50 protein-coding genes and 2 pseudogenes (1 of these 52 cut by a window edge) are annotated in these 56,695 nt (G+C 73.7%); 32 read left to right on the top strand and 20 right to left on the bottom strand.

Features of this window, described 5'->3' with window-relative positions:
• From V9U70_RS06545 to V9U70_RS06535, 3 genes and pseudogenes are all read right to left on the bottom strand, one after another.
• Nucleotides 1-315, bottom strand: the 5' portion of a protein-coding gene (locus tag V9U70_RS06545; RefSeq protein WP_336673507.1) for a nuclear transport factor 2 family protein. 159 nt of this gene lie to the left of the window's left edge; 315 of the gene's 474 nt are visible here — the first part of the coding sequence; its start codon is at nt 313-315; the stop codon falls past the left edge of the window.
• Entirely contained in the window at nt 312-1,172 is an 861-nt protein-coding gene (folP, locus tag V9U70_RS06540) for a dihydropteroate synthase (protein ID WP_473828690.1), read from the bottom strand. Before folP ends, V9U70_RS06545 begins: the two co-directional genes overlap by 4 nt.
• Before the next feature lie 30 nt (nt 1,173-1,202).
• Nucleotides 1,203-3,028 (bottom strand): annotated as a pseudogene (locus V9U70_RS06535) (phosphatidylglycerol lysyltransferase domain-containing protein).
• A gap of 254 nt (nt 3,029-3,282) precedes the next feature.
• Here V9U70_RS06535 and V9U70_RS06530 point away from each other — a divergent pair.
• Complete coding sequence (locus V9U70_RS06530; protein WP_336673506.1) at nt 3,283-3,444, top strand: hypothetical protein; 162 nt, start codon at nt 3,283-3,285, stop codon at nt 3,442-3,444.
• 107 nt (nt 3,445-3,551) lie between these two features.
• Here V9U70_RS06530 and V9U70_RS06525 read toward each other — a convergent pair whose 3' ends face one another.
• Nucleotides 3,552-4,733 (bottom strand): ABC transporter ATP-binding protein, encoded by a 1,182-nt coding sequence (locus V9U70_RS06525; RefSeq protein WP_336673505.1) that lies wholly within the window; start codon nt 4,731-4,733, stop codon nt 3,552-3,554.
• Nucleotides 4,734-4,882: 149 nt separating this feature from the next.
• Between V9U70_RS06525 and V9U70_RS06520 the strand changes: the two genes are divergently transcribed.
• The 4 genes from V9U70_RS06520 to V9U70_RS06505 all read left to right on the top strand — a co-directional run bounded on the left by V9U70_RS06520 (nt 4,883) and on the right by V9U70_RS06505 (nt 8,880).
• A complete protein-coding gene (locus V9U70_RS06520) occupies nt 4,883-5,665 on the top strand; it encodes an ABC transporter permease (protein ID WP_336673504.1) in 783 nt (260 codons plus the stop codon).
• Between the two features lie 2 nt (nt 5,666-5,667).
• On the top strand, nt 5,668-6,342 hold the full coding sequence (locus V9U70_RS06515; protein ID WP_336673503.1) for an ABC transporter permease: 675 nt from the start codon (nt 5,668-5,670) through the stop codon (nt 6,340-6,342).
• Nucleotides 6,343-6,452: 110 nt separating this feature from the next.
• Entirely contained in the window at nt 6,453-7,418 is a 966-nt protein-coding gene (locus V9U70_RS06510; RefSeq protein WP_336673502.1) for an ABC transporter substrate-binding protein, read from the top strand.
• 148 nt (nt 7,419-7,566) lie between these two features.
• Nucleotides 7,567-8,880, top strand: coding sequence for a hypothetical protein (locus tag V9U70_RS06505; protein ID WP_336673501.1), 1,314 nt, complete (start codon nt 7,567-7,569; stop codon nt 8,878-8,880).
• A 22-nt stretch (nt 8,881-8,902) separates the two neighbouring features.
• Here V9U70_RS06505 and V9U70_RS06500 read toward each other — a convergent pair whose 3' ends face one another.
• Nucleotides 8,903-10,045, bottom strand: a complete 1,143-nt coding sequence (locus tag V9U70_RS06500) for an NADH-quinone oxidoreductase subunit D (RefSeq protein ID WP_336673500.1) — start codon at nt 10,043-10,045, stop codon at nt 8,903-8,905.
• 119 nt (nt 10,046-10,164) lie between these two features.
• Nucleotides 10,165-11,160: an SAM-dependent methyltransferase gene (locus V9U70_RS06495; RefSeq protein ID WP_336673499.1), complete on the bottom strand. Its 996-nt coding sequence runs from the start codon at nt 11,158-11,160 to the stop codon at nt 10,165-10,167.
• A gap of 95 nt (nt 11,161-11,255) precedes the next feature.
• Between V9U70_RS06495 and V9U70_RS06490 the strand changes: the two genes are divergently transcribed.
• The 3 genes from V9U70_RS06490 to V9U70_RS06480 are packed head-to-tail and all read left to right on the top strand — an operon-like array spanning nt 11,256 to nt 13,824.
• Nucleotides 11,256-12,458, top strand: coding sequence for a sensor histidine kinase (locus V9U70_RS06490; RefSeq protein ID WP_336673498.1), 1,203 nt, complete (start codon nt 11,256-11,258; stop codon nt 12,456-12,458).
• Between the two features lie 54 nt (nt 12,459-12,512).
• Nucleotides 12,513-13,187: a response regulator transcription factor gene (locus V9U70_RS06485; RefSeq protein WP_336673497.1), complete on the top strand. Its 675-nt coding sequence runs from the start codon at nt 12,513-12,515 to the stop codon at nt 13,185-13,187.
• Between the two features lie 28 nt (nt 13,188-13,215).
• Nucleotides 13,216-13,824 (top strand): AAA family ATPase, encoded by a 609-nt coding sequence (locus V9U70_RS06480; protein WP_336673496.1) that lies wholly within the window; start codon nt 13,216-13,218, stop codon nt 13,822-13,824.
• Nucleotides 13,825-13,896: 72 nt separating this feature from the next.
• On the opposite strand, the gene V9U70_RS06475 is transcribed toward V9U70_RS06480, so the two are convergent.
• Nucleotides 13,897-15,009 carry a DUF5937 family protein gene (locus V9U70_RS06475; RefSeq protein ID WP_336673547.1) on the bottom strand — a complete coding sequence of 371 codons (1,113 nt, stop codon included), beginning with the start codon at nt 15,007-15,009 and terminating at the stop codon, nt 13,897-13,899.
• A gap of 103 nt (nt 15,010-15,112) precedes the next feature.
• On the opposite strand from V9U70_RS06475, the gene V9U70_RS06470 reads away from it, so the two are divergent.
• Complete coding sequence (locus V9U70_RS06470; protein WP_336673495.1) at nt 15,113-15,301, top strand: hypothetical protein; 189 nt, start codon at nt 15,113-15,115, stop codon at nt 15,299-15,301.
• Nucleotides 15,302-15,365: 64 nt separating this feature from the next.
• On the opposite strand, the pseudogene V9U70_RS06465 reads toward V9U70_RS06470, so the two are convergent.
• Nucleotides 15,366-16,001, bottom strand: a pseudogene (locus V9U70_RS06465) (beta-eliminating lyase-related protein); the annotation flags it as partial.
• Nucleotides 16,002-16,201: 200 nt separating this feature from the next.
• Here V9U70_RS06465 and V9U70_RS06460 point away from each other — a divergent pair.
• From V9U70_RS06460 to V9U70_RS06415, 10 genes are all read left to right on the top strand, one after another.
• Nucleotides 16,202-17,152, top strand: coding sequence for a Rossmann-like and DUF2520 domain-containing protein (locus V9U70_RS06460; RefSeq protein ID WP_336673494.1), 951 nt, complete (start codon nt 16,202-16,204; stop codon nt 17,150-17,152).
• Nucleotides 17,149-18,210 (top strand): pantoate--beta-alanine ligase, encoded by a 1,062-nt coding sequence (gene panC / locus V9U70_RS06455; RefSeq protein ID WP_336673493.1) that lies wholly within the window; start codon nt 17,149-17,151, stop codon nt 18,208-18,210. The genes V9U70_RS06460 and panC overlap by 4 nt, the downstream gene beginning before the upstream one ends.
• Nucleotides 18,207-19,895, top strand: a complete 1,689-nt coding sequence (locus tag V9U70_RS06450) for an L-aspartate oxidase (protein WP_336673492.1) — start codon at nt 18,207-18,209, stop codon at nt 19,893-19,895. Before panC ends, V9U70_RS06450 begins: the two co-directional genes overlap by 4 nt.
• A gap of 72 nt (nt 19,896-19,967) precedes the next feature.
• A complete protein-coding gene (nadC, locus tag V9U70_RS06445) occupies nt 19,968-21,017 on the top strand; it encodes a carboxylating nicotinate-nucleotide diphosphorylase (RefSeq protein ID WP_336673491.1) in 1,050 nt (349 codons plus the stop codon).
• Nucleotides 21,017-21,814 carry a type III pantothenate kinase gene (locus V9U70_RS06440; protein WP_336673490.1) on the top strand — a complete coding sequence of 266 codons (798 nt, stop codon included), beginning with the start codon at nt 21,017-21,019 and terminating at the stop codon, nt 21,812-21,814. Before nadC ends, V9U70_RS06440 begins: the two co-directional genes overlap by 1 nt.
• A gap of 170 nt (nt 21,815-21,984) precedes the next feature.
• A complete protein-coding gene (locus V9U70_RS06435; RefSeq protein WP_336673546.1) occupies nt 21,985-22,569 on the top strand; it encodes a hypothetical protein in 585 nt (194 codons plus the stop codon).
• Between the two features lie 92 nt (nt 22,570-22,661).
• Nucleotides 22,662-22,841, top strand: coding sequence for a hypothetical protein (locus tag V9U70_RS06430; RefSeq protein ID WP_336673489.1), 180 nt, complete (start codon nt 22,662-22,664; stop codon nt 22,839-22,841).
• A gap of 166 nt (nt 22,842-23,007) precedes the next feature.
• Nucleotides 23,008-23,466 carry a BlaI/MecI/CopY family transcriptional regulator gene (locus V9U70_RS06425; protein ID WP_336673488.1) on the top strand — a complete coding sequence of 153 codons (459 nt, stop codon included), beginning with the start codon at nt 23,008-23,010 and terminating at the stop codon, nt 23,464-23,466.
• Nucleotides 23,467-23,475: 9 nt separating this feature from the next.
• Nucleotides 23,476-24,045 carry an amino-acid N-acetyltransferase gene (locus V9U70_RS06420; protein WP_336673487.1) on the top strand — a complete coding sequence of 190 codons (570 nt, stop codon included), beginning with the start codon at nt 23,476-23,478 and terminating at the stop codon, nt 24,043-24,045.
• 144 nt (nt 24,046-24,189) lie between these two features.
• Nucleotides 24,190-24,525, top strand: coding sequence for a histone-like nucleoid-structuring protein Lsr2 (locus V9U70_RS06415; RefSeq protein WP_018489329.1), 336 nt, complete (start codon nt 24,190-24,192; stop codon nt 24,523-24,525).
• Here the strand turns inward: V9U70_RS06415 and V9U70_RS06410 are convergent.
• Complete coding sequence (locus tag V9U70_RS06410) at nt 24,504-25,106, bottom strand: SCO3374 family protein (protein WP_336673486.1); 603 nt, start codon at nt 25,104-25,106, stop codon at nt 24,504-24,506. The genes V9U70_RS06415 and V9U70_RS06410 overlap by 22 nt on opposite strands.
• Before the next feature lie 450 nt (nt 25,107-25,556).
• Here V9U70_RS06410 and V9U70_RS06405 point away from each other — a divergent pair, with 450 nt between their 5' ends.
• The gene (locus tag V9U70_RS06405; RefSeq protein WP_336673485.1) at nt 25,557-28,085 is read left to right on the top strand and encodes an ATP-dependent Clp protease ATP-binding subunit; all 2,529 of its coding nucleotides are present in this window, start codon (nt 25,557-25,559) and stop codon (nt 28,083-28,085) included.
• Between the two features lie 118 nt (nt 28,086-28,203).
• Here V9U70_RS06405 and V9U70_RS06400 read toward each other — a convergent pair whose 3' ends face one another.
• Together V9U70_RS06400 and V9U70_RS06395 are read right to left on the bottom strand one after the other, a co-directional pair.
• Complete coding sequence (locus V9U70_RS06400; protein ID WP_419723946.1) at nt 28,204-31,434, bottom strand: NACHT domain-containing protein; 3,231 nt, start codon at nt 31,432-31,434, stop codon at nt 28,204-28,206.
• Between the two features lie 107 nt (nt 31,435-31,541).
• Nucleotides 31,542-31,952 carry a trypco2 family protein gene (locus tag V9U70_RS06395; RefSeq protein WP_336673483.1) on the bottom strand — a complete coding sequence of 137 codons (411 nt, stop codon included), beginning with the start codon at nt 31,950-31,952 and terminating at the stop codon, nt 31,542-31,544.
• A 456-nt stretch (nt 31,953-32,408) separates the two neighbouring features.
• On the opposite strand from V9U70_RS06395, the gene V9U70_RS06390 reads away from it, so the two are divergent.
• On the top strand, nt 32,409-33,110 hold the full coding sequence (locus V9U70_RS06390) for a M23 family metallopeptidase (RefSeq protein ID WP_336673482.1): 702 nt from the start codon (nt 32,409-32,411) through the stop codon (nt 33,108-33,110).
• A gap of 200 nt (nt 33,111-33,310) precedes the next feature.
• On the opposite strand, the gene cseC is transcribed toward V9U70_RS06390, so the two are convergent.
• The 5 genes from cseC to V9U70_RS06365 form a co-directional block, all read right to left on the bottom strand.
• Nucleotides 33,311-34,651, bottom strand: coding sequence for a two-component system sensor histidine kinase CseC (gene cseC, locus V9U70_RS06385; RefSeq protein ID WP_336673481.1), 1,341 nt, complete (start codon nt 34,649-34,651; stop codon nt 33,311-33,313).
• Complete coding sequence (gene cseB, locus V9U70_RS06380; protein ID WP_336673480.1) at nt 34,648-35,364, bottom strand: two-component system response regulator CseB; 717 nt, start codon at nt 35,362-35,364, stop codon at nt 34,648-34,650. The genes cseC and cseB overlap by 4 nt, the downstream gene beginning before the upstream one ends.
• 17 nt (nt 35,365-35,381) lie before the next feature.
• A complete protein-coding gene (locus V9U70_RS06375; protein WP_336673545.1) occupies nt 35,382-36,041 on the bottom strand; it encodes a hypothetical protein in 660 nt (219 codons plus the stop codon).
• Nucleotides 36,042-36,187: 146 nt separating this feature from the next.
• Nucleotides 36,188-36,859 (bottom strand): SigE family RNA polymerase sigma factor, encoded by a 672-nt coding sequence (locus V9U70_RS06370; protein WP_336673479.1) that lies wholly within the window; start codon nt 36,857-36,859, stop codon nt 36,188-36,190.
• Nucleotides 36,860-37,061: 202 nt separating this feature from the next.
• Nucleotides 37,062-37,967, bottom strand: a complete 906-nt coding sequence (locus V9U70_RS06365) for an HhH-GPD family protein (RefSeq protein WP_336673478.1) — start codon at nt 37,965-37,967, stop codon at nt 37,062-37,064.
• A 208-nt stretch (nt 37,968-38,175) separates the two neighbouring features.
• On the opposite strand from V9U70_RS06365, the gene V9U70_RS06360 reads away from it, so the two are divergent.
• A complete protein-coding gene (locus tag V9U70_RS06360; protein WP_336673544.1) occupies nt 38,176-39,027 on the top strand; it encodes a hypothetical protein in 852 nt (283 codons plus the stop codon).
• Nucleotides 39,028-39,124: 97 nt separating this feature from the next.
• Here V9U70_RS06360 and disA read toward each other — a convergent pair whose 3' ends face one another.
• Together disA and radA are read right to left on the bottom strand one after the other, a co-directional pair.
• Nucleotides 39,125-40,249: a DNA integrity scanning diadenylate cyclase DisA gene (gene disA, locus V9U70_RS06355; RefSeq protein ID WP_336673477.1), complete on the bottom strand. Its 1,125-nt coding sequence runs from the start codon at nt 40,247-40,249 to the stop codon at nt 39,125-39,127.
• Between the two features lie 78 nt (nt 40,250-40,327).
• Nucleotides 40,328-41,740, bottom strand: a complete 1,413-nt coding sequence (radA, locus tag V9U70_RS06350) for a DNA repair protein RadA (protein ID WP_336673476.1) — start codon at nt 41,738-41,740, stop codon at nt 40,328-40,330.
• Between the two features lie 216 nt (nt 41,741-41,956).
• Here radA and V9U70_RS06345 point away from each other — a divergent pair, with 216 nt between their 5' ends.
• The gene (locus V9U70_RS06345) at nt 41,957-43,879 is read left to right on the top strand and encodes a hypothetical protein (RefSeq protein WP_419723945.1); all 1,923 of its coding nucleotides are present in this window, start codon (nt 41,957-41,959) and stop codon (nt 43,877-43,879) included.
• A 170-nt stretch (nt 43,880-44,049) separates the two neighbouring features.
• Here V9U70_RS06345 and V9U70_RS06340 read toward each other — a convergent pair whose 3' ends face one another.
• Complete coding sequence (locus V9U70_RS06340) at nt 44,050-44,961, bottom strand: DUF3109 family protein (RefSeq protein ID WP_336673474.1); 912 nt, start codon at nt 44,959-44,961, stop codon at nt 44,050-44,052.
• A gap of 40 nt (nt 44,962-45,001) precedes the next feature.
• Between V9U70_RS06340 and V9U70_RS06335 the strand changes: the two genes are divergently transcribed.
• From V9U70_RS06335 to ilvD, 4 genes are all read left to right on the top strand, one after another.
• Nucleotides 45,002-45,952, top strand: a complete 951-nt coding sequence (locus V9U70_RS06335; protein WP_336673473.1) for a Ppx/GppA family phosphatase — start codon at nt 45,002-45,004, stop codon at nt 45,950-45,952.
• 94 nt (nt 45,953-46,046) lie between these two features.
• On the top strand, nt 46,047-46,880 hold the full coding sequence (locus tag V9U70_RS06330; protein ID WP_336673543.1) for a sugar phosphate isomerase/epimerase family protein: 834 nt from the start codon (nt 46,047-46,049) through the stop codon (nt 46,878-46,880).
• 67 nt (nt 46,881-46,947) lie between these two features.
• Nucleotides 46,948-47,565 (top strand): TetR/AcrR family transcriptional regulator, encoded by a 618-nt coding sequence (locus V9U70_RS06325; RefSeq protein ID WP_336673472.1) that lies wholly within the window; start codon nt 46,948-46,950, stop codon nt 47,563-47,565.
• Nucleotides 47,566-47,734: 169 nt separating this feature from the next.
• The gene (gene ilvD, locus V9U70_RS06320; protein ID WP_336673471.1) at nt 47,735-49,585 is read left to right on the top strand and encodes a dihydroxy-acid dehydratase; all 1,851 of its coding nucleotides are present in this window, start codon (nt 47,735-47,737) and stop codon (nt 49,583-49,585) included.
• Between the two features lie 102 nt (nt 49,586-49,687).
• Here ilvD and V9U70_RS06315 read toward each other — a convergent pair whose 3' ends face one another.
• Nucleotides 49,688-51,901 carry a protein kinase domain-containing protein gene (locus V9U70_RS06315; protein ID WP_336673470.1) on the bottom strand — a complete coding sequence of 738 codons (2,214 nt, stop codon included), beginning with the start codon at nt 51,899-51,901 and terminating at the stop codon, nt 49,688-49,690.
• Nucleotides 51,902-52,033: 132 nt separating this feature from the next.
• Here V9U70_RS06315 and V9U70_RS06310 point away from each other — a divergent pair, with 132 nt between their 5' ends.
• The 5 genes from V9U70_RS06310 to proC all read left to right on the top strand — a co-directional run bounded on the left by V9U70_RS06310 (nt 52,034) and on the right by proC (nt 55,839).
• On the top strand, nt 52,034-52,399 hold the full coding sequence (locus V9U70_RS06310; protein ID WP_336673469.1) for an SH3 domain-containing protein: 366 nt from the start codon (nt 52,034-52,036) through the stop codon (nt 52,397-52,399).
• 34 nt (nt 52,400-52,433) lie between these two features.
• Nucleotides 52,434-52,958 carry a hypothetical protein gene (locus tag V9U70_RS06305; RefSeq protein WP_336673468.1) on the top strand — a complete coding sequence of 175 codons (525 nt, stop codon included), beginning with the start codon at nt 52,434-52,436 and terminating at the stop codon, nt 52,956-52,958.
• A gap of 367 nt (nt 52,959-53,325) precedes the next feature.
• Nucleotides 53,326-54,150 (top strand): ABC transporter ATP-binding protein, encoded by an 825-nt coding sequence (locus tag V9U70_RS06300; protein ID WP_336673467.1) that lies wholly within the window; start codon nt 53,326-53,328, stop codon nt 54,148-54,150.
• Nucleotides 54,147-54,956 (top strand): ABC transporter permease, encoded by an 810-nt coding sequence (locus tag V9U70_RS06295; protein WP_336673466.1) that lies wholly within the window; start codon nt 54,147-54,149, stop codon nt 54,954-54,956. Before V9U70_RS06300 ends, V9U70_RS06295 begins: the two co-directional genes overlap by 4 nt.
• A gap of 73 nt (nt 54,957-55,029) precedes the next feature.
• Complete coding sequence (gene proC / locus V9U70_RS06290; RefSeq protein ID WP_336673465.1) at nt 55,030-55,839, top strand: pyrroline-5-carboxylate reductase; 810 nt, start codon at nt 55,030-55,032, stop codon at nt 55,837-55,839.
• Nucleotides 55,840-56,695: the final 856 nt, after the last annotated feature.

The raw sequence follows: 56,695 nt of genomic DNA, 5'->3' as shown, positions 1-56,695 counted from the left end.
CGGGCCGCCGCTGAGAATGTTCTCGGTGCAGGTGACCAGGGCGGTGTCGCCGGTCATGGCGATGGAGACGTCGGTCAGGAAGAACTGGATGTACTCGGTGTTCGCCATGATCAGGGCGTAGCTGCGCAGCACCTCGCCCCGGCCCGTCAGCACCGGCCAGCCCGGGTGGACACAGGAGACGGTGAGGTCCTCGCCCGGCAGCCACAGCGCCGCCACCCGCTCGTGGTCGCCGCGCTCCATCGCCTCGTAGAAGGCGGTGTTGGCGGCCTCGACCTCCGCGATGTCCGCGGCGGCGCCCTCGTGGTCCTCGTTCACACCGCTCCCTCGACGGCACGGACGACCCGGACCGCGTCGGCGGTGGCCCGCACCTCGTGGACCCGGACCGCCCAGGCGCCGGCCTGCGCGGAGAGGGCGGAGACCGCCGCGGTCGCCGCGTCGCGTTCGCGGGCGGGGGGCGGGGGCGCGCCTTCCCGGGCCAGGACGTGGCCGAGGAAGCGCTTGCGGGAGGCGGCCACCAGCAGCGGCCGGCCGAGCGCGTGCAGGTCCGCCAGGTGCGCGACGAGCACCAGGTCGTGGGGGGCGTCCTTCGCGAAGCCGAGACCGGGGTCGATCACGACGCGTTCGGGCGGGACCCCGCCGGAGACCACCGCGTCCATCCGCTCCCGCAGTTCCGCGAGGACTTCGGCGACGACGTCCCCGTACACCGCGCGACTGTTCATCGACTCGCTGAAGCCGCGCCAGTGCATCACGACGAACGGCACGTCGGCGGCGGCGACGGCCGGGATCATGTCCGGGTCGGCGAGGCCGCCGCTGACGTCGTTGACCAGGAGGGCCCCGGCGGCGACGGCCTGTTCGGCGACGCGGGCGCGCATGGTGTCCACGGAGACGGTGACGCCCTCCGAGGCCAGCCCCCTCACGACGGGGACCACCCGGCGCAGCTCCTCCGCCTCGTCGACCCGGCTGGCCCCCGGGCGGGTCGACTCGCCGCCCACGTCGACCAGGTCCGCGCCCTCGGCCACCAGGTGGAGGCCGTGCTTGACCGCGGCCGTGGTGTCGAACCAGCGGCCGCCGTCGGAGAAGGAGTCGGGCGTGACGTTGACGACGCCCATGACCGCACAGCGGTCCCACTCCGGAAGCCCTCGGACCGTGCCCCGCGTGCGTGACGTACTCATACCACCAGCGTAGGCCCGTAACGAGCCCTTCTACGCCGCTCGGGTCCCGTGCTCCGGGACCGCACGGCGGGTGCGGCCGCACGGGCGGGGGCGGCGGGGCGGCACGGAGAAGGCGGCGAGAAGCTCACGAAGCCTTCGGCGCGCATCGCGCGAAGCCGAGGCGGGGGAGGTCGCGGCTGGTGGGGGAGGCCACGAAGCGGGGCTCCCGGCGTGGCCGGAACGTGGCGTCGAACCGGTACAGCGAATCGATCCGGAACCAGCGTGAGAGGAAGAGCGGGAGCCCGCGCCGGCAGCGCAGCACCGGTCCCGCGCCGAGCCGCTCGCCGCGGGCCCGCGTGGAGCGGGACATCGCGACGTTCAGCGAGATCCGGGTGCCGCCGAGCCTCCCGGCGTCCGGAGGGAGGCGACGGTCAGCAGGTCGTTCAGGCCGGGGTCGGCGAGACGGTCGCGGCGCATCAGCCTCAGGCACTTCCCGTCGCGGCCTCGCGGTACGAAGTGGAGGACCGCCTTCAGGTCCCCGTGCGGGCCGGCCTCGGCGTCCGGGCCGGGCAGGTGGCGGTGGCGATCGCACAGTCCCCGCCGGCCGGGTCGCCGGTCCGGCCGAGGTCCATGGAGAAGCCGCGCTCCGCGTCGGCGCCGCGCCAGTCGGCGGCGGCCCGGCGGATGCGGTCCCGTTCGGTGTCGCCGCTGCCATGTGCCCGCCGGGCCCGGGTCCGGCAGCCGTTGCGCTCTATGCGCCTGACCCTCTGGCGCACGGTGCGCGTCGCTCGTCCGGCGAAAGAGAGATCCGCGACGTCCACCACCGCCTCGTCGCCCGGCTCCAGGGCGGTGAGTCCGGTCTCGCGGGTCCAGACCTGGCCGCCGATCTCGCTGCACCCCATCACGGCGGGCGTCCAGGCGTGCGCCTTCGCCTCGTCCATGAAGCGCTCGATCGCCCCGGGCCAGGCCTCCACGTCGCCGATCGGGTCGCCGCCGGCCAGCATCGCCCCGGAGACGACCCGGTAGCAGACGGCCGCCTTGCCGCTCGGGGAGAACACGACGCCCGTGTCACGGCGGAGCGCGAAGTGACCGAGCGGGTCACGGCCGCCGTGCCGGTCCAGCAGGGTGCGCAGCCGGCTCTCGTCGTCCTGGCTGAGGCGGGCGGCCGGGTGCTCGGGGCGCAGGGCGAGGCAGACGGTGGTGACGGCGGTCAGCAGGCCGAGCGCGCCGAGCGAGCAGGCGACGGTCCAGCCGGTCCGGCCGGCGTAGTCGACGGGGCCCGTCACGCCGAACAGCCCGTACAGCACGTGCTGGAGCCGGTCGGCGATGGAGGGGTCCCCGACGACCCGGTCGGGGTGGACACTGACGACGACCAGCCCGATAACCAGCGAACCGGCCCCCATCAGAAAGAAGTTGGCCAGCGCCCGCCAGCGGCTGCGGGGGTCGGGCCGTGCGAGGAACTGGTCCCGGTGGCGTGCCAGCAGACAGCAGAGCGACAGGGAGACCAGCACCCCGACGACCGAGTGCCGGTAGGCGAACTGGGCGACGGCTCCCGCGGGCAGAAGCGCCACCGCGGCCCGCCAGGCCCGCCGCTTGCGCCGCTTCAGACCGTGCGCCAGCAGCAGCAGGAGCATGCCCACGCTCAGGGAGAGGGCGGCGGCGAACGGGCCGAGCGCCCCGGGGAGCACTTCGGCGAACGGGTGCATCCGGCTGTGCCGGAAGCTGGGGAAGGCCCCCGCGGCGATGTCGACCAGCCCGACGACGGTGCAGGCGGGGCCGACGACGGCCGGTACGGAAGCGGGGCGCGGCCCGCGGAGCAACCGGCGCGTCCGCTGCGGAACCGGCACCGGATCATCCCCCTCCAGCGTGACAGACATCGTTTCCTGTGGGTTCGCGAAATATTTCCTTCAGTCCGCCGACCGGAGACCCTGCGGACGATGTGCGCCCTCTAGGACGGGGGTCGGAGAGGGCGGGTTCCCCCATATTCCGGAAATTTCCCGCAGGGAAGCACGGAGAAGGCTGTACTCAGGAGGCTCACCGGTACGCGGTCGCGGCGGGCACCGCCCTGGCCGTCGCGCTGTTCGCCGCCACGGCCGGGCGGTCGCGCCTGGCCCGGTGCGGGGCGGTCGCGGTGACGGGCCGGGCCGGGTTGCCGCCGACGGCCAGGGCGGCGCTGTTCGCGGCGGTCGACAGGGCCTGCCTCTTCTGCGGTTCCCGGGCGGACCTGTGCGGCCGTCAGCAGGACCTCGGCGTGGTCACCGACCACGCGAACGGCGCCGGTCCCGGTGTCTGACGGAGACCGGCGCCCGGCACGCCGGGCGGTCGAGGTGGTCGTCGCCGGGTGGCTCTCGGGGGTCCGGGCGGCGGCGGACGCCGGACCGCCGGACCGCCCCGCGCGCCCTACGGGGTGGAGACCGTCGCCACGGTCTCCACGGCGACCGCCGCGCGCGGGACGTCCTGGGCGTCCGCGTCGATCGACCGGCGCAGCGCCTCGTGCAGCCGGGCGGGGGTCAGGACGCCGAGGAAGCGGCCCTCGCTCTCCTCGTCGATGACCGCGATCCAGCCGGCGTCGTGCTGGAGCATGGTGGCGAACGCCTGCTTGAGGGGAGCGCCGAGCGGAAGCCAGGCCTCCATCCGGCGGGCGTGCCCGCGGACGGTCTCCGCGGCGGGGGCGCCGGCGTCCGCGTCGGCGGGTATCCAGCCGTGCAGGTTGTCCTGCCCGTCCAGGACGACCGCCCAGCGCGCGCCCTCGGCCCGCAGCCGCCCGGTGGCCGCGGCCAGCGGGTCGTCGAGGTGGACGACCGGCGGCTGGTCGAGGTCGCTCTCCTCGATGGGCGTCACAGAGAGGCGCTTGAGCCCCCGGTCCGCGCCGACGAAGTCGGCCACGTACGGGGTCGCGGGCGCGCCGAGGACGGTGGCGGGGGAGTCCAGCTGCTCGACGCGGCCCTGCCCGTAGACGGCGATCCGGTCGCCGAGCCGGACGGCCTCCTCGATGTCGTGGGTGACGAACAGCACGGTTTTGCGTACCTGGGCCTGGAGTTTCAGGAATTCGTTCTGGAGACGTTCGCGGACGACCGGGTCGACCGCCCCGAAAGGCTCGTCCATCAGGAGAACGGGCGGGTCGGCGGCCAATGCGCGGGCCACGCCCACGCGTTGCCGCTGGCCGCCGGAAAGCTGTTCCGGATAGCGGTCGCCGTAAACGGAAGGGTCGAGTCCGACGAGGTCGAGGAGTTCGGCGGCGCGTTCGCGGCCCTTTCCCCGCTTCCAGCCCAGCAGATGGGGCACGGTCGCGGTGTTCTCCAGGACCGTCTTGTGCGGGAAGAGGCCCACCTGTTGGATCACATAGCCGATACGGCGGCGGAGCCGGACGGGATCGATGGTGGATATGTCGTCCCCGTCGAGGAATATGCGGCCCCCGGTCGGCTCGATCAGCCGGTTCACCATCTTCATGGTGGTCGTCTTCCCACAGCCGGAAGGTCCGACGAGCGTGACCAGTTCACCCTCGGCGACCTCGAAGGAAAGGTCGTCGACGGCGGTGGTGCCATCGGCGTACCGCTTGGTGACGTGCTCGAAACGGATCATGGTTCCCCATTGTGGAGGAGTGTGGAGGGCGTTCTGTGAGGACGGGTTGCCGGAATGCGACCGCCTCCGCGATTGTCAGTGGTCGAGGATAGGCTCGCCAGTCATCAGTCCGATCCGGGGCGACGAGGGAGAGCAGGAGGTGGGGGCGGATGGCCGAGCAGAGCTGCCTGGTGACGAACGACTGGGTCTGCGGGGAGTATCTGCGCTCCCGCGGCCAGGAGTTGACCGACGCGACCGTGCAGCACCTCCAGATCACCGCGGTCTCGGTGCTGATCGGACTCGCGGTCGCCTTTCCGCTGGCGCTGCTCGCCCGCCGGGGCCGGCACTTCGCCGGCCCGGTGCTGGGGCTGACGACCGTGCTCTACACCGTGCCCTCGCTGGCGATGTTCTCGCTGCTGCTGCCCCTGTTCGGGCTCTCGTCCGCGCTGGTCGTCACCGGCCTGGTGCTCTACTCGCTGACCATCCTCGTGCGGAACATCCTGGCCGGTCTCGAAGCCGTGCCGCAGGAGGCCAAGGAGGCCGCCCGGGGCATGGGATACGGCCCGGCGCGGCTGCTGTGGGAGGTGGAGCTTCCGCTGGCGCTGCCCGCGCTGATGGCGGGGCTGCGGATCGTCACCGTGTCGACGGTCGCGCTGACGACGGTCGGCTCGCTCGTCGGCAAGGGCGGCCTCGGCAATCTCATCGAGGACGCGCTGCCGAGCTTCTTCAAGGCCCAGGTGCTGGCCGCGTCCGTCCTGTGCGTGCTGCTCGCGGTCGCGGCCGACCTGCTGCTGCTCGGCCTCCAGCGGCTGCTGACTCCCTGGACGCGGATATCCGGCGCCGCCCGCGCGTCCGCGCGGGCCGGGGACGGAAGCGGGGGCCCGGACGGGCTGGGCGGCGCTGCGGGGCCGCCCGCTCCGGCGCGGGCGAAGACCGAGGCGGAGGCGGTCTGACCATGGGAGTCATCGGCGACGCGTGGGCCTGGCTGACGACCGGGGCCAACTGGTCGGGGGACGGCGGGGCCGCGCACCGGCTCGGCGAGCACCTGTATGTGAGCGGGGTCGCCCTGGCGCTGGCCTGCGCCGTCGCCCTGCCCATCGCCCTGTATCTGGGGCACATCGGCAAGGGGGGCGCGCTCGCGGTCAACGTCTCCAACGTCGGGCGGGCGGTGCCCGTCTTCGCGGTGCTGGCCCTGTTCATGATCACGCCGCTGCGCCACTCCGGTTACTGGCCCACCATCATCGCGCTCGTGCTGTTCGCGGTGCCCCCGCTGCTGACCAACGCCTACGTCGGGATGCGGGAGGTGGACCGTTCCGTGGTGGAGGCCGCGCGCGGCATGGGGATGTCGGGCGGGCAGCTCTTCGTCCGGGTCGAGCTGCCGCTCGCCCACCCGATGATCATGGCGGGGCTGCGGTCGGCCGCCGTCCAGGTCGTGGCCACCGCCTCGATCGCCGCCATGGTCGGGCTCGGCGGCCTCGGCCGGATCATCACCGCCGGGTTCAACACGTACGACACGGCACAGGTCTTCGCGGGCGCGGTGCTGGTCGCCGCGCTGGCCCTGCTGGTGGAGGGCGCGCTGGTGGCCCTGGACCGGCTGCTGTCACCGCTGCGCCGCCGCCGGCCCGCCTGACGGCCCCGATGGCCGCCGACGCCCTGCCGCCTTCCTCTGCACCGCCGTGTGGCAGCTTCGGCTGACGCACACCCTTTGGTCACCCTTCATCTGGTCGGACGGAGAACAACATGAGCAGGACCTCGCGGACAGCCGGAGCGGTCATCGGCGCGATGGCGCTGGCCGGATCGCTCGCGGCCTGTGGCGGCGACAGCCTGGAGCAGGAGAAGAGCGGCGCCGCGTCCGGTGACGGGAAGAAGGGGGCGCTGGTCGTCGGCTCCGCCTCGTTCACCGAGTCCAAGGTGCTCGCCGAGCTCTACGCGCAGATCCTGGACGACGCCGGATACAGCACCTCCATCACCACGGTGAAGAACCGTGAGCTGTACGAGCCCTCGCTGGAGAAGGGCGAGATCGACGTCGTCCCGGAATACGCCGCCACCCTCGCCGAATTCCTCAACGCCAAGGTCAACGGCGCGGAGGCCGCCCAGAACGAGCCCGTGGCCTCCGGGGACGCCGACGCGACGGTCGCCGCCCTGGAGAAGCTCGCGGGCCCCCTGGGTCTCAAGGTCCTCCCGGCCGGGAAGGCCGTCGACCAGAACGCGTTCGCGGTGTCCGAGGAATTCGCCGAGAAGAACGACCTCGCGACCCTTTCCGACCTGGGAGAGTCCAAGCTCAAGGTGAAGATCGCTGCGGGCGACGAGTGCGAGGTGCGGCCGTTCTGCGCACCGGGACTCAAGAAGACGTACGGCATCGACGTCACGGGCATCGACCCCAAGGGCGTCGGCACGCCGCAGTCCAAACAGGCCGTCCGCGACGGCAAGGTCCAGCTGGTCCTGACCACCACCACGGACGCGGTGATGGACGGGCTGGTGTTCCTGGAGGACGACAAGAACCTCCAGAACGCGGACAACGTCCTGCCCGTGCTGAACGCGGAGGACGCCGGTGCTCCGGAGATCGCCGAGGCCCTCGACAGGATCACCTCCACGCTCACCACACAGGATCTCGCCGAACTGAACCGCAAGGTCGACGCGGAGCGTGCCAAGCCCACCGACGTGGCGGCGGAGTATCTGCGGACGAAGAACCTGATCAAGAAGTAGAAGGGCGCCTCACCGGACGCCCCCGAGAACGAAATGCGGGCGTCCGGTGACCTCCTGACGGTTTTTCGGCGAGCCGTGAGGTAACCGGCGGGGAACAGATTGCCGGGCGGCCCCCCAAGCGGTCCGTACACACGGTAAATTTCAGGCCATGCCACGTGGACGCCACCGTCATTCGCCGCCCCTGCACAAAATCCTGCCGCCCTCGCTGGTGGCAGGCGTGTCGGTCGTCGGCGCCACCGGCGCCTGGCTGCTCGCAGAGCCCCTGGCCCTGCGCGGCCTGGTCGCCGCCGTGGCGGCCGCCGCCGTCACCGGTGCCTGGCTGATGCGCAGCTGGGACCGCGCCGCGGGGCTGCGGGTCGCCGAGCTGGAGCGGGCCCGCGCCGGCGACGCGTGGCGCGCGGAGGAGCGGATAGCCGAGCTGGAGCAGGACCTGGAGGAGTCGCGCGAGCTGCGCACCCGTCTGGAGACCAAGCTCCGCCGCAAGCGGGTGGAGCTGGCCGGACTGCGCGGAGAGCACGCCGGGCTGCTGCGCCGCTACGCCAACGCCGAGACCGAGCGGGCCAGCGCGCTGGAGGGCCGCCGACGGCTCGTCATCGAGGCCGAGGCGCCTCGGGAGCTGCTGCCCGCGCGGTCCACACCGACCCCGGAGTCCTACCGGCGTGCGGACGAGGCCCTGCTGAACCTCACGCGCAACGCGGCGCTCCAGAAGGCCCGCAAGCGCGATCTGCCCGCTTCCTCGTCCCGCCCCGGCGCACGGGACGAGGACGAGGGCCCGCGGGGGAAGCACGCGGCGGTCGCCGGGGCGGGCGGCCCCACGGCTCCCCAGCACCGCCGTCCGTCGACCGCCTGGCCCGCCCCGCAGCCGAACGCCCCGGCTCCGGTCGACCCGTCCACGCCGAACGCGGCGACGCCGAACGCGGCGACGCCGAACGCGGCGACGCCGAACGTGCCCACGCCGAACGGGCCGAGGCCGCACACGCCGCCGAGCGCTCCCGCCTCTGCGGGCACGCCCGCCCCGGCCACGAGCTCCTCGCCCCTCACGAAGGCCCCGGCCCCTCAGCCCCCGAGCGTCCAGCCCCCGGCCCCTCAGCCCCCGAGCGCCCAGCCCCCGGCCCCTCAGCCCCCGAGCGCCCAGGCCCCGGCCCCTCAGCCCGTCGCCTCCGCTGCCCCGGTGCACGTGCCGCGCACCCCCCAGGCCGCCTCGGCCGTCGTCCCGTACGCCGCGGCCCGCCGCCACCTGGCGCCCCGGGGAAGCTTCGACTTCTTCGGCACCCAGAAGGCGAACACGGCGATCGAGTCCGTGCAGAACGAGGACCTCGCGGACGTCGTCGGCGAGGAGGCGCTCGCCGACCACCGCACGGGGGCCGTCCCCAGCCGGGTCGTCGGCAAGGTCATCGACCTCACCGCGCACGACGAGACCGAGCAGTTCGACGTGGCGAAACTGCGCGGCGCGGTCTCCTGACCTCCGGCCGCGCGGTCCCGCGCTACTTGTCGATGTCGCCGACGACGAAGAACAGCGAGCCCAGGATCGCCACCATGTCGGCGACCAGGGTGCCCGGCAGCAGCTCGGTGAGCGCCTGGATGTTGTTGAACGAGGCCGAGCGCAGCTTCAGCCGGTACGGCGTCTTCTCGCCCTTGGACACCAGGTAGTAACCGTTGACGCCCAGCGGGTTCTCCGTCCAGGCGTAGGTGTGGCCCTCCGGGGCCTTGAGCACCTTGGGCAGCCGCTGGTTGACCGGTCCCGGAGCCAGCTCGGCCATCCGGTCCAGGCAGGCGTCCGCGAGGTCCAGGGCGTTGAGGGTCTGTTCCAGGAGGCACTCGAAGCGGGCGAGGCAGTCGCCCTCGGTCCGGGTGACGACCTTCAGGGTGTCCTGGAGCTCCCCGTACGCGAGATACGGCTCGTCGCGCCGCAGGTCGAAGTCGACGCCCGAGGCGCGGGCGATCGGCCCCGACACCCCGTACGCGTGCACCGCCCCGGCCGACAGCACCCCCACGTCGCGCGTACGGCCCCGGAAGATCTCGTTGCCGAGGACGAGGTTCTCGTGCACGTCCATACGGGAGCGGACCGAGGCGACGGCGTCGCGGACCCGGCCGGACCAGCCCGCCGGAACGTCCTCCTTGAGGCCGCCGACCCGGTTGAACATGTAGTGCATCCGGCCGCCGGAGACCTCCTCCATCACGGCCTGGAGCTCCTCGCGTTCCCGGAAGGCGTGGAAGACCGGCGTGATGCCGCCGAGTTCGAGGGGGTAGGAGCCGAGGAACATCAGGTGGTTGAGGACCCGGTTCAGCTCGGCGAGCAGCGTCCGCGTCCAGACCGCGCGCTCGGGGACCTCCATGCCGAGCATCCGCTCGACGGCCATCACGACGCCCAGCTCGTTCGAGAACGCCGAGAGCCAGTCATGCCGGTTGGCGAGCATGATGATCTGCCGGTAGTCGCGTGCCTCGAAGAGCTTCTCCGCGCCCCGGTGCATATAGCCGATGACCGGCTCGGCGTGCCGGACGCGCTCACCGTCCAGGACGATGCGCAGCCGGAGCACCCCGTGCGTCGAGGGGTGCTGGGGGCCGATGTTCAGCACCATGTCGGTGCTCTCCGCCGCGCCGCCGATACCGATCGTCGTCTCCGTCATGCGGCCCAGTATTCCCTGACCGCGTCCCCGGGCCGCACCCCCGCCGCGACCCCCGCCCGCCCCTGGCGTCACCGCCCGCCCGGACCGTCGGCCGGGGCCCGGCCCCGGCCTCGTGGCCCTCATCGCCCGCCGACCCGGTGCAGCAGCCAGCCGAAGTCGCCGAGGCCGCCGCGCGCGGTCAGCTCCGCTGCCTCGCCCGCCGCCGCCAGGGCCCGCACGTACCCCGCCGGATCGGTGGATGCCAGGCCCAGAGGCGGCCGCTGTCCGCCGATCCCCAGCCGGCCGAGCGCCGTCCGCTGGTCCGTCAGCTCCGGCTCGCCGGTGCGGCCCGGCGCCGCGGGGACCGCCGCCGCGCACGCGTCGAGCGCCACATGCGCGGTCAGATCGCAGGAGCCGTCCGGCACCGGGCGCACCTCGCGCCCCTCCCGGAAGCCGGTCAGCGTCCCGAAGGGCGGCCGCCCGCCCCGTACGTGGGCGTAGTCCACCGCCACCGCGAGCCCCGCCCCGAGCGAGCCGACCGCCCGCGCCCAGGCCGCGTCCCGGGTGCGGCCGATCTCCGCCCGCTCGCCCGGCGCGGACAGCGGCCACCAGCGCTCCAGCCAGTCGGCGTCGGCGCCGGTCACCGGGGGGCCGAGCCGCTCCGCGCCGTCGGAGGTCCGCACCTGCACATAGCGGGGGACCCCGTCCGAGTCCGCTTCCGCCACCTCGGCCGGCACGTTGTCCAGCCACTCGTTGGCGAACAGCAGTCCGGTGACGCCCCGCGGCGGCTCGGCGCACCACTCGATCCGGGGGTCCAGCCCCGGGGGCCGGGCGGCGACCTCGACCGCGTACGGGGTCACCGTGAGGCCGTCCGGCACCGCCGCCAGCACCCCGGTCAGCAGCTCGCCGCGCCCCGCGCCCACGTCGACGAACGCGACCGTGCCGGTGTCCAGCTGCCGGGCGGTCGCGGCCAGCAGCCGGGCCACCGCCGCGGCGAACAGCGGCGAGGCGTGGACCGAGGTACGGAAGTGGCCCGCCGGCCCCGCCGGGCTCCGGTCCGGGCTGCGATAGAAGCCTGCATACCCGTACAGAGCGGTCTGAGCCGCCTCCCGCCAACCACGCCACTCGTCCGTCACGTGGGCAAGTCTCCACCTTGGGGAGTACGGTCCCCGTAACTGGATCGACCCTCCGGTTGACCCGGTATCGATTCGCTGTCCCTACGCTGGGTCACGTGCAGCGCCTCTACGATTTTCTCCGCAGACACCCGACGGGCGTCGACGTCTTCTGGGCGGTCGTCCTCCTCGGGCTCTCCGGCGTGTCGTCGGCGTCGGGCATGTACGACACGGGACGGGAGCAGCTCCTCGCCGTTCCGGTCGCGCTCGGGCTCGCCACGGTGATGGCCCTGCGCCGGCGCGCCCCGGAGAAGATGCTGCTGCTCGCCATCGCGGTGGGCGTCGCCCAGCTGGTGGTCGACGTCCGGCCCGGCATCGGGAACTTCGCCATGCTCGCGGTGACGTTCACGGTGGCCATGGTCGGGGAGCGCTGGGCGTCCCGGCTCGCCCTCGTGTGCAGCCTGAGCGCGGCCGCCCTGTCCCAGCTGCGGTGGGACCCCGAGCCCGGCGGCTCCTTCGCCGAGCTGGTCTTCGTGACGATCGTCATGACGGTGCCGTTCGTGCTGGCCTGGGTGCTCGGTGACTCGCTGCGGACGCGGCGGGCCTACTTCAGCCAGCTGGAGGAGCGCGCCGCGCGGCTGGAGCGCGAGCGCGAGGCGCAGTCCAAGGTCGCGGTGGCCGCAGAGCGCGCCCGGATCGCCCGCGAACTGCACGACGTCGTCGCGCACAACGTGTCCGTGATGGTGGTGCAGGCCGACGGCGCCGCCTATGTGATGGACGCCGCCCCCGACCAGGCCCGCCAGGCGCTGGAGACCATCTCCAGCACCGGCCGCCAGGCGCTCGCCGAGATGCGCCGGCTGCTCGGGGTGCTGCGGACCGGCGACGGCCCGGAGAGCGGCGAATACGTGCCGCAGCCCGATGTGGAGCAGATCGAGGACCTGGTCGAGCAGGTCCGGCGGACCGGACTCGAAGTGGACTTCAAGGTCGAGGGCACCCCCCGGCCGCTGCCCAGCGGCGTGGAGCTGACCGCGTACCGCATCGTGCAGGAAGCCCTCACGAACACCCGCAAGCACGGCGGTCCCGAGGCCGGGGCCAGCGTCCGGCTGGTCTATTTCGACGACGGCCTGGGGCTGCTGGTCGAGGACGACGGCCGGGGCGCGGCGCACGAGCTGTACGAGGACGGCGGCGCGGACGGCGCCGGGCACGGGATGATCGGGATGCGGGAGCGGGTCGGCATGGTCGGAGGCACCCTGGACGCCGGGCCGCGGCCCGGCGGCGGATTCCGCATCAGCGCCCTGCTGCCGCTCAAGCCCGCGGACTGACCGCGCCCCATGACTTCTTCGACCACCACGACCCCAGGACAGGACACGATCCCCATGGCCATCCGTGTGATGCTCGTCGACGACCAGGTGCTGCTGCGGACCGGTTTCCGGATGGTGCTCGCCGCGCAGCCCGACATGGAGGTCGTGGCCGAGGCCGGGGACGGGGCCGAGGCGATCGAGGCCCTGCGGTCCACCGCCGTGGACGTGGTGCTGATGGACGTCCGCATGCCCCGGCTGGACGGGGTCGAGGCGACCCGCCGCATCTGCGCCCAGCAGGACCCGCCCAAGGTGCTCATCCTGACCACGTTCGACCTCGACGAGTACGCCTTCTCCGGGCTGAAGGCGGGGGCCAGCGGTTTCATGCTCAAGGACGTGCCGCCCGCCGAGCTGCTCGCCGCGATCCGTTCCGTGCACAGCGGCGACGCGGTCGTCGCCCCCTCCACCACCCGTCGGCTGCTCGACCGGTTCTCGCCGCTGCTGCCCAGCGGCGAGAAGGAGCCGAAGAACAAGCACATCGCCAAGCTCACCGAACGTGAGCGGGAGGTCATGCTGCTGGTCGCGCAGGGGCTGTCGAACGGGGAGATCGCGGCTCGGCTCGTGCTCTCCGAGGCGACGGTCAAGACGCACGTCGGCCGCATCCTCACCAAGCTGAACCTCCGCGACCGGGTCCAGGTCGTCGTCCTCGCCTACGAGACCGGGCTGGTCCGGGCGGGCGGCGGGGCGGGCTGAGCGGTCACGGACCGGAGGGAAGCCGAGCGTGGGCACACTGCTGTGGATCAACGGACCGTTCGGCGGCGGAAAGACCCAGACGGCGTACGAGCTGCGCCGCCGGTTCCCCGGCAGCGTGGTCTGCGACCCGGAGCACATCGGTTTCGGTCTGCACCGGACGCTGCCGCCCCGGCTCCGCGGCGACTTCCAGGACCTGGCTGCCTGGCGGTGCGGTGTGCGCGAGGTGCTCGGCATCGCGCTGGACGGCCACCCGGGGCCGGTGATCGTGCCGATGACGCTGGTCGACCCGGGGTACTTCACGGAGATCGTCGGGCGGCTGCGCGAGGACGGCCACACCGTCCACCACACCGCCCTGCTCGCCGAGCGGGAGACGGTCCTGCGGCGGTTGCGCGGGCGGAGCGTCGGGCGGGGGCTGCGGCGGGAGGCCTTCGCCGTGAGCCGGCTGGACGACTGCCTGGAGCGGCTCGCGGGCGCGGAGTTCGCCCACCACGTCCGTAACGACCGGCTGACCGTCGCGCAGACGGCGGACGTGGTGGCGAAGGCGGCGGGCCTGACGCCCGCGCCGGACACCGACGGCAGGCTCCGGCACCGGCTGCGGCGGACCTGGACGAGCATCCGGCACATCCGCTTCGACTGACGCCCGGGACGCCCGGGGCGGCACGCCTTCCGGGGAGCCGCCCCCGCCCCGGAGGCCGACGGCCGGGCCCGCTCAGCGCAGCACGCCCTCCAGGAAGTCGCTGCCGAGCCGGGCGACGACGGTCAGGTCCAGCTGGTGCAGGACGTAACGTCCGCGACGGCGCGTGGTGACCAGACCCGCCTTCTTGAGCAGGGAGAGGTGCCGGGACACCTCGGGGGCGGTGATGCCGTGCGAGTCGGCCAGCTCGCCGGTGGAGTACGGAGAGCGGGCGAGGTTGCGGCAGAGCCGCATCCGCATCGGGTGGGCCAGCGCCTCCATGCGCAACTGGAGCAGCTCCACCGAGGCGGGCGAGGGCAGGTCGGGCAGGTGGACCGGGTAGTGGATCACCGGCCGCCAACCCGGGGCGTGCAGCACCATCAGGTGCGGCCACCCGAAGCTCGTCGGGATGAGCGTCAGCCCCGGGCCGACGCCCGGGTCGACGGCGGTGGTCCGGCCCTCGCTGAGCTTGTCGACGCTGATGCGGTCCGCGCCCCCGTCCAGGGTCACGGCAGCGGAGACAGCGCCGATCGCCTCCGGCAGCCCCTTGCGCCGGAGCAGCTCCGTCTTGTGACGGGCGTCGGCGACCAGCTGGACGGAGACCCGGCGCCAGGTGTCCGCGAAGAACGCCTGGTCGCAGTCCTCGAAGAGCCGCCGTATCCAGCCGCGCACGGAGCCGGGGTCGGCCAGCAGCCGCTGCGTGAACTCCACCTGCTGCGGGCCGCGCGCCGCCGCCAGGTCCAGGGCGCGGGCCCTCATGCGGGCGTCGCCCAGCGGAGAGGGGGCCCCGGCCCCGTACTGGCTGGCGCAGGTGAACTCCAGCGCCGCCGCGACGAACCGCTCGTCGTCCAGCCGGTCCAGGATGTCCAGGTCCTCCGCGAGGTCCGCCCCCGTCCTGCCGTCGCCGCCGCGGACCCCGGAGAACGGCAGGAAGACATCGGAGAAGGTGGTGCGCCAGAGGAACTCCGCCTCCACCATCCGGTCCGCGAGGTCGGGCTCCAGCGCCGCCGCCGTCGCGGTCGCCCAGCCGTGCAGCCCCGGATGGTGCCCCGGCTCCGAGAGCGCGTGCAGGGCGAGACCCAGTTCGGCCAGGGGGGAGGTCGCGAAAACGACGCGCTCGGCGGGCAGGCCCGCGATGTCTATGTGCACACTCACCCCTCCATAGTGGGGCCCGGCGGGCGGGCCGTCGTTCGCCTTGACGGGGATCGTCAATCAGCGAGCGTCCTCGCGGTGACCTGCGCACGCTGGACGCATGGACGCCCTTCAGCAGCACATGCTCGACGCCTACCGTGCGGGGGTGCGGGCGGAGCCCGTGCCCCCGCCGCCGGGCCTGCACGACCGCTCGGCCCTGCGCTCCCTGTACCGGCACTGGCTCACCCACCCCCCGACGCCCCGCGCCCCGGCCACGGGCGGCGACGGGGCGGGCCCGTCCGTGGGCTGACGGCCCGGCGGGCGGGCGCGATGTCCGGGAAGGGCCCTCGTGCGGGCGGGCCCCAGGCGCTCCCCTACTCCAGGAGTCCCACGAACCCGGCCACCGCCTCCCGTACGTCGGCGGCCGCCCACAGCAGGCCGCCCGCCGCTTCGGTCACCTCGGTGTACGAGACGCCCGGCGGCAGGCCCGTGCCGCCCGCCCCCGCGGACCAGCGGCAAAACAGCGTCACGCCCGTCTCCTCCGCCTGCCGCACCGGCGCCTCGTCCAGCGCCCCGGCCCCGTACGGCAGCCAGTCCTGGAACCGGTGGGTGTGCGGTGGTCCCGGGCGCACCCGGAACCACGGGACCCCCGACGCCGCCAGGCCCTCCGCCGGCGCCGGGCCGGACAGTCCGCCCAGCGACTTGTAGAACGACACGTACACGGTGTCCGCGAGATGGGCGACCTCCGACGGCCCCCGCCCGAAGCGCGCACCGCACTCCCACAGCCGCGCCCCGTCGAAGTGGACCGCCGCGTCCCGCTCGCGGGCCGCCTCCACCACCGCCGTCAGCTCCTCCCACGCGGGCAGGACGAACCCGGCGTCCCGCAGCGGCAGCTCCAGCATCAGCGTGCCGAACGGCTCGGGGGACTCGCGGACCTCCTCCGCGCTCGGCAGCCTCGGCTCGGACGTCGGACGCACCGTGCGCCGCCCGCCACGCGGTCGGCCTGCGCCGCCGCCACTCCTGCTCGTCCGCCTGCACCGTGGGACGATCATCGCCCGGACCTCTGACAGCGCGCCCGCGGGTCCCCGGCCGGCCCGCGGAGTTATCCACAGGCTGTGGGCAGCGGGAGGGGTTCTTTCGAAACGCTGGCGTAGCATGCAGATAAATCGTCCGGTACCCCCCGCGGACTGGAACGGAAGGCCATCGCCGCGTGAACGCATCAGCTTCTCCAGAACCCCTCGACGCGAGGGACCGCCCCGCCCGTCTGAGCGTCGGCGTCGTCGGCGCGGGCCGGGTCGGCCCCGCCCTCGCCGCCTCGCTCCAGCTCGCCGGTCACCGACCGGTGGCCGTGTCGGGCGTCTCCGACGCCTCCCGCCGCCGTGCGGCCGACCTGCTCCCCGACGTGCCTCTGGTGGAGCCCGCCGAGGTGCTCGCCCGCGCGGAGCTGGTGCTGCTCACCGTCCCCGACGACGTGCTGCCCACCCTGGTGGAGGGCCTCGCGGAGACCGGCGCCGTACGGCCGGGCCAACTGCTCGTCCACACCTCCGGGCGGTACGGGGCGAAGGTCCTGACCCCCGCGCTGCGGGCCGGGGCCCTGCCGCTCGCGCTGCACCCGGCGATGACGTTCACCGGCACCGCCGTCGACGTCCAGCGGCTCGCCGGCTGCTCCTTCGGCGTCACCGCCCCCCAGGAGCTGCGGCTCGCCGCAGAGGCGCTGGTCATCGAGATGGGCGGCGAGCCCGAATGGATCGCGGAGGAGTCCCGCCCGCTTTACCACGCGGCCCTCGCCCTGGGAGCGAACCACCTGGTCACCCTGGTCGCCCAGTCGATGGAGCTGCTGGCCAAGGCCGGGGTCACCGCCCCGGACCGCATGCTCGGCCCGCTCCTCGGTGCGGCCCTGGACAACGCCCTGCGCTCCGGCGACGCCGCGCTGACCGGCCCGGTCGCCCGGGGGGACGCCGGCACGGTCGCCGCCCACGTCGGCGAGTTGCGCGCCCACGCCCCGCAGGCGGTGGCCGGCTATCTCGCGATGGCCCGCGCCACCGCCGACCGGGCGCTCGCCCACGGCCTGCTCAAGGCGGAGCTGGCCGAGGACCTGCTCGTCGTCCTGGCCGATCAGGAGGGCCGCCCGGGCGGCCCCGGACCGGGGGAGACCCGATGACGACCCCGACCGGAAGCACCGCGGGCGCCGGAGGCGGGACCCCCCGCCCGGCCGCCCCCGCCCTCCTGCTCACCGCCGCGGAGCTGGACGCCCTGCCCCGCCCGGCCGGGGCCCGGCGCGCCGTCGTCATGACGATGGGCGCCCTCCACGAGGGCCACGCCACCCTGATCCGTGCCGCCCGCACCGCGGTGGGCGCGGCGGGCCAGGTCGTGGCCACCGTCTTCGTGAACCCGCTCCAGTTCGGCGAGGCGGCCGACCTCGACCGCTACCCGCGCACGCTGGACGCCGACCTGGAGGTCGCCGGCGCGGCGGGCGCCGACGCCGTCTTCGCCCCCGCCGTGGACGAGGTCTACCCCGGCGGCGAGCCCCAGGTCCGCATCACCGCCGGCCCGATGGGGGAGCGCCTCGAAGGCGCGTCCCGGCCCGGCCACTTCGACGGCATGCTCACCGTCGTCGCCAAGCTCCTCCACCTGACCCGCCCCCACGAGGCGTTCTACGGGCAGAAGGACGCCCAGCAGCTGGCCCTCATCCGCCGCATGGTCCGCGATCTGAACTTCGGCGTCCGTATCACCGGCGTCCCCACCGTCCGGGACCCCGACGGCCTCGCCCTCTCCAGCCGCAACCGGTTCCTCTCCCCGCAGGAGCGGCGCACCGCCCTGGCCCTGCCGCGCGCCCTGTTCGCGGCCCGCGACCGGCTGGCCGCCCAGCAGGCGCTGCACGAGCGGGCCAAGGCCACCGCCCCCGCCGGCGACCGGGCCGCCGGGCTCAACCGGCTCGGCGAGGCCCGCGCGGCGGCCGACGCCCAGGCCGTGGCGCTGGCCCGGCCCAACGGGGCGCCCGCCGCCGTCCGCGCCGCCGCCCGCACGATCCTGGAAGAGGCCGCCGCCCGCGCCAGGGCGCCGCTCGCCCTGGACTACCTGGCCCTGGTGGACCCGGCCGACTTCACCGAGGTCCCCGACGACCGCGAGAGCGGGGAGGCGATCCTCGCCGTCGCCGCCCGGGTCGGCGAGACCCGTCTCATCGACAACATCCCCCTCACCTTCGGAGCCCTCTCGTGACCGGAATACGGCTGACCGCCCCCGCCCCCGGCTGGGCCATCGACGCGGACGTCGTGGTGGTCGGCTCCGGGGTCGCCGGGCTCACCGCGGCGCTGCGGTGCGCGGCGGCCGGTCTGGACACGGTCGTCGTCACCAAGGCCCGCCTCGACGACGGCTCGACCCGCTGGGCCCAGGGCGGCATCGCCGCCGCCCTCGGCGAGGGCGACACCCCCGAGCAGCACCTCGACGACACCCTCGTCGCGGGCGCGGGCCTCTGCGACGAGGAGGCCGTCCGCACCCTGGTCACCGAGGGCCCCGGCGCCGTACGCCGCCTGATCACCACCGGCGCGCACTTCGACACCACGGACAGCGGTGACATCGCGCTGACCCGCGAGGGCGGCCACCACCGCCGCCGCATCGCCCACGCGGGCGGCGACGCCACCGGCGCGGAGATCTCCCGCGCCCTGGTGGAGGCGGTCCGCGCGGCCGCCCTGCACACCATCGAGAACGCCCTGGTCCTGGACCTGCTCACCGACTCGGAAGGCCGCACGGCAGGGGTCTCCCTGCACGTGATGGGCGAGGGCCAGCACGACGGCGTCGGCGCGGTCAGGGCCCCCTCGGTCGTGCTGGCCACCGGCGGCATGGGCCAGGTCTTCTCCGCGACCACCAACCCGTCCGTCTCCACCGGTGACGGCGTGGCGCTCGCGCTGCGGGCCGGGGCGGAGGTCTCCGACCTGGAGTTCGTCCAGTTCCACCCCACCGTTCTCTTCCTCGGCGCGGAATCCGAGGGCCAGCAGCCCCTGGTCTCCGAGGCCGTCCGCGGGGAAGGGGCCCACCTCGTCGACGGCGACGGCGTCCGCTTCATGACCGGGCAGCACGAGCTGGCCGAGCTGGCCCCCCGCGACATCGTCGCCAAGGCCATCACCCGCCGGATGCACGAGCACGGCACGGAACACATGTATCTGGACGCCCGGCACTTCGGGGCCCGGATGTGGGAGCAGCGCTTCCCGACCATCCTGGCGGCCTGCCGCGCCCACGGCATCGACCCGGTCACCGAGCCGGTGCCGGTCGCCCCGGCCGCGCACTACGCCTCCGGCGGCGTCCGCACCGACCTGCGGGGGCGCACCACCGTCCCCGGCCTGTACGCCTGCGGCGAGGTCGCCTGCACCGGTGTGCACGGCGCCAACCGGCTGGCGTCCAACTCCCTCCTGGAGGGCCTGGTCTTCGCCGAGCGCATCGCCGCCGACATCGCCGGGACCCGCCCGCCCCGCACCCGCCCCGCCCCGCCGCGGGACGACGAGCCGGCCCCGCTGCTCGCCCCCGAGGCCCGTAGGGCGATCCAGCGCACCATGACCCGGGGGGCCGGAGTCCTGCGCTCCGCCGAGAGCCTGGCCACCGCGGCCGAGGAGCTGGAGGCCCTGTACCGCGGAGCCGACACGGACGCGGAAGGGCCCAAGGCCGTCGTCCCCGGGGTCGACGCCTGGGAGGTGACCAATCTGCTCCTGGTCTCCCGGGTCCTGGTCGCCGCCGCACGGGCCCGCGAGGAGACCCGCGGCTGCCACTGGCGCGAGGACCGGCCCGACCGCGACGACGAGCACGGACGCCACCACCTGGTGGTCCGGGTCGGGCCCGACCGGGCCCCGGCCGTCCACCGCACGCGGACCGCCGCGTTCCCGCCCGTACGCCCCGCGGACTGCGCAGACTGACAGGGGCGGCCGCCCCGCAGAGCCCCGCCCGCACCGCCGCACCACCCGCCGAAGCCCCGAGGAGCCGTCATCGTGAGCACGCCCGAAGAGAATCCGCGCCCCACACCCGTGGACGTACCGCTGATCCGGGTCGGCGCGCCCGCGTCGTCCGCTCCGGCGGACGACGGCTGCGGCTGCGGCGACGGCTTCGCCCCCGACGCCCTGGAGTGCGGCCTGGACCCCGCGCTCGCCCTGCTGCTCGCGCAGGCGGGGCTGGACCCCGTCCAGGTCGAGGACGTCGCCCATGTGGCCATCGAGGAGGACCTCGACGGCGGCGTGGACGTCACGACCGTGGCGACCGTCCCGAAGGACGCCGTGACCACCGGCGACTTCACCGCCCGGGAGCCCGGTGTCGTGGCGGGGCTCCGGGTCGCGGAGGCGGTCCTGTCGATCGTCTGCACCGAGGAGTTCGAGGTCGAGCGGCACGTCGAGGACGGCGAGCGGGTCGTGGCCGGACAGAAGCTGCTGACCGTCACCACGCGCACCCGCGACCTGCTGACCGGGGAGCGCAGCGCGCTGAACCTGCTGTGCCGGCTCTCCGGCATCGCGACCGCCACCCGCGCGTGGGCGGACGTGCTGGAGGGCAGCAGGGCAGAGGTCCGCGACACCCGTAAGACGACGGCGGGCCTGCGCGCGCTGGAGAAGTACGCGGTGCGCTGCGGCGGCGGCGTCAACCACCGGATGTCGCTCGCCGACGCAGCCCTCGTCAAGGACAACCACGTGATCGCCGCGGGCGGAGTCGCCGAGGCCTTCAAGCGGGTCCGCGCCGCGTTCCCCGACGTGGCCGTGGAGGTGGAGGTCGACACGCTGGAACAGGTCCGCGAGGTGCTGGACGCGGGCGTCGACCTGATCCTGCTGGACAACTTCACCCCGGCCGAGACGGCCGAGGCGGTGGCCCTGGTCGACGGCCGGGCGATCCTGGAGTCCTCCGGCCGGCTCACCCTCGACTCGGCGCGCGCCTACGCGGACGCGGGCGTCGACTACCTCGCCGTCGGGGCCCTCACCCACTCCTCGCCGATCCTCGACATCGGCCTGGACTTCCGGGACGCCGGCGCCGACGGAGCCACGGGGGCCGACGTCTGATGCTCCTCACCATCGACGTCGGCAACACGCACACGGTCCTCGGCCTCTTCGACGGCGAGGAGATCGTCGAGCACTGGCGGATCTCCACCGACGCCCGCCGCACCGCCGACGAGCTGGCCGTCCTGCTCCAGGGCCTGATGGGCATGCACCCGCTGCTCGGCGTGGAGCTGGGCGACGGCATCGAGGGCATCGCGATCTGCGCCACCGTCCCCTCGGTCCTGCACGAGCTGCGCGAGGTCACCCGCCGCTACTACGGCGACGTCCCCGCCGTCCTGGTGGAGCCGGGCGTCAAGACCGGCGTGCCGGTGCTGATGGACCACCCGAAGGAGGTCGGAGCCGACCGCATCATCAACGCGGTCGCCGCCGTCGAGCTGTACGGCGGCCCGGCGATCGTCGTCGACTTCGGCACCGCCACCACGTTCGACGCGGTGTCCGCGCGCGGTGAGTACACGGGCGGGGTCATCGCCCCCGGCATCGAGATCTCGGTCGAGGCCCTGGGCGTCAAGGGCGCCCAGCTCCGCAAGATCGAGCTGGCCCGGCCGCGCAGCGTGATCGGCAAGAACACCGTCGAGGCGATGCAGTCCGGCATCGTCTACGGCTTCGCGGGCCAGGTCGACGGAGTGGTGGCCCGGATGAAGAAGGAACTGGCCGCCGACCCGGACGACGTCACGGTCATCGCGACGGGCGGCCTTGCTCCGATGGTGTTGGGGGAGTCCTCCGCGATCGACGAGCACGAGCCGTGGCTGACGCTCATCGGGCTGCGCCTGGTGTACGAGCGGAACGCCTCCCGCGCCTGAGTCTTCCCGCCCGGACGCCCGGCGCAGCTGCGGGAACGGCTGCCGCCGACGCCCCGGCGGCAGCAGTTCCCCCGTTTCGTCGCCGCGCCACCGACGACCAGTTAAACGGATTTTGTCCATTTAGCACGTATTGTCGCGTTATGCCCACGCCCTACGGTTCACGAGGCGGCATGGCGTTCAGCGCGGACGAGCTGCGGGTGCTCCGCCGTGCCCTGGCCATCGCCCTCCACCCCATGTCCCTGTCCGACGAGGACGTCCAGGACTGCCTGCGGCTCGCGGGCTCCGTGGACGAGGCGGTCGGCGAGGCGGGTCGGCTGCGAGCGTTCCTCCTCGCCGACCTCGCCCGCTACCGCGACGCCCTCCCCAGTTCCGTCACCGGCTACCTGGAGCTGCTCCAGGACGCCCTGGCGGCCGGGTACGACCCCCGCCCGGACGATCTGGCCGCCCTGCGGGCCCTGCGCGGCAGGCCGCTCGCCGCAGCGCTCCTGGAGCGCTGCCGGACGCTCGCGGAGCGTTCCGTACGGGCGCGGCTCGCCGGCCGCTCCGCCCCCCTCACGGCCCCCGGCCAGCGCGGCCGGCTGCTCGCGCTGACCGGCGGCCGGGCCGCCGGTCAGGAGCCGGAGCGGCCCGAGGCGCCGGCCCCTCCGGGCCGCCCCCCGGCGCCGGGCGACCGCCCGATGCCCAAGCCCTCCGAGGTCTTCCCGCCGCGCCGCCGCCCCGCACCGCCCCGGTCCCGGGAGTGGGCGGCAGGCTGACCCCCGCCCCGTACACCCGCACGGCCCGACGCGGCGGCCTCCATCGGGAGGTCGCCGCGTCGGGCCGTGCGGGGCTCGCTACTCTGGACGGCATGGACTACGTATCCGCGCTCGTGCCCCCCGTGGTGATGGCCGTCTTCTTCATCGGCCTCGTCGTGACGATCGTCAAGAGTCAGGGCGGTCCGAACAAGACGAAGGAGGACGCCGTCGTGGACGCGGCGCTCGCCCGCGCGGAATCCGCAAAGCAGACCGCTCGTCCGGAGAACGCCTGACGGCGACAGCGGCCCGCCCGCACACGCCCCCGGGCGCACGCCCTCGGACCAGGGCCCCAGGCGCCCCCTCGCGCGCACGCCCAGAGCGCACGGCTGATGAGAGCCGTGCGCTCTTTGGCTGTGTAAATACCCTGCCATTCGGGACATGGGCCACTAAAGTGATCCTGTGCCCCGCCCCTTGGGAGACCTGGAAGACGCCGTGATGACCCGCGTCTGGCAATGGAACCGACCGGTCACCGTGCGGGAAGTCCTTGAGGACCTCCAGCAGGAACGGTCCATCGCCTACACGACCGTGATGACGGTAATGGACAATCTCCATCAGAAGGGCTGGGTGCGCAGGGAAGTCGACGGCCGGGCCTATCGATATACCGCCGTCTCCACCAGGGCCGCCTACTCGGCCGCACTGATGAACGAAGCCTGGTCACGCAGTGACAACCCCGCCGCCGCGCTTGTCGCGTTCTTCGGCATGATGTCCCCCGAGCAGCGTGAAGCGCTGCAGGATGCCGTTCGCATGGTTTCCCCCGGCCCCGCCGACAAGGCCCCCGCGGGCCCCGCGGAACCGACCGCTTCGACGGCCGAAGGCGGACCCCCGGCCGATGACGCGGCGCCGGAGAGCGGGCGATAGCGTCGGGGCATGTCCTCAGAGCAGCCGCAAAGCGAGCCGGATACCGAACTCCATACCGACCCGTCGGTAAATAAGCCCGCCATCACCGTCCGGCGGGCCAGGACCAGTGATGTCGCCGACGTGCGCCGACTCCTCGACGGGTACGCCTCCGGAGGCATCCTGCTCGACAAAGCGACCGTCACTCTTTACGAGGACATCCAGGAGTTCTGGGTCGCCGAACGTGACGAGGACGCACGTGTCATCGGCTGCGGCGCACTTCATGTCATGTGGGAAGACCTGGCGGAAGTGCGGACCCTCGCGGTGGACCCGCGCAGCAAGGGCTCCGGAGTGGGGCACCGCCTGCTGGACAGGCTCTTGCAGACCGCGCGCAGGCTCGGTGTCCGCAGGGTTTTCTGCCTCACCTTCGAAGTGGACTTCTTCGCGAAGCACGGCTTCGTCGAGATCGGAGAGACGCCGGTGGACACCGATGTCTACAGTGAGCTGCTGCGTTCCTACGACGAGGGCGTCGCGGAGTTCCTCGGTCTCGAACGGGTGAAGCCGAACACCTTGGGCAACAGCCGCATGCTCCTGCACCTGTGATCCGCAGAAGGACCTGCAACCCTATGTCCGAATCGCGCATGTTTCCCGTCTTCTCGGGCTCCCGAACCCCTCCCGGGGGTTTGTGTTTTCCGAGGAAAAGCGGTTTCCTTTCCGCGTACTCCATTTTCGATGAAAGGAAATCCCGTGGCACAGAAGGTTCAGGTCCTTCTTGTCGATGACCTCGACGGCGTCGAGGCTGACGAGACCGTGACGTTCGCGCTTGACGGCAAGACGTACGAGATCGACCTCACCACGGCCAACGCGGACAAGCTTCGCGGCCTTCTCGAGCCCTACACCAAGGGTGGGCGTCGCACCGGCGGCCGCGCGGCCACGGGCCGCGGCAAGGGCCGCGCCGTGTCCGGCGGCAACAAGGACACCGCGGAAATCCGGCGGTGGGCGCGCGAGAACGGCCACAATGTGAATGACCGCGGCCGGGTTCCCGCCGAGATCCGCGAGGCCTACGAGAAGGCCAACGGCTGATCTGCCGCACCCCTTGTCAGCAGACCGGCGCGGGCGCGCGACAACCGGACCCGATGGCATTCGGTGGCCGCGGCGTCCACCAGGCGTACGAGATCGGGGGCATCCCCACCGCTGCTCCCGAAGCCCGTGAGGGCCGGCAGGGCCGACTCGGGCGCACGCCTCGGCTCTGGGGGCCGCAGCCACACAGCGGCCCCCGACGAGTCCCCCGCGCCGCCCGGCAGTGGGGGAGCGGAGACACGGCCCCCCGTGCCCAGGGCGGTCAGGTCCAGTGCGATCGGACCCCATTCCAGCCAGTCGAGCAGTCCCGGCAGCTCATCGGCCCCGCCCGCGGCGACCAGCAGCCCCATCCGCTCACCGCACAGCAGCACCGGCCCGGTCCGCACGCCGCGCCAAAGGACGGCGCGCCCCGCGTCGGCCGGCAGTTCCAGCACGTCGAAGCGCAGCCCGGTGAGCAGCCGCAGCGGATCGCGTCCCGCGGTGAACCAGCCCAGCTCGCGTTCGTACCGCAGGGCCAGAGCGGTCTCGGCGGAGCCGGGAGCGGCGCCGGGTGACGATCGGGGCGGCGGAACGGTGGGTGCCATGACCGAAGAACACCCGCACCACCCTGTGGGTTACGCAGAGCTTTCGGACCATCACACCGGGTCCGCGCCGTGGGGGCGCGCGAGGGCGTGCGGCGGCGCGAGGTTGTTCGCCCGTAGCGGAGGGAACCGGGGCGCGCCGCATGGACTGTCAGTGATTGCGGGTAAGACTTTCCTAGTGGGAAGGGGCGACGGGCTCGCCGAGGCGTCTCACGTTCGCCATCGGCGTACTGGCGAAAGGGATATCTGCCTGGCCTGCGGGAACATCGTCTCGCACCATCGGGTTGGAGCAGTAGTCAGCTGTTCGGCAGTAAGAATCCCCGCCGGTGCGGGGGTGATCCGGACGGATGTCGGCAGTTGGAACGAGCTGTCCCGTCCTGCGGGACTAGCATGCGGAAGGACTGGGAGGGGACCGACCCCTCACTGACCGACCGCTCTGAGGAGCGATTAACGATGTTCGAGAGGTTCACCGACCGCGCGCGGCGGGTTGTCGTCCTGGCTCAGGAAGAAGCCCGGATGCTCAACCACAACTACATCGGCACCGAGCACATCCTCCTGGGCCTGATCCACGAGGGTGAGGGTGTCGCCGCTAAGGCCCTGGAGAGCCTCGGGATTTCGCTCGAGGCGGTCCGCCAGCAGGTGGAGGAGATCATCGGGCAGGGGCAGCAGGCTCCTTCCGGGCACATCCCCTTCACCCCGCGAGCCAAGAAGGTCCTGGAGCTGTCGCTCCGCGAGGCCCTTCAGCTGGGCCACAACTACATCGGCACCGAGCACATCCTGCTCGGCCTGATCCGCGAGGGCGAGGGCGTCGCCGCCCAGGTCCTCGTGAAGCTGGGTGCCGACCTGAACCGGGTCCGGCAGCAGGTCATCCAGCTGCTTTCCGGCTATTCGGGCGGCAAGGAGGCGGCGACCGCAGGCGGTCCCGCGGAGGGCACGCCCTCCACCTCCCTGGTGCTCGACCAGTTCGGCCGGAATCTCACCCAGGCCGCTCGTGAGTCCAAGCTCGACCCGGTCATCGGGCGCGAGAAGGAGATCGAGCGGGTCATGCAGGTGCTGTCCCGCCGGACCAAGAACAACCCGGTCCTCATCGGCGAGCCCGGCGTCGGCAAGACGGCGGTCGTCGAGGGCCTGGCCCAGGCGATCGTCAAGGGCGAGGTGCCCGAGACCCTCAAGGACAAGCACCTCTACACCCTGGACCTCGGCGCCCTGGTCGCCGGCTCCCGGTACCGGGGTGACTTCGAGGAGCGCCTGAAAAAGGTCCTCAAGGAGATCCGCACCCGCGGCGACATCATCCTGTTCATCGACGAGCTCCACACGCTCGTCGGCGCGGGCGCCGCGGAAGGCGCCATCGACGCGGCCTCGATCCTGAAGCCCATGCTGGCGCGGGGCGAGCTCCAGACCATCGGCGCCACCACGCTCGACGAGTACCGCAAGCACCTGGAGAAGGACGCCGCTCTCGAGCGCCGCTTCCAGCCCATCCAGGTCGCGGAGCCGTCGCTGCCGCACACCATCGAGATCCTCAAGGGCCTGCGCGACCGTTACGAGGCCCACCACCGGGTCTCCATCACGGACGAGGCGCTGGTCCAGGCCGCGACCCTGGCCGACCGGTACATCTCGGACCGCTTCCTGCCGGACAAGGCGATCGACCTGATCGACGAGGCCGGTTCCCGGATGCGCATCCGCCGGATGACCGCGCCGCCGGACCTCCGTGAGTTCGACGAGAAGATCGCGGGCGTCCGCCGCGACAAGGAGTCGGCCATCGACTCCCAGGACTTCGAGAAGGCAGCCTCCCTCCGCGACAAGGAGAAGCAGCTGCTGGCGGCGAAGGCCAAGCGCGAGAAGGAGTGGAAGGCCGGCGACATGGACGTCGTCGCCGAGGTCGACGGCGAGCTCATCGCCGAGGTCCTGGCGACGGCCACCGGCATCCCGGTCTTCAAGCTGACGGAGGAGGAGTCCTCCCGTCTGCTGCGCATGGAGGACGAGCTCCACAAGCGCGTCATCGGGCAGAAGGACGCCATCAAGGCCCTCTCGCAGGCGATCCGCCGTACGCGAGCCGGCCTGAAGGACCCGAAGCGCCCCGGTGGCTCGTTCATCTTCGCCGGCCCGTCCGGCGTCGGTAAGACGGAGCTGTCCAAGACGCTCGCCGAATTCCTCTTCGGCGACGAGGACGCGCTGATCTCCCTCGACATGTCGGAGTTCAGCGAGAAGCACACGGTCTCCCGCCTCTTCGGTTCGCCCCCCGGTTACGTGGGCTACGAGGAGGGCGGACAGCTCACCGAGAAGGTGCGCCGCAAGCCGTTCTCCGTCGTCCTCTTCGACGAGGTCGAGAAGGCTCACCCCGATATCTTCAATTCCCTGCTCCAGATTCTGGAGGACGGTCGCCTGACCGACTCCCAGGGCCGGGTGGTGGACTTCAAGAACACGGTCATCATCATGACGACCAACCTCGGGACCCGGGACATCTCCAAGGGCTTCAACCTGGGCTTCGCGGCCCAGGGCGACGTCAAGACGAACTACGAGCGGATGAAGGTCAAGGTCAACGAAGAGCTCAAGCAGCACTTCCGGCCGGAATTCCTCAACCGTGTCGACGACACGGTCGTCTTCCACCAGCTGACCGAGGAAGACATCATCCAGATCGTCGACCTCATGCTCGCCAAGGTGGACGAGCGCCTCCGGGACCGCGACATGGGCATCGAGCTGAGCTCCGAGGCCAAGTCGCTCCTGGCGAAGAAGGGCTATGACCCCGTGATGGGCGCCCGGCCGCTGCGCCGGACGATCCAGCGGCAGATCGAGGACATCCTCTCGGAGAAGATCCTCTTCGGCGAGCTGCGTCCCGGTCACATCGTGGTCGTGGGCACCGAGGGCGAGGGTGACGAGCAGACGTTCACCTTCCGCGGCGAGGAGAAGTCGGCGCTGCCCGACGTCCCGCCGATCGAGCAGGCGGCAGGCGGCGCCGGCCCGAACCTGACGAAGGACGTGTAACACGCCGAAGGACGTGTAACACGCGTCCAGGGTGTGAGCCCGAGCTGAGGGGCTGCCCCGGAACCGGTATCCGTACCGGTCCGGGGCAGCCCCTTTCCCGTGGGCCCTTCTGCGCGGGTCAGTAGCTGTGGAGGGAGAGCCGGTCGCCCAGTTCCTCCGCGCCGAGGAGCGCCCGGTGCTCCTGCCCGTGGACCTCCACCGCGATCCCCGGCCAGTCGTGCAGCGGGGTGAGGTCCAGCCTCCCGGTGTGGTCAGAGGCCCGGAGGGAGAGACAGCGGATCTCCGGGAAGAGGGGGCGGAGCAGCGACAGGTCCCGGCCGTCAGCCGGGGACGGCACCGTCAGGTTCTCGATGGAGGGGACGGGCGGCGCGCCGCCGGGCCCGCTGGACCAGGGGAAGGACCGGAACTCGATCTCACCGACCCGTGCGTGCGCGCGCAGTTCGGTGAGCGCCCCGTCGAGGTCGCTGAGCCCGGACACCTCCAGGGACGCCAGCGACGACCAGGCGCCGAGCCCCTTCAGCACGAGAGGGCGGTCGCCCGCCAGGCCGAGATGGGTGACCCCGGGGTGAGCGGGGAGGCGGCTCAGCCCGTCCTCCGGGAGGTTCACCAGGTCCAGCAGGCCCAGGCCGCCGGGCAGGTCCGCGAGCTGTTCCCAGCGGGCGGGCGGCACGTGCGCGAGGTCCAGGAACAGCGAGTGCAGCGCGCTGAACCGCGCGAGCGGCCGCCAGTCCCTGATGCCGGGGCAGTCCTCGATGGACAGCACGCCCAGGCTGTCGCGTACGGGGAAGAGGCAGGAGAGGTCGGTGAGCAGCCGGTTCTCGGTGATGTAGAGGTGCTCCAGCCGTTTGCCTTCCAGAGCCGCCCTGATCTCCGACTCCGGCAGGTCCTCGCTCAGGGACAGGTCCCGGACGGACGGGAGACGCCGCACGGCCCCGAGCCGCTCGCGATCACTGATCGTCAACAGGACCGTGGAGAGGTCGCAGTGGATCAGAACCTCGGTGGCGTACGGGCCGGCGGGGAAGTTCTCCCAGGTGTGGATGAACGCGCGGTCGACGTGGGGGTGGGCGAGGACCCAGGCGCGGGCGTGGGGCAGGGCCTCGCGTCCACCGATCTCGGCGATCAGGTCCGCCGTGTGCCCGACCGCGGGGTCGTCGTACGCCAGGCTCTCCGGATCGGGGAGGCCCTCCAGCGCGGCCGCTCCCAGCCGCGCCACCGGCTTGATCCGGAAGGAGTCCCTCAACGGGGACAGCAGCGCCGTGTTCCGCCGGACCCGTTCCCGAACCCGGTCCTCCAGCCATGCCGCGTGCTGCGAGCACAGGGCCGCCAGGACGTGGAGGTCGACGCGCTGCATCGAGCCGTCCTCGTGCTCCAGGCCCGCGTCGAGCAACCCTTCCACCAGCGCGCCGAGTTCGCGCCGCCCGCAGTGTCCGGCCGCCAGCAGGACCACGTCCTGCCAGGACTCCTCTTGCGCGTGGAGCAGCAGTTCGTTGAGGTGCTCGTCCTCGACGAGCTCCTTCGCGGCGAGGTAGTCCTGGAACGTCCGGTGGACGAACTGGTAGGCGGTGTCGGTGTGTTCCTGGAGCAGTCCGCTGCGGTTGAGCAGGTGGGCCAGGATCTTCTCGGGCGGCCCCTGGGCCCGCACCCGCTCCATCCCCGCCAGTCCGCGGCCCAGTTGCCGCAGCGCCTGGTCGCGGGTGAACTCCGACTGGCCCTCGCGGACCAGCCAGACGGCGATGCGCTGGAGGAGCTGCGTGTGCTCCTCGATGTCCAGCTCCACACCCTCGGGGTCCTGGATACGGCGGCGGCGGTCGCGGTGGCCGAGGAGCATCTCCAGGGCCGAGCGGTACAGCTTCCATCGGGTCTCCGGGAGGAGGCCGTCACGGCGGCGGTGCAGGGCGCAGATCACCGCGCAGAGCAGCGGCGTACGGGCCAGGTCGCGGAGCGTGGGGTTCTGCTCGAACTGCCGGGAGAGGTCGCGTTCCAGTTCGTCCAGCCGCCCGGCGTCGTCCTCCTGGGAGGGCCGGACCGCCCGGTGCCAGGAGGCCACGAAGGCCTGGATGTCCTCGTTCCGCATCGGCAGCAGCCGCAGCTCTTCGAACCCCTCGGAGCGCAGCCAGTCCGGCTCGACGGCGAGCGGCCGTACGGTGACGACGCACCGGGTCTCCGGGTAGCGGCTCAGTAGCCGGCAGAGCCAGTCGTGGGCCTGCTCGCGCTCCTGCGGCGGCACCTCGTCCAGGCCGTCCACCAGCAGCAGCGCTCGGCCGGACTCCAGGACCCGGCCCGCCCACCCCTCCGGGGCCGTGTCGATCACCAGCCCGGCCGCGCCCGACAGCCCGGTCGGCCCCGGGAACGCGCCGCCCCTCGCCCGCAGGGTGCGCAGGGGCACGACGAAGGGGACCAGGCCGTTGAGCGGGGCCAGGTCGCCGCTCAGGGTCCGGGCCGAGGCGTGGGCGGCCAGCCACCACAGCAGCGTCGTCTTGCCCGCGCCGGCCTCACCGCGCAGCAGGACCCGCGGACGGTCGCTGAGGAGGGCGTCGATGCGCCGGGGGAGGGGCGGAGCGGATTCCGCGGACCGGGCCGCAGGGGTCTGTGCGCGGGCCTCCAGGCTGAGGTAGGCGGTGTCCAGGTCCCATTCGGCGTCGTGCCTGCTCAGCTCGTCCAGCCCGAAGATCTTCGTACGCCGGTACGCGACCTCCAGCGCCTGGGCGTACTCCGTCTCGTACCGCAGGTCCCTCGGGAAGCTGCCGTGGACGCGTTCTCGGCGCAGGGCGACGCCGGTCCGTTCGTAGACGTGGCGGAAGGGCTGTGCCGCGAGGAGCGGGGTGAGCGGGACGCACTCGACCCGGCGGCCGTCGCGCTGCCGGGGTATCTGCCGGGCGACGCCCAGGAGGACGTCCCCCATGAAGACCGGCCCGCCGGAGAGCCCGGACAGGGCCGCCGACTCGTCGTCCCGGTGCGCGGCGGGCGGTCCGTCGAGGTCGCAGACCAGCAGGTCCCGGACCTGCCCGGCCAGCGGCAGGACCGTCGCCGTGTACTGGTCCGCCTCCAGGCGCTGGTCGGGGCCGTAGCGCTGGACGCGGGGGAAACCGGTGATCTCGCACCCCGGTATCGCCTGCCGGGTGTCCACCACGCCGAGCCGCGCGGGCGGCACCGGCCGCACCGGTGCGTCGGCCTGGAGGAGGGCCACGTCCAGGCGGTCGTCGATCCAGGCGACCGCGGCCGGGGTCCGGTCCCCGGAGGCAGGGTGGGCCACGTGGACCGCTCCGGTCCGCACGACGTGGGCGCAGGTCAGGACCAGCAGGTCGGTGAGCAGGACGCCGCTGCCCTGGAGGGCGCCGAAGACGGCCACTGTGCGGTCGGCGGGGTGGACGGCGGACGGACCCGGGACGCGTGCGGAGGGCCGGGACGGCTCCCCCGGGCCTCCGGGGGCCGCCGGGCCCGGCGGGACACTCGCTCTCACGGACGTGCGTCCCTGCCGCCGAGGCCGGGCGCGGAGCCCTCCGCGTCGCCGAAGCCGTACGCCGAGCTCTCCCCGAAGCCGGCCGTGGAGCCGTCGTTCTCCGTTCCGATCTCCCACGCCTCGCCCGTCGCCGCGCTGCGCGGGGTCAGGGTGAAGGCCACCTTGTGCGTGCGGCCCGTCGCGAGGGAGGCGTCCGCACCGGCCTCGACCACCCAGGCCTTCACCTTGCCGCCCGCCTTGGCCTCCCGCCGCAGCTCCAGGGTGAACTCCATCTGGATGTCCCCCACGGCGAAGGCGACGGGGTGGTCCAAGGCGCGGGTCGCCGCGTCGATGAGCTGGTCGCGGATGGAGGCGACGGCATCGGCGAGCTCGATGCCGTCCAGGGCGTGGGTGTTCTCGGCCGTCATGGTGTCCCCCCGGGGTGTGGCGCCGCTTTCCCGTCAGCGTAGTGAGGCGGCGGGCCGAAGGTCCCGAAACGGACGGACCGAGGTCCCACCGGCGGTGACAAGGCGCACAGCCCGAAACAGCCCTACTAGCCGCGCTAGGAGGAAGCGCCCGGAGCGGCCGCGGGACCTTCGGCCCGGCGCGGGCAGGTCCTTCCGCCGAGGCGGGCGGTAAGGCCGTATCGCGGGACTGTGTCCGGAAAAGTGCCCGTGGAGCAGGGCCTAAACCTGTTCCGCGCGAAGGATCGCGAGAGCGTTCCGGGTGCCCGAAAAGGGGCAACTGCGACGAATTCCCCCAGGGCGAAATACGGCTTTTCTTCGTAGATGGGGTGTTTGAGCACCGATGGGGGTGCGGGTTACCAAGGTGGAGCAAGCCCGGACAGCACGCCGGGTCCACTCACCTTCGGAGGACTTCCCCGTATGTCGAAGCGCGCAACGAACCAGCTCTCCATCCGCCCGTCCGTCTCCCGTGTCCGCAACGCCGTCGTGGCCACCGGCCTGGGAACGTCGCTGGTTCTGGGGGCAGGCGCGGCGTTCGCGTCCGGCGGCGCCGACACCGCCGTTCTCGCCGCAGGCACCACCGCCGACTCGGTCGCCCAGCAGGCGACCGCGCAGAGCAAGGCCGCGGAGGCGGCCGCCGAGAAGGCCGCCACCGCGAAGAAGAAGGCCGAGGCCGCGAAGAAGGCCGCGAAGAAGAAGGCCGCCTCCTGGACGGCCCCGGTCGAGAAGTACACCCTGAGCGCCAGCTACGGCACCGGCGGCGCCCGCTGGGCCGCCAAGCACTCCGGCCAGGACTTCGCCGTGCCGGTCGGCACCAAGGTCGAGGCCGCCCACGCCGGCACCGTCGTGAAGGCAGGCCCGAACGGCGCCGGTGACGGCCCCGCCTACGGCAACGCCGTCGTGATCAAGCACGCCAACGGCAAGTACTCGCAGTACGCGCACCTGTCGAAGATCAATGTGAAGGCCGGCCAGAGCGTCAAGACGGGCCAGAAGATCGCCCTGTCCGGCAACACGGGCAACTCCAGCGGTCCGCACCTGCACTTCGAGATCCGCACCACCCCGAACTACGGCTCGGCGATGAACCCGGCCGCGTTCCTCCGCTCGGTGCACGTCTCCATCTGATCCGTCTGACGTACCCGCGCTGACGCGCCGGGGACCGGCGCGCCCAGCACAACCGAAGAGAGTCAGTGGACCCGTTGCACCCCGGTACCCGGGGCGTGCGCCCGGGTCACCCGACCGACGGCGACGTCGAGGACAGCCTCACGGCTTCCCCTCGTACGTCGCCGTCGGCGTCTGCGGTGGCGTGTCCCCGCCCCGCCGGCTCAGCCGGAGGGCGCCTGCCGCCGGTCCGGCATCCGCAGCACCGGGAAGCTCCCCGTCGTCGTCGGCGCGTGCTCCGGCAGCCACAGCACCGCGATCGCCCCGCCCGTGCCCTCCGCCGTGCCCGCGGGCCCCGCGTTCCGGAACGTCAGCCGGGCCCCCAGCACCCTGGCCTGGCCAGCCGCGATCGTCAGGCCCAGCCCGTGCCCGTGCCCGGCCCGGTCCACGCTGCCGGTACGGAAGCGGCTCGGCCCGTCCCGCAGCAGCTCCTCCGGAAAGCCCCGGCCGTGGTCGCGAACCCGCACCACCCGGCCCTCGACCGTGACCTCCACCGGGGTGGAGCCGTGCTTGGCAGCGTTGCCGAGCAGGTTGCCGAGGATGCGCTCCAGCCGGCGCGGATCGGTGGAGACCCACGACTCGTGCACCACCCGCACGGTCACGTCCGGGTCCAGCAGCCCGATCCGGCGGCTGACGAACTCGCCGAGCGGCAGCTCCTGGAGCTCCGCCCGCTCCGAGGCGCTGTCCAGCCTCGCCACCTCCAGCACGTCCTCGACCAGTGTCCGCATCGCCTGGGCCCGGTCCCGGACCAGCTCGGTGGGGCGGCCGGGCGGCAGCAGTTCGGCCGCGGTGAGCAGGCCCGTGACCGGGGTGCGCAGTTCATGGGCGATGTCCGCGGTGACCCGGCGCTCCGCCTCGATCCGCTCGTTCAGCGCGTCGGTCAGCGCGTCGACCGCCCGTGCCAGCTCGTCGGTCTCGTCGCGGACGACCCCGCCGACGGCCTCGCGGACCCGCACGTCGGTCTGCCCCTGGGCGACCCGGCCCGCCGCGGCCGCGGCCTTGCGCAGCCGGCGCGAGAGCTGGCCGCCGATCAGGACGCCGAGGGCGCAACCGCCGAAGACCACCGAGACCGAGCCGATGAGCAGCGCCCGGTCCAGATCGTCCATGATCGTGGCGGAGCGGTCCGCGAACCGGGTGTGCAGCGAGAGCACGTCCCCGTTGGCCAGCGGGACCGCCGCCCAGACGTCGGGGACCCCGTCGGCGGACGCCGTCACATGGGTGGCCCGGCGGTTCTTGCGGACCTCCTCGCGCAGGCTCGGCGGTATCGCCGGGTCGTTGAGCTTGGCGCCGAACTTCGGCCCGCCCTTCTGCATGGTCGTCGCCTCGTAGAACCGCTGGGCGCCCAGCAGCCGCTCCAGCTGCACCTCGCGGGCGTTCTCGATCATGGACACGCGGGCCGCGTTGTGCACCACGAGGCTCAGCGCCACGGCGACGAGCGCGCCGACCGCCGCGATGGCGATGCTGATCTTCCAGCGGACACCGGTCCGCAGGGCCGGTGGCTTCATGCGCGCAGCTTGTAGCCGAAGCCGCGGACCGTCTCGATCCGGTCCTGGCCGATCTTGGCGCGCAGCCGCTGGACGTGCACGTCCACCACCCGGGTGTCGCCGCCCCAGCCGTAGTCCCACACCCGCTCCAGGAGCTTGTCGCGGGAGAGGACGGTGCCCGGCGCGGACGAGAACTCCAGCAGCAGCCGCATCTCGGTGGGCGTCAGCGCCACCTGCTGGCCGTCGCGCCGGACCTCCATGCCGTCGGTGTCGACCTCCAGATCACCGAAGGCGAGGACCCCGCCGGGCGCCCCGCCCTCTCCCCGCGTACCCCGGTGCCGCTGCCCGCCGTCCGCCCCGGCCGCGTGGCCGAAGCGGCGCAGCACCGCCCGGATGCGGGCCACCAGGACCGCGCTGTCGAAGGGCTTGGTGACGTAGTCGTCCGCCCCGGCCTCCAGGCCCAGGACCACGTCGATCGAGTCGGCCCGCGCCGACAGCATGATCACGGGTACGGTCGACTCGTCCCGGATGCGCCGGCACAGGCTCACCCCGTCCAGGCCCGGCACCATGACGTCGAGCAGGGCGATGTCAGGCCGGTCGGCCCGGAAGGCCTCCAGGCCCGCAAGGCCGTCGGGCATGGCGGTGACCGCGAAGCCGACCCGCTCCAGGGCGAGCTGGGTGGCCTCGCGGATGACGTCGTCGTCCTCGACGAAGAGGACGTGGGTCTCGGCCATGGAGCTGCTTCTCGCTTTCAGTTCCTGCTCGGTTCCGCCGACTCGGCCGGCTCCACCGGTTCCGGCTGCACCGGCAGCTCACCGTCCGTGCCCTCGACCGCACGGCTGAAGTCGTTGTGCACCCGGTCGTGCTCGCTGAAGCGGCCGTCGGCCCAACGGTAGGTGACCACCTCGGAGCCGGACGGGTAGGCGAGCGGGTCCTTGGAGCCGTAGACCTGGGTCGTGACCACGAGGTCGCCCCGGTCGATGGTCCCGTAGACGGCGGGCACCTCGACGGCGAAGACGTTCTCGTAGGCGCCGCCCTCGCCCGCCCGGTACACGTACGTCCCGATGCCCACCGAGTCGGCGCAGCTCATCACGTTGACCACGACGTCGGTGGCCCGGCCTCCGGTGAGCGATCCGTAGGAGGTGTCCACCGGGTAGGCGTCTCCGGCGCAGGGCCGCAGCGCGGACCGGACCCGCTCGCCCACCTTCGGGTCGCCCTTGAGGAGCGCCACCGCGTTGACCCGCTTGGTGGCCGGGGCCGTGCCCGAGGGAGTGGCCTGCGGCGTGATCCGGGCGACCGGCCGGCTCACGGCCGGCCCCTCGTCCCGGGTGCCGGTGCCGCCGGTGGAGCAGCCGGCGCCGAACAGCCCGAAGGCGACGAGGCCGGCCAGGGCCGTGCCGCTCGCCGCCACGCCGGTCCGCAGTCCGCGGCTCCGGCCGGATCTTTCCGAGGTGTCGCCGCCCCGGGCGTCGCCGCCCTCCCCGCTCCCGCCGCGGGGGGAGCCGTCGCCGGAGCCCGGCCCGCTCTCCTCGCCGACGCCGTCGCCGCTGCTGTCCGTCAGGCCGCGCACCGCTCCCGCCCCCGCTCGTCGTGGCGCCTGTTCCGCTGCGCCGGTATGTGGGGCCGCGCCCCGGAAACCGCCGTGACCGTCGTCGGCCGGGCGGGGACCCGCGCGGAGGGGGCCGGCGGCGCCGTGCGGTGGTCCCCGGTCTCCCGGGCGACCGCCTCGCGGCTGTCCAGCTCGCGGCGCTCCAGCTCCTGGCGCAGGCGCGCCAGAGCCCGGTGCAGCGTGCTCTTGACCGTACCGGCGGACATGCCGAGCGCCGCCGCCGTCTCTTCCGTGCTCATCTGCTCCCAGTGTCGCAGGACGACGACACTGCGCTGCTTGGGAGCCAGGATGCCCAGGACGTCCATCAGCAGGGCGCGGTCGGCGCGCTGCTCGCTGCCGTCCTCGACGCTCGCGTCGGGCAGCTGCTCGGTCGGCACCTCTTCGAGCTTGCGGGCCCGCCACCACTCGGTGCGGGTGTTGATCATGACCCGGCGCAGATAGGCGTCGGCGAGGGACTTGTCCGCGATGCCGTCCCAGCGGCCGTACGTCCGCGCCAGCGCGGTCTGGAGCAGGTCCTGCGCGTCCACCGGGTCGGGCACCAGACGGCGTGCGCTGCGGAGCAGGGCCTCCTGCCGTGTGCGTACGTAATCCTCGAACGCGAGCACCTCGCCCTGCGCCATGACAACCGCCTCCATCCCCGTGTACCGCTGGGCCGCGAGGTCTCGCGCGGCCAGGGTGCCCTGCTGTCGAAGACGCTACGGAGGCGTTGTCACGGCGATGTGCGGAGCAGCCGTACACCGGTGCACGGCTGTCCATCGGTTGTGTAACAGCACCGGGCGGGCGGGGGAGCGGTGCTGCCGGACGGCGGGGAGGGGGCGCGGGTCAGGTCATCGGCAGCCGGTACCTGCCGTCGGCCAGCGGCTCGACCAGCCCGTCGGCGACCAGCCCGTCCAGCGCGCGGGCCCGCTGCACGGGCTCCTGCCACACCGCGTCCAGGGCAGCCTGCGGCACCGGGTCCGCCGCGTCCCGCAGCACGGCCAGCAGCCTCCCGCGCACCTGCCGGTCGGTGCCGGCGTACGTCTGGCCCTTGCGCGCGGGCCCCTGGTGCGCGGGCTTGCCGGCCAGCCGCCATGCGCACTGCGAGACGATCGGGCACTGGTCGCAGCTCTCGTTGCGCGCGGTGCACACCAGCGCGCCCAGCTCCATCGTGGCCGCCGCCCAGCGGGCCGCCCGCTCGTCCTCGTCGGGGAGCAGCGCCCGCGCGAGCTTGCGCTCGGCGGCCGTGGTGGCGTTCGGCGGGTACTGGATGCCGGACGCGGCGCGGGCGAACACCCGGCGGACGTTCGTGTCGAGCACCGCGTGCCGCTGGCCGTACGCGAAGGAGGCGACGGCCGCCGCCGTGTACTCGCCGATGCCGGGCAGCGCCAGCAGCTGGGCGTGCTCGCTCGGCACGTCGCCGCCGTGCCGTTCCGTTATCGCCTGCGCGGCCCCGTGCAGGCGCAGTGCGCGGCGCGGGTAGCCGAGCCGGCCCCAGGCGCGCACCGCTTCGCCGGGCGCCTCTGCGGCCAGGTCGGCGGGGCGGGGCCAGCGGGCGAGCCACTGTTCGTAGACCGGGAGGACCCGGCTCACCGGGGTCTGCTGCAGCATGAACTCGCTGACCATCACGCCCCAGGCGCCCGCTTCGGGGCGGCGCCAGGGGAGATCGCGGGCGTGCTGCTCGAACCACCCGATGACGGGGGAGTGGAGGGAGGCGGCGGGGGGCGTCTGTGTCGAAGTCATAGCAGTCATCGCACCTGAGATCCTGGCACGGAAGGGCGGGCGGCGGAGACGGGCACGGGGGTGTCGGCCCGCGCGGCGGGCCGCAGGGCGACAACGCCACCCGTTCTGTCCCCTGTGCCCCGACCTCCGTGATGATGATCGGCAGAACTTGTGCCCGGAGTGGCGGCTGCGGCCTGGGGCGGCACGGATCTCTCGTAGAGTTCGGGGCGTGGGATCTATGCGCAGTCCGGTCGGTCCGCTCCCCTCCAGCATCTACTGGCGACGGAGGGCGGTGGCGGCGCTTCTGGTTGCGCTGCTCGCCGCGCTGATCGCCTGGGCGGTCACCTCCCTGGGCGCCGGCGGGAGCGGCGACGACGGCAAGCCCGGCGGCTCCGAGCCGGTCAGGTCGATCGACCCCGGCCCGTCGGGCTCCGGTCCCGCCATCACCGGGCAGCCCGGCGGACGCGACGAGTCCGGCGAGGACGGCGGCAGCGGCGACGGCTCCGGCGACGCTGCCGGGAACGGCTCGGGCAGCGGCTCAGGGAACGGCTCCGGCGACGGCGACACCGGTGCGAGCGACGGCGCCGCGTCCGACGGGGCGTCAAGCGACGCGGCTGGCGCGGCAGGTGCGGGCGACAGCGGCGGCGGCACGGCCGGCCGGCAGGTCCCGGCCGGTTCCCCGCTCCCGGACTGCAAGCCCGGCGCGGTGCGGCTGAGCCTGCGCACGGAGGTCAGTTACGGCCCCGACGACAGGCCGGAGTTCGAGCTGGTCGCCACGAACACCTCCTCCGCCACCTGCAAGGCCGATCTCGGCCCGAAGAGCGTCGTCCTCACGGTCACCGAGGCCGGCGGCGACGACAACGAGGAGATCTGGTCCTCGAAGGACTGCCCCGCCGCACCGGGCCCGCTGTTCCTGCGGATTCCGGCCGACGCCACGGTGGTGCACACCGTCGACTGGAACCGGACCCTCTCCACGCCCGGCTGCGCGACCCCCTCGGCCGGGAAGGCCGGCCCCGGTACGTATCTCCTGGAGGCGAAGGCGCCCGGACTCCCGGTCCAGCGGGCGTCGTTCGTCCTCGCCAGGGACTGACCGGGAGGGCCCCTCCCGACGGGCGGCACGCGAAGAGGGCGCCCCCTCGGACGCCCTCTTGGCCGGCGGCCCGGCGGCCCGCCGGGTGGGTCAGGCCCTACACGTACCGCTCCAGGATGGAGGACTCCGCCAGCCGCGAGAGCCCCTCCCGCACACTGCGCGCCCGCGCCTCCCCGACGCCGTCCACGGTCTGGAGGTCGTCCACGCTCGCGGCCAGCAGCTTCTGCAGGCCGCCGAAGTGCTCCACCAGCCGCTCGATGATGGCGCCCGGCAGCCGCGGCACCTTCGCCAGCAGCCGGAACCCGCGCGGGGACACCGCCGAGTCCAGCGTCTCGGGCGAGCCGCTGTACCCCAGCGCCCGCGCCACCACGGCCAGCTCCAGCAGCTCCGTGTGGCTCAGCGCGTCCAGCTCGGTCAGCGCCTCGGCCACCGTGCGCGACCGCTTCGCCGTCGGCTCGGGCACATAGTCCCGGACCACCAGCTCACGCTCCGGCTCCACCCCCGCGATCAGCTCGTCCAGCTGGAGGGAGAGCAGACGTCCGTCGGTGCCCAGCTCGACCACGTACTCCGCGATCTCGGTCGCGATCCGCCGCACCATCTCCAGCCGCTGGGCCACCGCCGTCACGTCCCGGACGGTGACCAGGTCCTCGATCTCCAGCGCGGACAGCGTGCCCGCCACCTCGTCGAGGCGCAGCTTGTACCGCTCCAGCGTCGCGAGCGCCTGGTTGGCCCGGGACAGGATCGCGGAGGACTCCTCCAGGACCCGCCGCTCCCCGTGCACGTACAGCGCGATCAGCCGCATCGACTGCGAGACCGAGACGACGGGGAAGCCGCACGCCTTGGACACCCGGTCCGCCGTGCGGTGGCGGGTGCCCGTCTCCTCCGTGGGGATCGAGGCGTCCGGGACCAGCTGCACGCCGGCCCGCAGAATCTTGGTCATGTCCTTGTCGAGGATCAGCGCTCCGTCGAGCTTGCACAGCTCGCGCAGCCGCGTCGCCGTGAACTCCACGTCCAGCACGAATCCGCCGGTGCACATCGATTCGACGGTCTTGTCCATGCCCAGGACGATCAGCCCGCCGGTGTTGCCGCGGAGAATGCGCTCCAGGCCGTCCCGCAGGGCCATACCGGGCGCGACCGCGCTCAGCGAGGCGCGCATCAGCGCCTCGTTACCCGTGCCTTGGCCGGACTTTCCGGACGTCGTCGCCCGGTCGTTGGCTGCCACTGCACTCCTCCGGTCACAGGTTGCGGTGCCCTTGCTCCCCCATGCGTGTCCACGGGCGGGGCGAGACCAGGGCAAAGTCTACCGGCGCGTGTCGTCCTCCTGTGGTGCCTCCTGACGGGAGCGGCGCGGGAGGACCCGCAGAGCGTCGCCCATGTCGGCGACTTCCGTGACCTTCATACCGGCCGGGACCCGCCCCGGGTCGGTCGGGACCAGGGCGTGGGTGAAGCCCAGCCGGTGGGCCTCTGCCAGCCTGCGCTGCACCCCCGTGACCCTTCTGACCTCGCCCGCGAGCCCCACCTCGCCGATCGCGACCAGGTTCTTCGGGAGCGGGGTGTCGCTGGCGGCACTGGCCAGCGCGAGGGCGATCGCCAGGTCCGCCGCGGGCTCGGTCAGCTTCACGCCGCCGACGGTCGCGCTGTAGATGTCGCGCTTGCCGAGGGCGCTGATCCGGCCGCGCTGTTCCAGGACGGCGAGCATCATCGACACCCGGGACGTCTCCAGACCGGAGGTCGTGCGCCGGGGCGAGGGGATCTGCGAGTCGACGGTGAGCGCCTGCACCTCGGCGACCAACGGGCGCTTGCCCTCCAGGGTGACCGTCAGACAGGTGCCCGGCACCGCCACGTCGCGCCGGGTCAGGAAGAGGCCCGAGGGGTCGGCGAGACCGGTGATGCCCTCGTCGTGCAGCTCGAAGCAGCCGACCTCGTCGGTCGCCCCGTAACGGTTCTTGACGCCGCGCACCAGGCGCAGCCGGGCATGGCGGTCGCCCTCGAAGGAGAGCACCACGTCGACCAGGTGCTCCAGCAGCCGGGGCCCGGCGATCGCGCCGTCCTTCGTGACGTGGCCGACCAGCAGCGTGGCCATCCCACGCTCCTTGGACGCCCGGATCAGCGCTCCGGCCACCTCCCGGACCTGGGCCATCCCGCCGGGGGCTCCGTCGATCTCCGGCGAGGCGACCGTCTGCACCGAGTCCAGCACGAGCAGGGACGGCTTGACCGCGTCCAGGTGACCGAGGACCGCGGACAGGTCGGTCTCCGCCGCGAGGTAGAGGTGGTCGTTGATCGAGCCGATCCGGTCGGCCCGCAGCCGGACCTGGCTCGCGGACTCCTCCGCGGTCACATACAGCGTGCGGTGGTCGTCGCTCGCCGCCTTGGCCGCCACGTCCAGCAGCAGCGTCGACTTGCCGACGCCCGGCTCGCCGGCCAGCAGGACGACCGCGCCGGGCACCAGCCCGCCGCCGAGCACCCGGTCCAGCTCACTGACCCCGGTCGATCTGGCGGTGGCCGTCCGGCCGTCGACCTGGCCGATCGGCAGCGCGGCCGCGGAGACCCGGCCGGCCGCGGTGGTGCGGACGGCGGGGGCGCCGCCGAACTCCTCGACCGTCCCCCAGGCCTGGCACTCGGGGCAGCGGCCCAGCCATTTGGCGGTCGTCCAGCCGCACTCGGTGCAGCGGTAGGACGGACGGTCCTTCGCGGATTTCGTACGGGCAGCCATGGCGTCACCGTATAGGCGGGGTACGACAGCGCCGCCCGCGCCGTCCCCTCCACCCGCGCACACGGCGGCGGTGGGGGCTTGAGCGGAGGGGCGCACGGGGGTACTTCGGCCCGAATCCGTTCCCCCTGTCCTCTTTCGAGGGATAGCTTCACCCGTAAGGATTAAATGTGTTCAAGAGGTGCTAAGGCCGTCCGCTCCCCTGCTTACGGTCGCCGGGTGACGAGCAGCAGGTTGGAGACCCCGACGCACACCACCGGCGCACACCGGGCGCACCGCCGAGCCCCCCACGCCGCGGCACAGCGGACCCCCGCACGTTACGAGCCGTATCTCGACGGACTGTTCACCTACTGCCTCTCCGTGCTCTGCGACCACGACGCGGCCACAGAGGCGCTCGGCGCGGTCCTGGCGATCGCGGACCGGCAGGACGCCCGGTGCCCCGCGGCAGAGGAGGAACGTCAATCCTGGCTGTACGCGCTGGCCCGGTGGACCTGCCTGCGCGCCCTCGCGGAGCGCGGCCGCGGCCGCCGGGCGCACCGGCAGCCGACCGGAACGGCCAAGCCGACCGGAACGGCCGAGCCGCCGCGCTCGGCCCAGGCCTCCGACGGGGCCGAGACGTTCCCGCCGCCCGGCCCGCGGGGGGCGCACGCGCCCCGGCGTACACCGGAGCGCGCCCGGGCCGCCGCCCCGCCCGCGCCCACCGTCCCCGCCACCCCCGAGGACGCCGTCGTCCCCGCCCCCGCCGAGACCCCGGCCGCAGAGGCGCGCCGCCGTGAGCTGGCCCAGCTCGCCTGGCCCGAGGCCGCGGGCACCACCCCCGAGCAGCGGGAGGCGCTCGAACTGGCCGTGCGCCACCGGCTCACCCCGCGCGCCGTCGCCTCCGTGCTCGGCCTGGAGCCGCTCACCGCCCGCGAGCTGCTGGCCGCCGCGGCCTGCGAGGTGGAGCGCACCCGTGCGGCCCTCGCCGTCGTCGAGACCGGGGGCTGCCCCGCCGTCGCCCGGCTCACCGGCGACCACCGGGTGCGGCTCTCCGCCGCGCTGCGCCGCGAGATCGTCCGGCACGTCGACGACTGCCCCCGGTGCCGGCGCGCCGCCGAACGGGCCGACGCCGCGGGCCCCTGGCCCGGGGCCGCCCTGGCCCCGGCCTGCGCGCTGCCGGTCGTCGAGGCCCCCAGGCCCTCCGTGTACGTCGCGATGGTCCAGGCCCAGCGGTCCCGGTCGGGCGGCCCGCGGTTCGACCGCACCGGCTACCCGCTGGACCCCAAGGACCACGCCGCCCGCCGGGACCGGCTGCGCGCCCGGCTCGTGACGACCACGGTGGTCGCGACCGTGGTCGCCGCCCCGGTGATCGCCCTGTGGGCCGCGTACAGAGGAGCGCCGCAGACCGGCGAGGGCCACGAGGGGACCTCGGTCACCGCCACCGAGACAGAGGACGGCGCGGGCGGAAGGAGCGGCGACCCCCACGCCCCGTACGAGAACACGGGCAACGCCCGCCCCGGCGGCCGGCACGGCGTCCGCGTCCCGGACGTCACGGCCGAGGTCGTCAGCGCCGGCGGCGCCCGGCAGGACGGAGCGCGGCTGAGGGTCACCGCGCGGACCGCCGGAGCGCTCACGGCGATCACGCTGACCGCGTCCGGGCGGTCTCCGGTCCGCTGGGCGGCGTCGGCGGACGCGCCGTGGCTGCGGTTCAGCCGGACGTCCGGCACGCTCGCGGCCGGGCAGAGCACCACGATCGATGTCTCGGTGATCCGCGCGGCGCAGCCGGAGGGGCTGTGGCGCGCCCGGATCACGATGGCCCCCTCCGGCTCCGCCGTGATCATCGACGGCTACGGCGCGCCGTCCCCGACGCCTCCCGGCCTGCGCCCCGCCCGCCCCGCGCCCGGCCCGCCCCGCCCAGCGGAACCGGGCCCCACGGACCCCGGCCCCACCGACCCGACCCCGACCGAGCCCGGCCCCGGCCCCACGGGCCCCGGCCCGGACCCGACCGGCCCCGCCGACCCGACGGAGCCGCCCGCGCCGACCGACCCGCCCGGGCCCACGCCCACCGTCCCGGCGCCCGAACCGCCGGAGCCGACCGGCCCGGCCCCCACGGACCCGGGCCCGACCGGTACGGCCCCTTCCGACCCGGGGCCGGCGGGCTGACCGACGCGGCGGCTCGGGGCCACCGCCCCGCGCCCCGCGGCTTGAGCCCCGCGCCCCGCGCCAGGGGGCGGGCCGGTCAGGCCCCGGCGGCCCGGCCGGTCGTCGCTCCGGCGCCCCGCCCGGCCGGCCCCGGACGGGCCCGCGGCCTGTGCCCCGGTCGGCGGCCGGGCTCAGTCCCGCCCGCTCCTCTGCGCGAGCGGCGGGTCCGCGGGGTGCGGGGCCATCGGCAGCAGCGACGACAACCGCTCCTCGCACAGGGCGACCAGCCGCTCGTAGGCCTCCTGGCCCATCAGCTCGATCAGCTCCGGCCGGTAGGACACGTACACCGGCTCCCCGGCCCCGTGCGCCGAGGTGGCAGAGGTGCACCACCAGTGCAGGTCGTGACCGCCCGGGCCCCAGCCCCTGCGGTCGTACTCCCCGATCGTCACCTGGAGCACCCGGGTGTCGTCGGGCCGGTCGATCCAGTCGTACGTCCGCCGGACCGGCAGCTGCCAGCACACGTCCGGCTTGGTCTCCAGAGGCTCCCTGCCCTCCCGCAGCGCGAGGATGTGCAGCGAGCAGCCCGCCCCGGCGGCGAAGCCCGGCCGGTTCTGGAAGATGCAGGAGCCCTCCCAGCGACGCGTCTGGCGTTCGCCGTCCTCGTCGACGCCGACCCAGCCCGTCTCCGTGCCGACGTCGTGGAACTGCCACAGATCGGGGGTGAGCCGGGCCACGTTGTCCGCGACCCGCTTCTCGTCGTCCTCGTCGGAGAAGTGCGCCCCCAGCGTGCAGCAGCCGTCGTCCGCGCGGCCCGCCTGGATGCCCCGGCAACCGCTTCCGAAGACGCAGGTCCACCGGGACGTCAGCCAGGTCAGGTCGCAGCGGAAGACCTGCTCCTCGTCGGCCGGGTCGGGGAACTCCACCCAGGCCCGCGCGAAATCGATGCCCGTCTCGTCATCCACGCCCGCCGCGGCATCGACGCCCGTCGCGTCGGACAGCTCGGGTGCGGCCGCTCCCGGCGGCTGTTCCGTCCGCTCCGTCTCCTGGTTCTTCTTCTGCTTCTTCGTGGCTTTGCCCGGCTTCGCCTTTTTCGTCTTTGGCACGCGCCCAGAGTAAGACCGACCGGCGCAGTAGCGTTCCGGTATGAGACTCGGAGTCCTCGACGTGGGATCGAACACGGTTCATCTGCTGATGGTGGACGCGCACCCCGGAGCCCGCCCGCTGCCCGCGCACTCCCACAAGGCGGAGCTCCGGCTGGCCGAACTGCTCGACGCGGGCGGCGCCATCGGCCCCCTCGGCGTGGACCGGCTCGTGGCGACGGTCGCCGAAGCGGTCCAGGCCGCCGAGGACAAGGGGTGTGAGGACGTGCTCGCGTTCGCCACCTCGGCCGTAAGGGAGGCCACCAACGCGGACCTGGTGCTGGAGCGCGTACGGGAGGAGACCGGCGTGGACCTCGCCGTCCTCAGCGGGGAGGAGGAGGCCCGGCTGACCTTCCTGGCCGCCCGCCGCTGGTTCGGCTGGTCGGCGGGGAAGCTGCTGGTCCTGGACATCGGCGGCGGCTCCCTGGAGATCGCCTTCGGCATCGACGAGGAGCCGGACACCGCCGTGTCGCTGCCGCTCGGCGCGGGCCGGCTCACCGGGGCCTGGCTGCCGGACGACCCGGCCGGCCCCGAGCAGGTCAGGGCGTTGCGCCGGCATGTGAGGGCGACCATCGCGCGCACGGTGGGCGAGTTCAGCCGGGTCGGCCGCCCGGACCACGTCGTCGCCACCTCCAAGACCTTCAAGCAGCTCGCCAGGATCGCCGGAGCCGCGCGCTCCGCCGAGGGGCTGTACGTCCAGCGCACCCTCAGCCGCAAAGCCCTGGAGGACTGGGTGCCGAAGCTGTCGGCCATGACCGTCGAGGAGCGCGGCCGCCTCCCCGGCGTCTCCCCGGGCCGGGCCGCCCAGCTGCTCGCCGGGGCGCTGGTGGCCGAGGGGGCGATGGACCTGTTCGGCGTCGAGGAGCTGGAGATCTGCCCCTGGGCCCTGCGCGAGGGAGTCATCCTGCGCCGCCTGGACCACCTCCCGGCGGAGCGGGCGGCGCTGCCCGGGTGAGGGCCGGGCCGCACGCCATGGCCCTGATCACTTTCCGCCCCGGGCCTTCGGTGCGGCGCACCACTGCCCGTACGCTGTCCAGGTGGCAGAACCAGTGGTGCGCGTTCCCGATGCGAAGGTCGCCCTGTCGACGGCCTCGGTCTACCCCGAGTCCACCGCGACGGCCTTCGAGATCGCCGCGCGCCTGGGGTACGACGGCGTCGAGGTCATGGTCTGGACCGACCCGGTCAGCCAGGACATCGAGGCCCTGCGCCGGCTCTCCGACTACCACGGGGTCCCGATCCTCGCGGTCCACGCCCCCTGCCTCCTGATCACCCAGCGGGTCTGGTCGACCGATCCGTGGGTCAAGCTCCAGCGGGCCAGGGCCGCCGCGGAGCGGCTCGGGGCCTCCACCGTCGTCGTGCACCCGCCGTTCCGATGGCAGCGCAACTACGCCCGTGACTTCGTGAACGGGATCTGGCGCATGGCCGGGGAGACGGACGTCCGGTTCGCCGTCGAGAACATGTACCCCTGGCGCTACCGCGACCGCGAGATGCTCGCGTACGCCCCCGACTGGGACGTCACCAACGACGACTACCGGCACTTCACGGTCGACCTCTCGCACACCGCGACCGCCCGCACCGACGGGCTGGCCATGGTGGACCGCATGGGCGACCGCCTCGCCCACGTCCACCTCGCCGATGGCAAGGGCTCGGCCAAGGACGAGCACCTGGTGCCCGGCCGGGGGGACCAGCCGTGCGCCCAACTGCTGGAGCGGCTGGCGCGCACGGGGTTCGGCGGACACGTCGTCGTCGAGGTCAACACCCGCCGCGCGATGTCCTCCGCGGAACGCGAGGCCGACCTCGCCGAGGCCCTGGCCTTCACCCGCCTGCACCTCGCCACCGACGCGGCGGCCACCGACCCCGCCCCCGGGGCCGGCCGCCCGTGACGCCGCACCGCCGGCGGGCGCCCGCGCCGACGGGCGTCCCGCGCCCGGCCCTGACACCGGGCCGCCCGTGACCGAGGACACGCCCGCACCGCGGCGCCGGGGCCGCCCCTCCCGCGAGGCGGCGTCCGAGGGGCCCGACGCCCGGACGCGCATCCTGGAGGCGGCCCGTACGGAGTTCGCCGAACGCGGCTACGACAAGACGTCGATCCGGGGCATCGCCAAGGCGGCCGGGGTCGACGCGGCCCTCGTCCACCACTACTACGGCACGAAGGACGAGGTCTTCGCCGCCGCCGTGGAGGTCACCTTCGAACCCGCCCTGGTGATCCCCGCCGTCCTCGCCGGACCGCCCGAGGCCCTGGGAGAGCGGCTGGCGCGCTTCTTCCTCTCCGTGTGGGAGGACCCGGCCACCCGCTCCCCCCTGCTGGCGGTCCTGCGTTCGGCCGTCACCCACGAGGCGGCGGCGAACGTGCTGCGCGACTTCGTCCTGCGCCGGCTGCTGGAGCGGATCGCGGCGGAACTGGACGTGGCGGACCCGACCTTCCGCGCCGAGCTGGCCGCCTCGCACATGATCGGCATCGCCATGCTCCGGTACGTGATCCGGGCGGAGCCGCTCGCCTCCGCGGACCCGGAGGACATCATCGCGATGGTCGCCCCCACGCTCCAGCGTTACGTGGGCGACGGCTGACGGCCGGCGCCGCCCCGCCCGCCGGGGCGGCGGAGAGATCGCCCCCACACCGAGTCGTCCCGTATACCGGACGGCGTGTCCAGATCTTGGATTCAGGGCGTACGCTCGAAGACAGTCTTTCCTGCCCGAATTCGGAAGGCAGTCTTCTCTGCCGAAGGAGCGAGCGACGATGCCGCAGCTGAGGTCCCGCACGGTCACCCACGGACGCAACATGGCGGGCGCGCGCGCCCTTATGCGCGCGTCGGGCGTAGCGAGCGCGGACATCGGCAAGCCGATCGTCGCCGTCGCCAACTCGTTCACCGAGTTCGTCCCCGGCCACACCCACCTGGCGCCGGTCGGCCGGATCGTCTCCGAGGCGATCCAGGCCGCGGGCGCGGTCCCGCGCGAGTTCAACACGATCGCCGTCGACGACGGCATCGCGATGGGCCACGGCGGCATGCTCTACAGCCTGCCCTCCCGGGACCTGATCGCCGACTCCGTCGAGTACATGGTCGAGGCGCACTGCGCGGACGCGCTGATCTGCATCTCCAACTGCGACAAGATCACCCCCGGCATGCTGATGGCGGCCATGCGCCTCAACATCCCGACGGTCTTCGTCTCCGGCGGGCCGATGGAGGCCGGCAAGGCCACCCTGGTCGACGGCACCGTGCGCAAGCTCGACCTGGTCAACGCGATCAGCGACGCCGTCAACGAGGACGTCTCCGACGAGGACATCCTCCGCATCGAGGAGAACGCCTGCCCCACGTGCGGCAGCTGTTCCGGCATGTTCACCGCCAACTCGATGAACTGCCTGACCGAGATCCTCGGCCTCTCCCTCCCCGGCAACGGCTCCGTCCTCGCCACCCACACCGCCCGCAGGGCGCTGTACGAGGAGGCCGGCCGCACGGTCGTCGAGATCACCCGGCGCTACTACGAGCAGGACGACGCGACGGTCCTGCCCCGGTCCATCGGCAGCCGCGCCGCGTTCGACAACGCGATGGCGCTGGACATCGCGATGGGCGGCTCCACCAACACGATCCTGCACCTGCTCGCCGCCGCCCAGGAGGCCGAGCTGGACTACGACCTGGACGACATCGACGAGGTCTCGCGCCGCGTCCCGTGCCTGTCCAAGGTCGCTCCGAACGTCGCCCCCGGCGGTACGTACTACATGGAGGACGTCCACCGGGCCGGCGGCATCCCCGCGATCATCGGCGAGCTGCACCGCGGCGGCCTGCTCGACGAGGACGTCCACTCCGTGCATTCCGCCACCCTCGCCGAGTGGCTGAAGAACTGGGACGTGCGCGGCGGCTCGCCGTCCCCCGAGGCCGTCGAGCTGTGGCACGCCGCCCCCGGCTGCGTCCGCTCCGCGACCGCGTTCTCCCAGTCCGAGCGGTGGGACACCCTCGACCTGGACGCGGCGGGCGGCTGCATCCGCGACGTCGAACACGCCTACTCCAAGGACGGCGGCCTCGCCGTCCTCAAGGGCAACCTGGCCGTGGACGGCTGCGTCGTGAAGACGGCCGGCGTCGACGAGTCCATCTGGACGTTCGAGGGGCCCGCGGTCGTCTGCGAGTCGCAGGAGGAGGCCGTCGACAAGATCCTCCGCAAGGAGATCAAGGAGGGCGACGTCGTCGTCATCCGCTACGAGGGCCCGCGCGGCGGCCCCGGCATGCAGGAGATGCTCTACCCGACGTCGTTCCTCAAGGGCCGGGGCCTGGGCAAGGCCTGCGCCCTGGTCACCGACGGCCGCTTCTCCGGCGGCACGTCGGGCCTCTCGATCGGCCACGCCTCTCCCGAGGCGGCCTCCGGTGGCACGATCGCGCTCGTCGAGGACGGCGACCGCATCCGGATCGACATCCCGAACCGTTCCATCGAACTGCTCGTCTCCGACGCCGAACTGGCCACCCGCCGCGAGGCGCTGAACGGCGTGTACGCCCCCAGGGCCCGCGAGCGCAAGGTCTCGGCCGCCCTGCGCGCGTACGCCGCGATGGCGACGAGCGCGGACCGGGGCGCCGTGCGCGACGTCTCCAAGCTCGGCTGACACCACCCGCGCCTGACGCCCCGGTCGGGGCCGGCGGGCCACCCGGCCCGTCGGCCCCCGGGGGCCGACGGGCCCCGCCCCTCGGCCCCCTGGCTCCGCAGCTCACCAGCTCCCGGGGTCCCGGCCGTCCACGGCGAAGACCGAGCCGTCGGGCGCGCTGCCCACGACCAGGTGTCCGGCCGCCACGGGGGCCGGCAGGTCGGAGGCGTACGTCAGGCGGCCCTCCCGCAGCCGCGCGCGGGTCTGGCCCAGCAGCGCCCCCCGGCTCGTGTCGACGGCCAGGAGCCGCCCGTCCGCCGCGGAGAAGTACAGGCGGCCGCCCTCCCCGAGCACCGGGGCGGAGGCACGCCCGACGCCCGTCTCCAGCCGCCACAACTCGGCTCCCCCGGCCCCCGCGCCCCCACCGCCCGGCGCGGTGTCCACGGCCAGCAGCGAACCGCCCCGGGCCAGCAGATACGCCGCGTCGCCGGCCATGACCACCTGGGGTTCGCTCATCCGGAAGGGCAGCGGCACGACGGTGGAGCGGCGCTCCCCGGGCGCGCAGCGGACGAGCCCGACGATCTCCGAGGCGTCGTTCATCGAGGTCAGGACCAGCTCCCCGACCCCCGCGACGCCGACCGGGGTCAGCATCCCGTCCAGCCGGCGCTGCCACGCCGTCCGTCCGTCCGACGGGTCCACGGCGGTGACCAGGGTGGTCGCGCCAGAAGGCGCGTGCTCGAAGGCGTAGGCGAGCCGGGACTCCGCGTCGTACAGCGCGAAGTCGGGGCGTCCGTGCCCGGGGAGCGGGCGGCCCCAGCGCACCGCGCCGCCCGCGCCGTCCAGCGCCGTCACCTTCCCGCCGTCCGCGACGACCAGCAGGACGTCACCCGCCGGGAACGCGTCGCCCGGCCGCGTCGCGACCCCGCCGGCGCCACGGACCGGAGCGCCCTTCGCCGGGTCGTAGGCGCGCAGCTCCCCGTCCGGCCCGGCGGCGAGCACGACGCCGCCCGACACGATCGGGGCGGGGCCGCTGTCGGGCGGGGCGTCGCGGCCGGACCACAGGACGCGTCCGTTCGCCGGATCGATTCTGGACGTGCCGGACCCGGGCGCCGAGCAGTACAGGGCCGCGCCCGGACCGGCCGAGGCGCAGGCGGGGGTGGCGCTGCCGTCGGCGGGCCGCAGCACGGTGCTCCACGGCGTGAAGGCGTCTTCACCGCCCCTCGCGCTGCCCGGCGCCTTCGTGCCGTCCTCGCCCCACCCCGCGAAGGCCCCCGCCGCCCCGGCCCCCGCCACCAGCAGGAGCAGCGCGGCCGCCACGACGAGCCGCCCGCGCACAGGGCGCCCGCGCCGCGCCCGGCCCGCCTCGCGCACATGCGTGGCGGCCTCCGAGCCGCCCGCGCCCCCCGCCGCCCCGCCACCCGGCCCGGCGTCCTCCGCGGGGGCCGGGCCGGGAGGCACCACGGCCGTCGCCGCCGGCCGCCGTTGCGCGGGCAGGAAGGCCGCGGCCTCGTAGGAGGGCGGCAGCAGCGCGGCCATCACCTCGTCCGGGGTCGGACGGGCGGCCGGGTCCTTCGCCAGGCACCGGCCGACCAGCGGAGCGAGGTCCTGAGGCACCCCGCTCAGGTCCGGCTCGTCGTGCACCACCTGGTACGCCACGATGTACGGGCTGTCCGAGTCGAACGGCCCCCGCCCGGTCGCCGCGTGCACGAGCACCGCGCCCAGTGCGAACACGTCGGCCGCCGGCCCGACGTCCCGGGGCCGTTGGAACTGCTCGGGCGCCATGTAGGGCGGTGAGCCGATCAGCTTGCCCGTCTCGGTGCGCAGATCGCTGTCGTAGGGGCGGGAGATCCCGAAGTCGATGACCTTGGGGCCGGTGTCGGAGAGCAGGACGTTGCTCGGCTTCAGATCGCGATGGACGACCCCGGCCCGATGGATGTCCCGCAACGCCTCGGCCAGCCCGGTGGTCAGCCTGCGCAGCTCGGCGGGGGCCAGCGGGCCGTTCCGCTTCACCTGCGCGGAGAGGGTGGGGCCGGGGACGTACAGGGTGGCCATCCACGGTCGGACGGCGTCGGGGTCGGCGTCGACGACGGGGGCGGTGAACGCCCCGCTCACCCGCCGGGCGGCCGCCACCTCCTGCCGGAACCGGGCCCTGAACTCGGCGTCCGCCGCGTACGGCGCGTGCACCACCTTCACGGCGAGCTGGAGGCCCGAGGCGGAGCGCGCCAGATGGACGACCCCCATGCCCCCGGAGCCGAGACGTGCCTCAAGACGGTAGGCACCCGCGTACTGCGGAAACTCCGCTTCCGGATGTGTTGGGGACCCTGGTATCGGCGGCATCGCCCACCCCCGTGCGTCCGTGCGCCAGCCCGACGCACGGAGCCTAGTCGATGGTGCGTGCCAGGGGCGCGGGGCTTGTTAGCCTGCGCGTCGTACAGCCGTACACATCGTTTTCCGACGGGGGAGGCCCACATGGGCGTAAGCGAGCACACCGGAGACGCGACGGCGGAGGCGACGGCGGGTCCGACGGCCGCGGTGGTCGCCGCGGTGGTGGACGCGGGGGCGGACATCGCCGCCGCCGCGGCCGGCTACCCGACCTACCCGATCGCCCCGGGCTACCAGCTCAACGTCCGCTCCGGGCCCGGCACGCAGTACCGGATCGTCAGGACCCTGCCGTACGGGCAGAAGGTCCCGATCTACTGCCAGAAGCCGGGGGAGCGGGTCACCGGCCCGTACGGCACCTCGAACGTCTGGGACAACATCGCCAACGGCCAGTTCGTCTCGGACGCCTACGTCCGCACCGGCAGTGACGGTTACATCGCTCCGCGCTGCGACTGACCGGTAGACGGCGCGGCCGGGGATAATCGACCTCGTGAGCGAGAACAGCGAAGCCCCCGGCGCCCCCACGGCCCCGGGCCCCCAGCCCGAGCCCATCCGCTTCTTCGGCACCACCTGGGTCGGCCACGACGGCGGCTACGGACTGCGCCGCGTCGGCGTCGCCGTCGGGTCGCTGGCCGCCGCCGTGGCCGCCTGCCTCGTCCTGCGCTTCGCCTACCAGGGGCTGGAGATCGCGGAGGTCGACAGCCTCGTCGGGATGCTGGTGATCGCGATGTTCTCGATCTGCAGCGCCATCGCGTTCCGCAAGACCTGGGAGGGCTTCGGCGCCCGGCCGAAGGACCCGGCGCGTGAGGACGCTCTGCGCGGGCTGAAGTCGATCGGGTTCATCGGCTCGCTGCTCGCCTACTTCGTCCGGTCGCTCATGGAGGCCCCGGGCGAGAAGCTGCGCCGCGCGGAGTACGAGATTGCTCGCGCCCGGTTCGAGAAGCGCCGCTCGGCCCGGACCGGCAACCCGGCGGCCCGCAGGACCGCCGGCCGCAAGCGCCCGAAGCGCGCCTGACCTTCCTGCCGGGCGGCCCCGCCCGGCGCCCCGCCCCGGCCTGAAGCGCCCCACGCCGTCGCCCCGGGGCCACTGTCATGCGCTGCCGTCCGAAGCGCCCCGCCTCGGGGCCGCGGCCGCCGCCGTCCGCCGCCCTGCCCGCGCGCCGCCGCCGTTCATGCCGCCTTGCACCGCCGCGGGCCGCCGCCGTGTGCCGGGCCGCCGTACGCCGCCACGCACACCTCGCGCCGCCGGACCGCCCCGCCCCGCACCGCCGCCGTGCACCGTCGCGCTCCCACCGCAGCCCTCACACGTCACCGACGGACACAGCCCCTCCCACAGCCCCCTGCCCTTGACGCACGGCCCCATCAGGCGAAGAATTCATCGCATGATGAATTACACGCCCGAGCAGGCACCGACCGACCCCCCGGGACACCCGCCCCCCACCCCCGCGATCGACGCCCGCGGCCTCACCGTCGTACGGGGCGACCGCACCGTCCTGCGCGCCCTCGACTTCACCGTCGCCCCCGGCAGCATCACCGGACTCCTCGGCCCCTCCGGCTGCGGCAAGACCACCCTCATGCGCACCGTGGTGGGCACCCAGGCCAGGGCCACCGGCGCACTCGACGTCCTCGGCCGGCCCGCCGGAGACCCCGGACTGCGCACCCGCGTCGGATACGTCACCCAGGCGCCCTCCGTCTACACCGACCTCACCGTCCGGCAGAACCTCGACTACTTCGCCGCCGTCCTGCACCCCGGCCGCGCCCATCGGGAGGCCCGGCGCGACGCCGTCACCCGTGCCGTCCGGGACGTCGACCTCACCAGCCACGCCGACTCCCTGGCCGGAGCGCTCTCCGGCGGTCAGCGCAGCCGCGTCTCCCTGGCCGTCGCGCTGCTCGGCACCCCGGAACTGCTGGTCCTGGACGAACCGACCGTCGGACTCGACCCCGTACTCCGCCGCGACCTGTGGGACCTCTTCCACCGCCTGGCCGCCGAGAGGGGCGTCACTCTCCTCATCTCCTCGCACGTCATGGACGAGGCCGAACGCTGCCACCGCCTGCTCCTCATGCGGGAAGGCCGCATCCTCGCCGAGGACACCCCCGCCGCCCTGCGCCGCCGCACCGGAGCCGACACGGTCGAGGACGCGTTCCTCCACCTGGTCGACGCGGCTGGCACGCCCACCCCGCCCCACACGGAGGAGCCCCCGCGATGACGACCGCCGACCACACCCGCAGCGCTGCCCCGCCTCTCCCCACGGGCGACCGCGTCCCGGTCCGCGCCCTCACCCCCGCCCGTACCGCCGCCACCGCCGGCCGCGTCCTGCGCCAGCTGGCCCACGACCCCCGCACGATCGTCCTGCTGCTGCTCGTCCCGGTCCTGCTGATCACCCTGCTCCGGTACGTCTTCGACGGCAGCCCCGCCACGTTCGACTCCATCGGCGCCTCGCTGCTCGGCATCTTCCCGCTGATCACGATGTTCCTGGTGACCTCGATCGCCACCCTGCGCGAACGCACCTCCGGCACCCTCGAACGCCTGCTCGCCCTACCGCTGGGCAAGGGAGACCTGATCGCGGGCTACGCCCTGGCGTTCGGCGCGGTCGCCGTCGTCCAGTCCGCGCTGGCGACAGCCGTCTCCATCTGGCTGCTGGGCCTGGACGTCACCGGCAACCCGTGGCTGCTGCTGCTGGTAGCCCTGCTCGACGCCCTGCTCGGCACCGCGCTCGGCCTGTTCGTCTCCGCGTTCGCCGCGTCCGAGTTCCAGGCAGTCCAGTTCATGCCGGCGGTGATCTTCCCGCAGATCCTGCTGTGCGGCCTGTTCACCCCGCGCGAGGCGATGCACCCCGTACTGGAAGCGGTCTCCCACGTCCTGCCCATGTCCTACGCCGTCGACGGCATGGACGAGGTCCTCCGCCACACCGCCGTCACGGGTGACTTCGCCCGCGACATCGCCGTCGTCGCGGGGAGCGCGCTGCTGGTCCTGTGCCTGGGCGCGATCACCCTCCGCCGCCGTACGGCCTGAGCCGGGCCGATGCGAGGATGACGCGGAGAAGACGAGACGGCCAGCACCAGAGCACCGCCCGGAGGGTGAACGCATGACCCAGACAGTCGCAGTCCTCGGCACCGGCAAGATCGGCGAGGCCCTTCTCAGCGGCATGATCCGGGCGGGCTGGCGACCGGCCGACCTGCTGGTGACCACCCGCAGCGGCGGCCGGGCCGAGGAACTGCACACGCGGTACGGGGTCGGGTCCGCCACCAACGCGGAGGCGGCCAGGAGCGCCGACGTGCTGATCCTCGCGGTCAAGCCGCAGGACATGGGCAGGCTCCTGGACGAACTCACGCCGCACGTCACCGCCGACCGCCTGGTCATCAGCGCCGCGGCCGGCATCACGACCGCGTTCATCGAGGACCGGCTCACCCCGGGCACCCCGGTCGTCCGGGTCATGCCCAACACTCCCGTCCTGGTCGACGAGGGGATGTCCGTCATCTCGGCGGGCAGCCACGCCACCGGGACCCACCTCGCCACGGCCGAGGAGATCTTCGGCGGCGTCGGCAAGACCCTGCGCGTCCCGGAGTCCCAGCAGGACGCCGCCACGGCCCTCTCCGGCTCGGGCCCCGCCTACTTCTACTTCCTGGTCGAGGCCATGACCGACGCGGGCATCCTGCTCGGCCTGCCCCGTGCCCAGGCCCACGACCTCATCGTCCAGGCCGCCATCGGCGCCGCCGTCATGCTCCGCGACAGCGGCGAGCACCCCGTCAAGCTCCGGGAGGCCGTCACCAGTCCGGCCGGCACCACCATCAGCGCCATCCGCGAACTGGAGAACCACGGCGTGCGGGCGGCCCTCATCGCCGCCCTGGAGGCCGCCCGCGACCGCAGCCGCGAGCTGGCCTCCGGCCAAGGCTGACCCCCCGGCTCCACCGGTGCCACCGGCCTCGCGGCCGGGGCCACCCGTGCGGAGTCACCGCCGTGCAGGACACGGCGGCGGCTTCGCCCCAGCTCCTCCACGCAGAGCCCCGCCACCAGGGCCTCCCCGGCCCCGGCGGGGCTGCTGGTCGGCCGCCGGGCGGTCACCCACAAAGGACCCCGCCCGCCTTGTGCGCACCCGCCGCCCCCACGTCACGGTGGCCCACGACGCGCTGTACCTCCACGGCGACGACATCGGGACATCGACCGGAACCGCGGCGGACATCGACATCTGTCTCCCCTTGGCGCGCAGGGCCCACGGCGGGGAGGCCGCCGCCGCGAGCCCCCGCCGGCCGCGCCTCCGACGCACGTGCCGGGGTACGCGCCAGCGCCCTGGCCCATCCGGACGAAGCGCACACGAGGACGGCACTGGCCGGACGCGCCACATGGCCCCGCGCTCGCTCGCGCGCCGGGCGGGCTTCGGCCGTGAGGTCGCCCCGCCCCGGCACCTCGCGACCCACCTCCCGATCAGCCCCACGACGCCCGCCTGGCCTTCCCATCCTCCGCACCGAGCGGGGGTTGACACGAACCGGGCAGCTCCGTAGTGTGCTCCGAGTTGTCCGACGTGAGCGCCGACCCCGGTCGGTCCCCGGACAGCCATTCCGCAGGAACCACGAGAAGTGAGCGACATCTGTCGTTTCACTCCTCTGTGCGCATTTGCGAAATGAAGAATCCGCGTTCGAAGGAGCGTGACCCGATTAGCGTCGGGGCCCGGGATTCGCTAGAGTCTCACTCGTCGGAACGGCCCAACAGCCGGGAAGACAAATCCCGCTGACTGGGAATCAGGCCCGAAAGGA

The sequence above is a fragment of the Streptomyces pratensis genome (genome assembly GCF_037137275.1).
Lineage (GTDB): Bacteria > Actinomycetota > Actinomycetes > Streptomycetales > Streptomycetaceae > Streptomyces > Streptomyces pratensis_B.
Note: the sequence above shows the minus strand (reverse complement) of the source record. Positions and strands in the feature narration are given on the sequence as shown.

Excerpts from the sequence above, each read along its gene's own strand:
- folP (WP_473828690.1), bottom strand. The coding sequence starts at position 1,172 with ATGAGTACGTCACGCACGCGGGGCACGGTCCGAGGGCTTCCGGAGTGG.
- V9U70_RS06525 (WP_336673505.1), bottom strand. The coding sequence starts at position 4,733 with ATGATCCGTTTCGAGCACGTCACCAAGCGGTACGCCGATGGCACCACC.
- V9U70_RS06520 (WP_336673504.1), top strand. The coding sequence starts at position 4,883 with ATGGCCGAGCAGAGCTGCCTGGTGACGAACGACTGGGTCTGCGGGGAG.
- V9U70_RS06515 (WP_336673503.1), top strand. The coding sequence starts at position 5,668 with ATGGGAGTCATCGGCGACGCGTGGGCCTGGCTGACGACCGGGGCCAAC.
- V9U70_RS06510 (WP_336673502.1), top strand. The coding sequence starts at position 6,453 with ATGAGCAGGACCTCGCGGACAGCCGGAGCGGTCATCGGCGCGATGGCG.
- V9U70_RS06505 (WP_336673501.1), top strand. The coding sequence starts at position 7,567 with ATGCCACGTGGACGCCACCGTCATTCGCCGCCCCTGCACAAAATCCTG.
- V9U70_RS06500 (WP_336673500.1), bottom strand. The coding sequence starts at position 10,045 with ATGACGGAGACGACGATCGGTATCGGCGGCGCGGCGGAGAGCACCGAC.
- V9U70_RS06485 (WP_336673497.1), top strand. The coding sequence starts at position 12,513 with ATGGCCATCCGTGTGATGCTCGTCGACGACCAGGTGCTGCTGCGGACC.
- V9U70_RS06470 (WP_336673495.1), top strand. The coding sequence starts at position 15,113 with ATGGACGCCCTTCAGCAGCACATGCTCGACGCCTACCGTGCGGGGGTG.
- panC (WP_336673493.1), top strand. The coding sequence starts at position 17,149 with ATGACGACCCCGACCGGAAGCACCGCGGGCGCCGGAGGCGGGACCCCC.
- V9U70_RS06440 (WP_336673490.1), top strand. The coding sequence starts at position 21,017 with ATGCTCCTCACCATCGACGTCGGCAACACGCACACGGTCCTCGGCCTC.
- V9U70_RS06435 (WP_336673546.1), top strand. The coding sequence starts at position 21,985 with ATGGCGTTCAGCGCGGACGAGCTGCGGGTGCTCCGCCGTGCCCTGGCC.
- V9U70_RS06430 (WP_336673489.1), top strand. The coding sequence starts at position 22,662 with ATGGACTACGTATCCGCGCTCGTGCCCCCCGTGGTGATGGCCGTCTTC.
- V9U70_RS06420 (WP_336673487.1), top strand. The coding sequence starts at position 23,476 with ATGTCCTCAGAGCAGCCGCAAAGCGAGCCGGATACCGAACTCCATACC.
- V9U70_RS06410 (WP_336673486.1), bottom strand. The coding sequence starts at position 25,106 with ATGGCACCCACCGTTCCGCCGCCCCGATCGTCACCCGGCGCCGCTCCC.
- V9U70_RS06405 (WP_336673485.1), top strand. The coding sequence starts at position 25,557 with ATGTTCGAGAGGTTCACCGACCGCGCGCGGCGGGTTGTCGTCCTGGCT.
- V9U70_RS06395 (WP_336673483.1), bottom strand. The coding sequence starts at position 31,952 with ATGACGGCCGAGAACACCCACGCCCTGGACGGCATCGAGCTCGCCGAT.
- V9U70_RS06390 (WP_336673482.1), top strand. The coding sequence starts at position 32,409 with ATGTCGAAGCGCGCAACGAACCAGCTCTCCATCCGCCCGTCCGTCTCC.
- cseC (WP_336673481.1), bottom strand. The coding sequence starts at position 34,651 with ATGAAGCCACCGGCCCTGCGGACCGGTGTCCGCTGGAAGATCAGCATC.
- cseB (WP_336673480.1), bottom strand. The coding sequence starts at position 35,364 with ATGGCCGAGACCCACGTCCTCTTCGTCGAGGACGACGACGTCATCCGC.
- V9U70_RS06370 (WP_336673479.1), bottom strand. The coding sequence starts at position 36,859 with ATGGCGCAGGGCGAGGTGCTCGCGTTCGAGGATTACGTACGCACACGG.
- V9U70_RS06365 (WP_336673478.1), bottom strand. The coding sequence starts at position 37,967 with ATGACTGCTATGACTTCGACACAGACGCCCCCCGCCGCCTCCCTCCAC.
- V9U70_RS06360 (WP_336673544.1), top strand. The coding sequence starts at position 38,176 with ATGCGCAGTCCGGTCGGTCCGCTCCCCTCCAGCATCTACTGGCGACGG.
- radA (WP_336673476.1), bottom strand. The coding sequence starts at position 41,740 with ATGGCTGCCCGTACGAAATCCGCGAAGGACCGTCCGTCCTACCGCTGC.
- V9U70_RS06335 (WP_336673473.1), top strand. The coding sequence starts at position 45,002 with ATGAGACTCGGAGTCCTCGACGTGGGATCGAACACGGTTCATCTGCTG.
- ilvD (WP_336673471.1), top strand. The coding sequence starts at position 47,735 with ATGCCGCAGCTGAGGTCCCGCACGGTCACCCACGGACGCAACATGGCG.
- V9U70_RS06315 (WP_336673470.1), bottom strand. The coding sequence starts at position 51,901 with ATGCCGCCGATACCAGGGTCCCCAACACATCCGGAAGCGGAGTTTCCG.
- V9U70_RS06310 (WP_336673469.1), top strand. The coding sequence starts at position 52,034 with ATGGGCGTAAGCGAGCACACCGGAGACGCGACGGCGGAGGCGACGGCG.
- V9U70_RS06300 (WP_336673467.1), top strand. The coding sequence starts at position 53,326 with ATGATGAATTACACGCCCGAGCAGGCACCGACCGACCCCCCGGGACAC.
- V9U70_RS06295 (WP_336673466.1), top strand. The coding sequence starts at position 54,147 with ATGACGACCGCCGACCACACCCGCAGCGCTGCCCCGCCTCTCCCCACG.
- proC (WP_336673465.1), top strand. The coding sequence starts at position 55,030 with ATGACCCAGACAGTCGCAGTCCTCGGCACCGGCAAGATCGGCGAGGCC.